Annotated in this window: 51 protein-coding genes and 2 tRNA genes (2 of these 53 cut by a window edge); 31 read left to right on the top strand and 22 right to left on the bottom strand. The window is 56.1% G+C overall.

Annotated elements, in window-relative coordinates; translation table 11 throughout:
* Window positions 1-142 carry the final stretch of an ion channel gene (locus tag ACR0J2_RS02790; protein ID WP_170614964.1) on the top strand. 308 nt of this gene lie to the left of the window's left edge, so 142 of the gene's 450 nt are visible here — the last part of the coding sequence; its start codon lies beyond the left edge, outside the window; the stop codon is at window positions 140-142.
* Here the strand turns inward: ACR0J2_RS02790 and cls are convergent.
* The 4 genes from cls to ACR0J2_RS02770 form a co-directional block, all read right to left on the bottom strand.
* Window positions 122-1,534: a cardiolipin synthase gene (gene cls / locus ACR0J2_RS02785; protein WP_170614965.1), complete on the bottom strand. Its 1,413-nt coding sequence runs from the start codon at window positions 1,532-1,534 to the stop codon at window positions 122-124. The two genes, ACR0J2_RS02790 and cls, sit on opposite strands and share 21 nt — an antisense overlap.
* Before the next feature lie 23 nt (window positions 1,535-1,557).
* Window positions 1,558-2,532 (bottom strand): HAD family hydrolase, encoded by a 975-nt coding sequence (locus ACR0J2_RS02780; RefSeq protein WP_480811597.1) that lies wholly within the window; start codon window positions 2,530-2,532, stop codon window positions 1,558-1,560.
* A gap of 65 nt (window positions 2,533-2,597) precedes the next feature.
* Window positions 2,598-4,199: an arylsulfatase gene (locus tag ACR0J2_RS02775; RefSeq protein WP_321252850.1), complete on the bottom strand. Its 1,602-nt coding sequence runs from the start codon at window positions 4,197-4,199 to the stop codon at window positions 2,598-2,600.
* 236 nt (window positions 4,200-4,435) lie between these two features.
* Window positions 4,436-5,515, bottom strand: a complete 1,080-nt coding sequence (locus tag ACR0J2_RS02770; protein WP_170614967.1) for an AI-2E family transporter — start codon at window positions 5,513-5,515, stop codon at window positions 4,436-4,438.
* A gap of 159 nt (window positions 5,516-5,674) precedes the next feature.
* Here ACR0J2_RS02770 and ACR0J2_RS02765 point away from each other — a divergent pair, with 159 nt between their 5' ends.
* Both ACR0J2_RS02765 and ACR0J2_RS02760 read left to right on the top strand, forming a co-directional pair.
* Window positions 5,675-6,538 (top strand): YihY/virulence factor BrkB family protein, encoded by an 864-nt coding sequence (locus tag ACR0J2_RS02765; RefSeq protein ID WP_170614968.1) that lies wholly within the window; start codon window positions 5,675-5,677, stop codon window positions 6,536-6,538.
* Window positions 6,539-6,707: 169 nt separating this feature from the next.
* Window positions 6,708-6,896, top strand: coding sequence for a hypothetical protein (locus ACR0J2_RS02760; RefSeq protein WP_170614969.1), 189 nt, complete (start codon window positions 6,708-6,710; stop codon window positions 6,894-6,896).
* A 2-nt stretch (window positions 6,897-6,898) separates the two neighbouring features.
* Here ACR0J2_RS02760 and ACR0J2_RS02755 read toward each other — a convergent pair whose 3' ends face one another.
* Together ACR0J2_RS02755 and ACR0J2_RS02750 are read right to left on the bottom strand one after the other, a co-directional pair.
* Window positions 6,899-7,615, bottom strand: a complete 717-nt coding sequence (locus ACR0J2_RS02755; RefSeq protein ID WP_170614970.1) for an RlmE family RNA methyltransferase — start codon at window positions 7,613-7,615, stop codon at window positions 6,899-6,901.
* The gene (locus ACR0J2_RS02750) at window positions 7,615-8,727 is read right to left on the bottom strand and encodes a Ppx/GppA phosphatase family protein (protein ID WP_170614971.1); all 1,113 of its coding nucleotides are present in this window, start codon (window positions 8,725-8,727) and stop codon (window positions 7,615-7,617) included. Before ACR0J2_RS02750 ends, ACR0J2_RS02755 begins: the two co-directional genes overlap by 1 nt.
* 180 nt (window positions 8,728-8,907) lie before the next feature.
* On the opposite strand from ACR0J2_RS02750, the gene ACR0J2_RS02745 reads away from it, so the two are divergent.
* The 6 genes from ACR0J2_RS02745 to ACR0J2_RS02720 all read left to right on the top strand — a co-directional run bounded on the left by ACR0J2_RS02745 (window position 8,908) and on the right by ACR0J2_RS02720 (window position 14,443).
* The gene (locus ACR0J2_RS02745; RefSeq protein WP_480811596.1) at window positions 8,908-10,794 is read left to right on the top strand and encodes a PhoX family protein; all 1,887 of its coding nucleotides are present in this window, start codon (window positions 8,908-8,910) and stop codon (window positions 10,792-10,794) included.
* A 250-nt stretch (window positions 10,795-11,044) separates the two neighbouring features.
* A complete protein-coding gene (locus ACR0J2_RS02740) occupies window positions 11,045-11,341 on the top strand; it encodes a virulence factor (protein ID WP_321252861.1) in 297 nt (98 codons plus the stop codon).
* Window positions 11,342-11,368: 27 nt separating this feature from the next.
* A complete protein-coding gene (locus ACR0J2_RS02735) occupies window positions 11,369-12,295 on the top strand; it encodes a methylenetetrahydrofolate reductase (protein WP_480811595.1) in 927 nt (308 codons plus the stop codon).
* A gap of 9 nt (window positions 12,296-12,304) precedes the next feature.
* Window positions 12,305-13,366, top strand: a complete 1,062-nt coding sequence (locus ACR0J2_RS02730; RefSeq protein ID WP_170614975.1) for a methyltetrahydrofolate cobalamin methyltransferase — start codon at window positions 12,305-12,307, stop codon at window positions 13,364-13,366.
* A 78-nt stretch (window positions 13,367-13,444) separates the two neighbouring features.
* The gene (locus tag ACR0J2_RS02725) at window positions 13,445-14,320 is read left to right on the top strand and encodes a polyphosphate kinase 2 family protein (RefSeq protein WP_480811594.1); all 876 of its coding nucleotides are present in this window, start codon (window positions 13,445-13,447) and stop codon (window positions 14,318-14,320) included.
* A 49-nt stretch (window positions 14,321-14,369) separates the two neighbouring features.
* Window positions 14,370-14,443 (top strand) — tRNA-Gly (locus ACR0J2_RS02720).
* 345 nt (window positions 14,444-14,788) lie between these two features.
* On the opposite strand, the gene ACR0J2_RS02715 is transcribed toward ACR0J2_RS02720, so the two are convergent.
* From ACR0J2_RS02715 to ACR0J2_RS02685, 7 genes are all read right to left on the bottom strand, one after another.
* Window positions 14,789-15,223: a hypothetical protein gene (locus ACR0J2_RS02715; protein ID WP_480440310.1), complete on the bottom strand. Its 435-nt coding sequence runs from the start codon at window positions 15,221-15,223 to the stop codon at window positions 14,789-14,791.
* A 4-nt stretch (window positions 15,224-15,227) separates the two neighbouring features.
* Window positions 15,228-17,279, bottom strand: coding sequence for a glycosyltransferase (locus ACR0J2_RS02710; RefSeq protein WP_480811593.1), 2,052 nt, complete (start codon window positions 17,277-17,279; stop codon window positions 15,228-15,230).
* Window positions 17,276-18,400: a glycosyltransferase family protein gene (locus tag ACR0J2_RS02705; RefSeq protein ID WP_170815623.1), complete on the bottom strand. Its 1,125-nt coding sequence runs from the start codon at window positions 18,398-18,400 to the stop codon at window positions 17,276-17,278. The genes ACR0J2_RS02710 and ACR0J2_RS02705 overlap by 4 nt, the downstream gene beginning before the upstream one ends.
* A complete protein-coding gene (locus ACR0J2_RS02700) occupies window positions 18,363-18,686 on the bottom strand; it encodes a hypothetical protein (protein ID WP_170614980.1) in 324 nt (107 codons plus the stop codon). Before ACR0J2_RS02700 ends, ACR0J2_RS02705 begins: the two co-directional genes overlap by 38 nt.
* A gap of 68 nt (window positions 18,687-18,754) precedes the next feature.
* Window positions 18,755-20,812 (bottom strand): hypothetical protein, encoded by a 2,058-nt coding sequence (locus ACR0J2_RS02695; RefSeq protein ID WP_480811592.1) that lies wholly within the window; start codon window positions 20,810-20,812, stop codon window positions 18,755-18,757.
* Window positions 20,813-21,336: 524 nt separating this feature from the next.
* Window positions 21,337-22,194, bottom strand: a complete 858-nt coding sequence (locus ACR0J2_RS02690; protein WP_480811591.1) for a methyltransferase domain-containing protein — start codon at window positions 22,192-22,194, stop codon at window positions 21,337-21,339.
* Between the two features lie 24 nt (window positions 22,195-22,218).
* A complete protein-coding gene (locus tag ACR0J2_RS02685) occupies window positions 22,219-24,264 on the bottom strand; it encodes an ASKHA domain-containing protein (RefSeq protein ID WP_480811590.1) in 2,046 nt (681 codons plus the stop codon).
* 217 nt (window positions 24,265-24,481) lie between these two features.
* On the opposite strand from ACR0J2_RS02685, the gene guaB reads away from it, so the two are divergent.
* The 3 genes from guaB to ACR0J2_RS02670 all read left to right on the top strand — a co-directional run bounded on the left by guaB (window position 24,482) and on the right by ACR0J2_RS02670 (window position 29,586).
* Window positions 24,482-25,930, top strand: coding sequence for an IMP dehydrogenase (guaB, locus tag ACR0J2_RS02680; protein ID WP_170614984.1), 1,449 nt, complete (start codon window positions 24,482-24,484; stop codon window positions 25,928-25,930).
* Window positions 25,931-26,025: 95 nt separating this feature from the next.
* The gene (locus tag ACR0J2_RS02675; protein ID WP_480811589.1) at window positions 26,026-27,198 is read left to right on the top strand and encodes an RsmB/NOP family class I SAM-dependent RNA methyltransferase; all 1,173 of its coding nucleotides are present in this window, start codon (window positions 26,026-26,028) and stop codon (window positions 27,196-27,198) included.
* 96 nt (window positions 27,199-27,294) lie between these two features.
* Complete coding sequence (locus tag ACR0J2_RS02670) at window positions 27,295-29,586, top strand: ATP-binding protein (RefSeq protein WP_480811588.1); 2,292 nt, start codon at window positions 27,295-27,297, stop codon at window positions 29,584-29,586.
* A gap of 5 nt (window positions 29,587-29,591) precedes the next feature.
* Here the strand turns inward: ACR0J2_RS02670 and ACR0J2_RS02665 are convergent, their stop codons facing one another.
* Entirely contained in the window at window positions 29,592-30,185 is a 594-nt protein-coding gene (locus tag ACR0J2_RS02665) for a sulfotransferase family 2 domain-containing protein (RefSeq protein WP_480811587.1), read from the bottom strand.
* Window positions 30,186-30,377: 192 nt separating this feature from the next.
* Here ACR0J2_RS02665 and recA point away from each other — a divergent pair, with 192 nt between their 5' ends.
* From recA to ACR0J2_RS02645, 4 genes are all read left to right on the top strand, one after another.
* Window positions 30,378-31,442: a recombinase RecA gene (recA, locus tag ACR0J2_RS02660; protein ID WP_170614988.1), complete on the top strand. Its 1,065-nt coding sequence runs from the start codon at window positions 30,378-30,380 to the stop codon at window positions 31,440-31,442.
* 182 nt (window positions 31,443-31,624) lie between these two features.
* Window positions 31,625-34,294, top strand: a complete 2,670-nt coding sequence (gene alaS, locus ACR0J2_RS02655) for an alanine--tRNA ligase (RefSeq protein ID WP_480811586.1) — start codon at window positions 31,625-31,627, stop codon at window positions 34,292-34,294.
* A gap of 1 nt (window position 34,295) precedes the next feature.
* Window positions 34,296-34,583, top strand: a complete 288-nt coding sequence (locus ACR0J2_RS02650; RefSeq protein WP_170805679.1) for a DUF1330 domain-containing protein — start codon at window positions 34,296-34,298, stop codon at window positions 34,581-34,583.
* A gap of 372 nt (window positions 34,584-34,955) precedes the next feature.
* The gene (locus ACR0J2_RS02645; protein WP_480811585.1) at window positions 34,956-35,579 is read left to right on the top strand and encodes a transglutaminase-like cysteine peptidase; all 624 of its coding nucleotides are present in this window, start codon (window positions 34,956-34,958) and stop codon (window positions 35,577-35,579) included.
* 164 nt (window positions 35,580-35,743) lie between these two features.
* Here ACR0J2_RS02645 and ACR0J2_RS02640 read toward each other — a convergent pair whose 3' ends face one another.
* The 6 genes from ACR0J2_RS02640 to ACR0J2_RS02615 form a co-directional block, all read right to left on the bottom strand.
* The gene (locus tag ACR0J2_RS02640; protein WP_480811584.1) at window positions 35,744-36,214 is read right to left on the bottom strand and encodes a hypothetical protein; all 471 of its coding nucleotides are present in this window, start codon (window positions 36,212-36,214) and stop codon (window positions 35,744-35,746) included.
* A 465-nt stretch (window positions 36,215-36,679) separates the two neighbouring features.
* Window positions 36,680-38,497, bottom strand: coding sequence for a translational GTPase TypA (gene typA, locus ACR0J2_RS02635; protein ID WP_480811583.1), 1,818 nt, complete (start codon window positions 38,495-38,497; stop codon window positions 36,680-36,682).
* A 76-nt stretch (window positions 38,498-38,573) separates the two neighbouring features.
* The gene (locus tag ACR0J2_RS02630; RefSeq protein ID WP_321252898.1) at window positions 38,574-38,909 is read right to left on the bottom strand and encodes a DMT family transporter; all 336 of its coding nucleotides are present in this window, start codon (window positions 38,907-38,909) and stop codon (window positions 38,574-38,576) included.
* Between the two features lie 385 nt (window positions 38,910-39,294).
* Window positions 39,295-40,452: an HD domain-containing protein gene (locus tag ACR0J2_RS02625; RefSeq protein WP_480811582.1), complete on the bottom strand. Its 1,158-nt coding sequence runs from the start codon at window positions 40,450-40,452 to the stop codon at window positions 39,295-39,297.
* Window positions 40,449-40,694 carry a hypothetical protein gene (locus ACR0J2_RS02620; protein WP_170614995.1) on the bottom strand — a complete coding sequence of 82 codons (246 nt, stop codon included), beginning with the start codon at window positions 40,692-40,694 and terminating at the stop codon, window positions 40,449-40,451. The genes ACR0J2_RS02625 and ACR0J2_RS02620 overlap by 4 nt, the downstream gene beginning before the upstream one ends.
* Complete coding sequence (locus ACR0J2_RS02615; protein ID WP_170614996.1) at window positions 40,694-41,347, bottom strand: alpha/beta hydrolase; 654 nt, start codon at window positions 41,345-41,347, stop codon at window positions 40,694-40,696. The genes ACR0J2_RS02620 and ACR0J2_RS02615 overlap by 1 nt, the downstream gene beginning before the upstream one ends.
* A gap of 177 nt (window positions 41,348-41,524) precedes the next feature.
* On the opposite strand from ACR0J2_RS02615, the gene iscR reads away from it, so the two are divergent.
* The 10 genes from iscR (at window position 41,525) to ACR0J2_RS02565 (ending at window position 49,344) form a co-directional block, all read left to right on the top strand.
* Complete coding sequence (iscR, locus tag ACR0J2_RS02610; protein ID WP_170614997.1) at window positions 41,525-41,983, top strand: Fe-S cluster assembly transcriptional regulator IscR; 459 nt, start codon at window positions 41,525-41,527, stop codon at window positions 41,981-41,983.
* Window positions 41,984-42,042: 59 nt separating this feature from the next.
* Entirely contained in the window at window positions 42,043-43,086 is a 1,044-nt protein-coding gene (locus ACR0J2_RS02605) for a cysteine desulfurase family protein (protein WP_480811581.1), read from the top strand.
* 18 nt (window positions 43,087-43,104) lie between these two features.
* Window positions 43,105-44,625 (top strand): Fe-S cluster assembly protein SufB, encoded by a 1,521-nt coding sequence (sufB, locus tag ACR0J2_RS02600; RefSeq protein WP_170614999.1) that lies wholly within the window; start codon window positions 43,105-43,107, stop codon window positions 44,623-44,625.
* Window positions 44,625-44,828: a hypothetical protein gene (locus ACR0J2_RS02595; RefSeq protein WP_170615000.1), complete on the top strand. Its 204-nt coding sequence runs from the start codon at window positions 44,625-44,627 to the stop codon at window positions 44,826-44,828. The genes sufB and ACR0J2_RS02595 overlap by 1 nt, the downstream gene beginning before the upstream one ends.
* Window positions 44,829-44,879: 51 nt before the next feature.
* Window positions 44,880-45,635: a Fe-S cluster assembly ATPase SufC gene (gene sufC / locus ACR0J2_RS02590; protein ID WP_480811580.1), complete on the top strand. Its 756-nt coding sequence runs from the start codon at window positions 44,880-44,882 to the stop codon at window positions 45,633-45,635.
* On the top strand, window positions 45,635-46,915 hold the full coding sequence (locus ACR0J2_RS02585; protein ID WP_480811579.1) for a SufB/SufD family protein: 1,281 nt from the start codon (window positions 45,635-45,637) through the stop codon (window positions 46,913-46,915). The genes sufC and ACR0J2_RS02585 overlap by 1 nt, the downstream gene beginning before the upstream one ends.
* Window positions 46,915-47,400, top strand: coding sequence for a YIP1 family protein (locus ACR0J2_RS02580; RefSeq protein ID WP_170615003.1), 486 nt, complete (start codon window positions 46,915-46,917; stop codon window positions 47,398-47,400). The genes ACR0J2_RS02585 and ACR0J2_RS02580 overlap by 1 nt, the downstream gene beginning before the upstream one ends.
* The gene (locus tag ACR0J2_RS02575) at window positions 47,397-47,969 is read left to right on the top strand and encodes a YIP1 family protein (RefSeq protein WP_480811578.1); all 573 of its coding nucleotides are present in this window, start codon (window positions 47,397-47,399) and stop codon (window positions 47,967-47,969) included. The genes ACR0J2_RS02580 and ACR0J2_RS02575 overlap by 4 nt, the downstream gene beginning before the upstream one ends.
* Before the next feature lie 11 nt (window positions 47,970-47,980).
* Window positions 47,981-49,201 (top strand): cysteine desulfurase, encoded by a 1,221-nt coding sequence (locus ACR0J2_RS02570; RefSeq protein ID WP_321252919.1) that lies wholly within the window; start codon window positions 47,981-47,983, stop codon window positions 49,199-49,201.
* 66 nt (window positions 49,202-49,267) lie between these two features.
* Window positions 49,268-49,344, top strand: a tRNA-Arg gene (locus tag ACR0J2_RS02565).
* Between the two features lie 146 nt (window positions 49,345-49,490).
* Here ACR0J2_RS02565 and mepK read toward each other — a convergent pair.
* Window positions 49,491-50,060 (bottom strand): peptidoglycan L,D-endopeptidase MepK, encoded by a 570-nt coding sequence (mepK, locus tag ACR0J2_RS02560; protein ID WP_480811577.1) that lies wholly within the window; start codon window positions 50,058-50,060, stop codon window positions 49,491-49,493.
* Between the two features lie 356 nt (window positions 50,061-50,416).
* Here mepK and ACR0J2_RS02555 point away from each other — a divergent pair, with 356 nt between their 5' ends.
* From ACR0J2_RS02555 to ACR0J2_RS02540, 4 genes are read left to right on the top strand one after another with little or no spacing between them, the layout of a single operon-like run.
* A complete protein-coding gene (locus ACR0J2_RS02555) occupies window positions 50,417-52,021 on the top strand; it encodes a L,D-transpeptidase family protein (RefSeq protein ID WP_480811576.1) in 1,605 nt (534 codons plus the stop codon).
* Window positions 52,022-52,056: 35 nt separating this feature from the next.
* Complete coding sequence (gene lpxD / locus ACR0J2_RS02550) at window positions 52,057-53,148, top strand: UDP-3-O-(3-hydroxymyristoyl)glucosamine N-acyltransferase (protein WP_480811575.1); 1,092 nt, start codon at window positions 52,057-52,059, stop codon at window positions 53,146-53,148.
* Window positions 53,149-53,180: 32 nt separating this feature from the next.
* On the top strand, window positions 53,181-53,438 hold the full coding sequence (locus ACR0J2_RS02545; protein ID WP_170806364.1) for an acyl carrier protein: 258 nt from the start codon (window positions 53,181-53,183) through the stop codon (window positions 53,436-53,438).
* Window positions 53,439-53,447: 9 nt separating this feature from the next.
* Window positions 53,448-54,656 (top strand): beta-ketoacyl-[acyl-carrier-protein] synthase family protein, encoded by a 1,209-nt coding sequence (locus tag ACR0J2_RS02540; RefSeq protein ID WP_480811574.1) that lies wholly within the window; start codon window positions 53,448-53,450, stop codon window positions 54,654-54,656.
* Between the two features lie 77 nt (window positions 54,657-54,733).
* Here the strand turns inward: ACR0J2_RS02540 and ACR0J2_RS02535 are convergent, their stop codons facing one another.
* Complete coding sequence (locus ACR0J2_RS02535; RefSeq protein ID WP_321252945.1) at window positions 54,734-55,336, bottom strand: invasion associated locus B family protein; 603 nt, start codon at window positions 55,334-55,336, stop codon at window positions 54,734-54,736.
* Window positions 55,337-55,788: 452 nt separating this feature from the next.
* Between ACR0J2_RS02535 and ACR0J2_RS02530 the strand changes: the two genes are divergently transcribed.
* Window positions 55,789-56,934 carry the 5' portion of a helicase HerA-like domain-containing protein gene (locus tag ACR0J2_RS02530; protein WP_170615012.1) on the top strand. 402 nt of this gene lie beyond the right edge of the window, so the window shows 1,146 of its 1,548 coding nt (coding positions 1-1,146); its start codon is at window positions 55,789-55,791; its stop codon lies off the right edge, out of view.

The following is a 56,934-nucleotide window of genomic DNA, read 5'->3' as shown; positions in this document are numbered from 1 at the left end:
TCTGGGTGAAGAACTGCGTATCTTCGGGGCCTTCGCATCCGTGACCGGCCTTTTGGCGTTTGGCTTGTCCACCGCTTTCATGGTCGCGTTGATGACTCGGGTTTTTCAGGAGGAGCTGTTGTTAAAGGATAGGGGCGAATAGACGCGCCAGAGGTGCTCCAAAGCGGATATGTGCCGGTTGTTGTTGCAGGGTGCGGGTCAGTTCGTAACTTTTCTCAAAGTCGGTGCGTAGCATACTTGCGGCGGCTTCAGCGGCGCGGGCATCGAAAAACAGGGCCATCGCTTCGAAATTCAGACGGAAGGACCGATTGTCCAGATTGGTCGTTCCCACCGCCGCCAGAGTGTCATCGACCACAAAAACCTTCTGGTGCATGAACCCGTCGGCATATCGAAACACACGTACGCCGCAGTCACGGATTTCGTCGAAATAGGCAAAGGCTGCAAGCCAAGGCAGGCGATGGTCGATCATGTCAGGGACCAGAATCCGCACGTCCACGCCGCGCAGGGCGGCGTGTTGAAGGGCCGTCATGATGTCAATGTCCGGGACGAAATACGGCGAGGCGATCCATAATCTCTCTTTCGCCTCGGCGATGGCGGCAAAGAACATCATCGCGCCGGTCTCGGTCTCGTCCCCCGGGCCGGTGGCAACCAGTAGGGCGTTCATGTCCTGATCGGATTCACTGCCGGCCCAATCCAGATGGTCGATCAGGTCCTCTTCATGGGCCCAGTGCCAGTCTTCGGTAAAGATCAGTTGCAACTGGCGAACGATGTGACCGGTAATCCGGACATGCGTATCGCGCCAGTGGCCAAAATGCGCGTTCTGACCCAGATATTCCACGCCGACATTATGCCCGCCTATAAATCCGGTCTCGCCATCAATGATTACAGTTTTGCGGTGATTGCGGTAATTCAACTGAAACCGGAACTTTGGACCACGGCGTTCCTTGGGGTTTGCGACATCTATTCCTGCTTGCTGCAGCGATTCAAGATATGCGGTGGGCAGGCCATAGCTGCCCACGGAATCGGTCAGGAAGCGTACGTGCACGCCACGTTCCGCCGCCGCAACCAGCCGATCCTTTAATTGCTGGCCCAACGTGTCATCACGTACGATGTAGAACTGGATCAGGACATAATTCTTGGCGGCATCGATTGCCTCAAAAATTGCGTCAAAGGTCGCCTGACCGTCGATCAGCAACGACGCGCCATTGCCACGGGACACCGGCAGATGCGCCAAGGCTTCGAAGGGGCGCGGATTGATCTGCATGCTTTCTCTGTCCGGCTTTGAGAAGTCTGCAAAGGTCTTGATGCCTTCGACAACCCGTTCACTTTCCTTTCGGGCAATGCGGTATCCGCGAAATCGGTGATGACCCAGAAACAGGTACATTGGCACTGCGAGCATGGGGGTTGCGATCAGAAAAACCACCCAGCCGACCGCACCTTGTGGCGTGCGGGCCGTCTGTGCAGCCCGTATCGAGAACACCACAGCGGTGACGTAGAGAAATATCAGAAACGCGGAAACAAGCAGTGTCCACATGAGGTTGAAAGCTCCGAACCTGTTCAGTTCGCCCCAGTGTAGATGCGCGACCAGTCTTGCGCCATATCAACAATGACCCATCCCATCCCGGGCCCTTTGTCCAGACCGTCGGCCAGTTTCCCAATCGGGCTTTCGCGGTCATATGCCCATTCGCGTTTGTCATCCGTGTGATGTATCAGGATGCCCAGTCGTGGTCCTTCGCCCGACGTCGTCCACTCCATCATGGCGAAATCTCCGTCCGAGTTTCCTCCTGCCAAAATCGGGCGTTTGCCGATTGTGCGTTCGATGTTGATTGGCTTGCCTTCCTTGTCGTCGATAAAGGCGATGCCCGGTGCCTTGACCAGAACTGGTGAGCCATCGACCGTTTCATAGCTGGTATTGCCGTATGTGCCGAGGACCTGCCAGGGCGGAATGCCATAGGCGCTTTCGGCAAAAACACGCATGAAATGAAGGCCGCCGCCGGAAACGATGTATGTCTTGAACCCTTCATCACGCAGGTAGCGCAGCAGCTCGATCATGGGTTGATAGGTCATCTGATCATAGCGGAGATCAGTTTGCGGATGGCGAGACTCGTCGAGCCATTGTGCGACCGTGTCCTGAAACTCGGCGACGGTCATGCCCGAATGCGAGGCGTTGACGACTTCGATCAAAGCATCATGTCCACCTTCCAGGACAGCCGCCAGATCTCCTTGCGCTGCTGCTTTCAGGATGGGTGTTGTAAGGATTGAGGGATCCTGTTCGGCCTTTTCGGCCAGACGGTCCATAGCGAAAATAAACTGAAAATACACAGGTTGCTCGGCCCAAAGGGTGCCATCATTGTCGAAAACAGCAATCCGGTCGGCAGGAGTGACATATGCTGGCCCGGACGGATCCGTTACCGATTCTACAAATGAAATAATCTGATCGCGGGTCTCGGTGTCTTGCCAGCTTGGCAGGGGATCAGCACTGCCGGTGACAGGAATGGTCAAGGCAAAGACGATGGCAGACAATCGCAGCATTACACAACACTCCGTTCAAAATGACCGGGGCCACCCTTGCAGGCGGCCCCGAGTTGTTTGCAGTTTTAGTTGCTGGTTGGCGTTGACAGTTTATCCATCACCTGATCCAGGCTGAAGCTGGCAGCTTTCTGCCGCGGCGGGAATTCCTGGAACGTGCTCAGGAATTGCCCGACATATTGCTGGGCAGGCACTAGGAAATAGACCCGGTCGATCATCCAGTCGTAATATGTGTTGGACGTGCGATAGCCACGCTCGTACGGATCGCGGCGCAGATTCACGATGATCGGGACGCGCAGCGGGGTGAAGGGTTCCATCCAGGCGCGCAGGGTTGCCCATGCTTTCTGCTCGAGAAAGATCAGCTTCCAGTCATCGAACCGCAAAGCCGAAAGGTCGCCGTCATCGGTGAAATAGAACACCTCCCGGCGCGGACTTTCAGCGGTTTCACCTGTCAACAGCGGAAGAATATTGTAGCCATCCAGATGCACCTTGTAATCGCGACCCATCGCGGGCGAGGAATAGCCGGCCATCAGCTTTTCCTTGATCTCCGGATCACCGGCGACAGCAAGGTATGTCGGCAGCCAGTCCATGTGGTGCACGATCTCATTGGTCACAGAACCCGGCTCGATCTTGCCGGGCCAGCGCACCATTGATGGTACGCGCCATCCGCCTTCCCAGTTGGTGTTCTTTTCGCCCCAGAACGGGGTCGACGCCGCATCAGGCCAGGTGTTGTAATGCGGGCCATTGTCGGTGGAATAGTGGACGATTGTATTGTCGGCGATGCCGAGTTCGTCCAGCAGGTCCAGCAACTGACCGACCTGGATGTCATGTTCGATCATGCCGGCTGTATATTCATCGGCCACGCCGCCCATGATCTCATTTGCCTGATTGCGCATTTCCTCTTTTACATGGGTGCGGAAATGCATGCGGGTGCCGTTCCACCAGACATAGAAGGGTGTTCCATCCTGATTGGCCTTGCGAATGAACTCTATGGCAGCCTCGAGCGTTTCCTCATCCACCGTTTCCATGCGCTTTTTCGTCAGCGGACCAGTGTCTTCAATCGGACCTCCTGCGGTCGAGCGGATAACACCGCGCGGGCCATAAGCCTCGCGGAAGGTGCGCCCGTCGGGCAAAACCGCGTCTCCGGGATAGTCTTCATGTTCGGGCTCTTCCTCGGCGTTCAGGTGATAGAGATTCCCAAAAAACTTATCAAAACCGTGGTTTGTGGGAAGGTGCTCATCCCGGTCGCCAAGGTGGTTCTTGCCGAACTGGCCGGTGACGTACCCGTGGTCCTTCAGCAAACCCGCAATTGTCGGGTCTTCGACCTGCATCCCTTCTTTTGCGCCAGGCAGGCCAACCTTGGACAGGCCGGTGCGAAAAACCGATTGACCCATAATGTAAGATGACCGGCCTGCGGTGCAGGACTGTTCACCGTAGTAGTCGGTAAAAATCATACCCTCATTGGCAACGCGGTCGATATTGGGTGTCCTGTAACCCATCAAACCCATCGTATAGGCCGAGATATTGGATTGACCGATATCGTCACCCCATATCACAAGGATATTGGGCTTTTCATTCTGTGCCCATGCCGGAATTGCAAGGCACGCGGCAAATGTGGCCGCAGCTAGCCTACGTAATAGTGGGGTTGGTCTGAGTTCTTCTGATGACATCTTACGCTCCTGAAATGGCGGGTCGGAACCCGGTCGTTTCGAAATTGAGGTCTCAGCCGGAAAATTGCTGAAACATCATTTGTAAGGCGCTGATTCTCGTATTGAATTCTTTTTCTGAGAGAGCCTCGGGAAATGATTGAATAACTGTACCTGCGAAGGCAGAACTATCACATAGGAAGATTAAAATATACTAATTTCAGGTTAAACTTAGCGGAGGGGTGACCGGACCAAGTTAACTACTTTTCGTCGGACCCATCTTCACCCAATTGCCCGTCCAGTGACATCAGAATTGCAACCGGTCGCAATGCGGGAATATGGCTGAAAACGATCAAAATGCAGACGGTCAGCGGTACACTCAGGAATGCTCCGATCAGGCCCCAAACAGTTGTCCAGAAGGTCAGGGCCAGTATGACCAGAAACGTGGACATATTAAGCGATCTTCCCAGCAGGGCAGGGTCCAGGAAGTTGCCAATCAGAAACTGGATGGTGCCGCAGCCAAAAACGATGATCAGAAACGGGCCGATGGTTTCATACTGAACCAGTGCAATCATGGCCGGGAAGACAACGGCGATGATGGATCCGATCGAGGGAATGAAATTCAGCGCAAATGTCAAAACAGCCCAGGTTTCAGCGTATTCAAGGCCAAGAAGCCGGAACACCGCATAACTGATGCCGGCGGTAATCAGGCTGATAAAGGTTTTGACACCGACATAGCGTTGAAGACTGTCGGTAATTGCGTCCAGAATTGCGGCGAACTCGGCCCCGGCCAACGGGTTGCCTGCGGCCAGTTGGATCTTTTTGCGAAAAGCAAGTCGTTCGGCCATCAGAAAGGCGACGTATAGGCTGATGAGAAAGAAGTGATTGAGCAGAGAGGTGGCGCTGCCCAGCAGAATCCGGGCCACATAAGTCATGTCCAGGCTGACCAGATTGTCCCGTATGAATTTCGTGACATCGTTGCCGACCAACCCTGTGACACGCTCGACCGCGCCGTCGAACTGACTTTCGTATGTGGTGACAGAACGGGCGAACTGCGTGGCTTGGCTGCCCACAATGTACATGATCATGAACAGACCTGCCAAAACCACGGTCACACCGGCAATGTTGGCCAGCCAGACCGGTGCGCGGGTAACGGCTATCACCCGGTCGCTGAGGGCAATGATCAGAACGTTTATCAGCAACGCCATGGTCAGCGGAATCAGGAATGCGGAACCGGCATATAGGCCAACCACGATCAGAGTGATGACAATCACAATGTCTCGCAGAACCGACAGCCTGAGCATGGGGCGGTCACTCGATTCTTGGGCTTTCAGATCCATGGAACGAACAGTTTCTGGTGCATTTGTTAAGGGTCACGTTTCGATTCTGCACAGCGCGGCGGGTTTATGCAATGCGCTCAGGCATTTATACGCGTCTATTCGGCAACACAGGCCTGCACGCGGGTTCTTTGCAAGACTTATGCGGGTTAGACTCGCGATATGCACGCGTTCATGATTCCCTCGTTTGATCGTCCGCTTCGTGCCCTGTGGTTGGCAATCCGGCGGTTCGTCGACAAGAATGGTTTTGTGATGAGCAGCCATGTCGCCATGTCCTTGATGATGGCCTTGTTTCCCTTTGTCCTTTTCACCGTCGCGTTGGCTGGTTCGTTGTCGCAGGGCTACGTCACTGACGATCTGATCGACCTGATTTTCGGAGCGTGGCCTGAAGATGTGGCCAAACCGATCGTTGCCGAACTGCGCGCGGTGCTGGACAACGCCGGCTCGGGCGTCATAACGCTGGGCGGTTTGCTCGCCATCTATTTTGCGTCAAACGGGGTGGCCGCTGTGCGCGCCGCTATGAACCAAGCCTATCATGACAGTGACAGCTGGCCGTTCTGGAAGACCCGGCTTTTGTGTATCGGCCTCGTCATCCTCGGCGGTGCCTCCGTTCTGATCATCGCAATGGTAGAAGTTGTGCTTCCCTTTTACACAAGGCTGGTGACGGAAAACACGGCCGTTGATGTATCAGGGTGGTTGTCCGTGGACAGGCTGGGCTGGATTTTTACAGTTGCCGTGCCTGCGGGCTTGGTAATTATCGCACACTTGGTGTTGCCCACACGTCGGCATCGGTTGACCCAGATTCTGCCGGGCGCATTTCTGACCCTTTCGTTGTGGGCCGCAGGCGGATGGGCTTTCTCCATCTATATCGGCAAATTCGCGACTTACAGCGCGACCTATGCTGGTCTGGCTGGGGCAATGGCGGCCCTGATTTTCCTGTACCTGTGCGCCGCCATGTTGATCCTGGGAGCGGAATTCAATGGTGCATTGATGGATCTTGAAAACGAGTCCCAAGCGAAAGATTAAAAAAAGTAGGGCGCTGCCGGCGACCCGTTTGCTCGCATATAGGAGGTATTTGGCGTGAAATGCCGCTTTGTTCGGCATGTCAGCGCCTGTATTGCGCCATGTTGATGGCAAATTCCGCTGGCAATCTCAGGGCAGGGTACAAATCCCGGCATTCTTCATGAGGTCAGCCATGCCAGAACAACCAGCGCCCGAACCAAAGCGCACACGCCGCGTCACAATCGATCAGCGGATTGCAGAACTACAGGCCAGACCGCCCGTTTACATCAATCACGGCGAAGCTCTGCTTATTCAGGGGATGGCCACCGCGTCCTTCCGCGAACAACGCCTAAGCGGAAACCGGATACTGCTGGACGATTAAGTTCAGCCCCTAAATCCAGTTGCGACAACGAATTTTTCTGAACTGTCCGACCGCGATGCAGGTGGTTTGACATTAGCCACCTTCTCGAATTTCTGTTTCAGCAGCTTTTGCAGATCGCCCTCGGCGCCGCCGGCCAGAACCTTGGCGACAAAGGTGCCGCCTTCCTCGAGAACGTCAAAGGCGAAATAGGCGGCCGTTTCGCACAACGCCATGATCCGCAAATGGTCGGTCTGCTTGTGGCCCGAGGACGCAGCGGCCATGTCTGACATTACCACGTCGGCCTTGCCGCCCAGCCAGTCTTTGACCTTCTGGTCAGCGTCGTCCTCCATGAAATCCAGCACATGAGCTGTCGCACCGGCGACCGGTTCAACCTCCTGCAAATCGACACCCAGAACAGTACCGATCCGCTTGCCGCTTTTCTCGCCCAGCGCGTTGACCCGTTTGACCGCGACCTGCAGCCAGCCGCCGGGCGCGCAGCCCAGATCCACGACACGGGCACCCGGAACCAGAAAGCGGAATTTCTCGTCCAACTCCAATATCTTGAATGCGGCACGCCCACGATAGCCTTCGGCCTGGGCGCGCTTTACATAAGGGTCGTTCAACTGCCGCTCGAGCCAGCGGGTCGAGCTGAGCTTGCGCCCGCGTGCAGTCTTGACCTTGACCTTCAGGTCGCGCTGTCCGCGACCCGAGGTATTTTTGCCAGTCGGTGTCTTCGCCATCAGAACGGTCCGTCTTCCAATACGCCGTCCGCGCTCATCTGTGCATATAGCAGACCTTCGCGCAGCCCCCGGTCCGCCACGGAAAGACGGTCGGTGGGCCAGCATCGTAACAAAGCCTGCAAAATGGCCGAGCCGGACATGATCAGGGCCTGCCGGTCATCGCCGATGCGCGGATCCCGGCGCCGACCCTGAGGGCCGAGTTCTAGATACCCACGTATGACTTTGTCAATCTGATCGCTGGTCATGCGCAGACCGTCTACCTTCGTCCGGTCATACCGTTTCAGTCCAAGGTGCGAGGCCGCAACAGTTGTAACCGTGCCGCTTGTGCCTACGATCTGGAATCCTTCCCGCGCCTGTTCGTCCTTGTAGGGCGCGAAGTCGGCAAGGTTTTCTTCGAAAAACCAACTCATCAGGGCAAAGCGGGCCGAGTCGTCTTCGACATCGTGAAACTGATCGCGCAAAGTGGCGACGCCCAGCGGAACGCTGATCCAATCCACCACCTTGGCAGCGGGAAAGGGGCTTTCAGCCGCGTGAAAGCCGTTGTGAAGACGCATGATTGCAGCAGGGCGATCCCGGCGCGGCACGGATGAGATATCGATCCACACCAGCTCGGTCGAACCGCCACCGATGTCTACAACAAGCAGTTGCTCGGTCTTGGTCGACACCAACGGAGCGCAGGAGATGACTGCCAGACGGGCTTCTTCCTCGGGTTGTATGATTTCCAGCGTCAAGCCGGTTTCGCGCTTGACCTGGCGGATAAACTCGCGCGAGTTCTTGGCGCGCCTACAGGCCTCGGTCGCGATCAGGCGCATTCGCTTGACGCGGTTTCGTTTGAGTTTCTGCTGACAAATCCTGAGCGCCTGAACAGTACGCGCCATCGACGCCCGAGACAGACGTCCGGTGCGTTCAAGTCCCGCACCCAGTTGCACGGACTTGGAGAAACTGTCTACCACATGAAACCCGCTGCCCTTGGGCTGGGCTATCAGCATGCGGCAGCTATTCGTTCCCAGATCCAGTGCCGCATATAGTGCATCCGGATCGGGTTTTGCCGGCGCGGGGCTTTCGACCGCTTTCGGGAACGCGCCCGCACCTTTGGGACGCTTGGGCGCCATCTTCACGCCCTCCGATTTTCGAGTTAACCTGACCCTAGGCGGCACATCGCCGTCGTGCAAGTGATTTCAAAACTCAATTTAAGGTGAATGTCACGCATCGTTCACACTGAAGTGCAACCTGTCTTGTCAGAACCCTGTTCGGGGTTCTTTACAAGCTTACAGCCAGATACGGAGTCTGCCATGAAAGACGAGCGCACCCTTTCTTTTGACGAGTATGATGAACTCATAAACCCACGCCCTGAGGAATGTGATTTTGACCGCGTCGTCGAACGCGCCCTGTCGCGCCGTGGGTTTATGGGAAGTGTTCTGGCGATGGGCAGCTTTGCTGCGGTCGGGGGCTCGATTCTGCCGACAGGCGCGCGGGCCGCTGCCAACCGTTTCTCGTTCGACGCGATCCCTGTATCCACAGCGGACGATGTCGTTGTGCCCGCCGGTTACAAGGCAGAGGTCATGGTGCGCTGGGGCGATCCGCTGTGGTCGGATGCGCCCGAGTTTGATCACGCCACGCGCGGCACTGGTGCAAGTCAGGAACGCGCCTTCGGCGACAACACCGACGGACAGGATGTATTCTTCCATGATGGACACGTGCTGTTGGTGGTGAACAATGAATACACCAATCGCGATATCATTTGGGGCAACAACCTTGACGCCAAGCCGGCATCTGACGATGACGTGGCCAAAGGCATGATGGCACATGGTGTCACCGTTGTTGAGATTGCCAACACCGACGGCAAGTGGGGCATTGTCAAGGACAGCCCGTATAACCGCCGCGTCACTCCGCAGACCGACATGACGATCACCGGGCCCGCCGCTGGTCATGACCTAATGAAAACCGAAGCCGATCCATCGGGCACAGCTTGCAAAGGGACATGGAACAATTGCGGCAACGGGATGACACCGTGGGGCACCTATCTGGCCTGTGAAGAGAACTTCAACGGCTATTTCTCGGCCGAAGATGAAAACCACGAAACCAGTGCCGAGCTTAAGCGTTACGGCGTGTCCGCCAAAGATTGGGGTTACGGTTGGGCAAAAATCGACGACCGGTTCGATGTCGCAAAGAACCCTAACGAACCAAACCGCGCAGGTTATGTCGTCGAAATCGATCCGAGAGATCCCAACTCGACCCCTCGTAAGCTGACCGCCCTGGGCCGTTTCAAACACGAAAACGCGGACACCGTGGTCAACAACGATGGTCGCATCGTAGTTTACATGGGTGATGACGAACGTGGCGAGTTTCTGTATCGCTTTGTATCCGACGGCGTCTATGCGGCTGGAGTAGATACCAATGCGCTGCTTGAAAACGGGACGCTTTCGGTCGCTAAGTTCAACGATGACGGTACCGGCGAGTGGCTGGAGTTGACGCCCGAGACCACCGGGCTGGCTTCACAGGCCGAGGTCAGTATTCACACGCGCCTGGGTGCCTCTGCGGTGGGCGCAACCACGATGGACCGCCCGGAATGGGTCGCCTCGAACCCGAATGCGCCCGAGGTTTACTGCTGCCTGACCAACAACAAGAACCGAGGTGTCAAACCGAATGCAGGGGGCGACGACACATCCGCCAATGGCCCGAACCCGCGGGACAAAAACAACTATGGTCAGATCGTTCGCTGGCGTCCGGATGGCGGGGACCACACCGCCGCTGGATTTGGCTGGGATCTGTATGTTCTGGCGGGCAACCCCACGGTGCACAGTGACGCTTATGCCGGATCCGGCAACGTGAACGCCGACAACATGTTCAACTCGCCCGATGGCCTCAAGTTTGACAGCAATGGCCTGCTTTGGATCCAGACTGACGGCAATTACGGCAACGACGGTGACTTTGCCGGCCATGGCAACAACCAGATGCTGGCCGGGGATCCGGTGACAGGTGAGATCCGCCGCTTTCTGGTTGGCCCCAATGAATGCGAGGTCACCGGTCTGAGCTGGTCACCGGATCGCCGAACCATGTTTGTCGGCATTCAGCACCCGGGTGAGGATGGAAACAGCCACTGGCCCGAAGGCGGTGACTCGGTGCCGCGTTCGGCGATCATCGCCATCACGCGCGAGGACGGTGGCCTGGTCGGTTAAGCCCCGCGTCTGAGTTGAATCATTCCCCGGACGGCAGGTGTGGTCCGGGGAATTTCTGTTTATGTGCCGTTTTCATCGAGAACTTGAGAATTTTGAGGTGCCCGCAGAGCAGCGAAACGGGTTAGAACCCGCGGTATCCCGTTGTGGGCCGAAAAGGTCGCTTGAAAAGCGTTGTGTGTCGAAAACCGACCGACCCGAGCCCATATTGAAGTTTAGAACCGGTCCATCTGGTAAGGAGGAATCAAAGGCGATGCCTGACGTCACAATCGTTTTTTGGCGCGACATCCCCGCTCAGGTCATCGTTGGCAAAGGCCGGCGTGGCGCCAAGCGGCAGTTGGAGGAGCGGTTCGAGCAAGCCATTGACCGGGCTGCGATGAAGGTAAATGCCAAGGACAGTGATGCCTACCTGGCCGAATGGCGCAAGGCCGACCCGTTCGAGGTCGAGGGTGATCCGGCAGAAATCGCGGAAGCCCAGGCCGTGCGCCTTGAAACGGAATACGATCAGGACCGCATCAAGGCCCTGATCGCCAACGACGGTTGGGCATAGGCCCGGTTTTAATAAAGGGAGGCCTCAATGGCTTTGCTGAATTTCAAGAAACGTGATGTGGCCGAGAAGGCCCCGGTGAATCCGACCGTCGAAGCCTTTCTGCAAGGTTATTCGATCGAGGTGATGCCCCGCACCGCCGAGAAGGTCGAGGATTTCCGCGCGTTGCTGCCCGAAGGCACCCGCGTCTACATCGCCCATATCGAGGGCACTCCGATCGAGGACATGGTCAAGACCGCCAAGCGCATTGCCGCCGAAGGCTATCCGGTCATGCCGCACTTCCCGGCGCGTATCATCAAGGATGCCGCGACGCTAGAGAACTGGATTTCGATGTACCAGGGCGAAGCAGGGGTCGATCAGGCGCTGATGCTGGCCGGTGGTGTTGCCAAGCCGCATGGCGATTTTGACAGCTCGATGCAGCTGCTGGAAACTGGCCTGTTCGACAAGGCGGGCTTCAAACGTCTGCACGTTGCCGGCCACCCCGAGGGCAACAAGGACATTGACCCGGACGGTTCGACCAAGAATGTCGACGACGCACTGCGCTGGAAACAGAAGTTCAGTGAAACCACCGACGCGGAGATGGCGCTGGCGACCCAATTCGCTTTTGACGCCAAGCCGATCATCGCATGGGCGGACGGTCTGAAAGCGGCGGGCATTGATCTGCCGATCCACATTGGTATCGCTGGACCAGCCAAGTTGCAGACGCTGATCAAATTCGCGATTGCCTGTGGTGTCGGCCCGTCTCTGAAGGTTCTGCAGAAGCGTGCCATGGATGTCTCCAAACTGCTGCTGCCCTATGAGCCGACCGATGTTGTGACCGAGCTGGCCAACCACAAGGCCGCCAACCCTGACTTCAACATCACCAACGTACATTTCTTCCCGCTTGGTGGTATCAAGACCAACGCCAACTGGGCAATCGACAACGGCGGCGCTTCGGCACAGCCTGTAAACTCCTAAGGAACGGACATGACCCGTACAGTCGTAGAATCAAAAACAAAAACCGCCGTTCTGGGCTTTGATGAACCGTTTTGTGTGATCGGTGAGCGGATCAACCCGACCGGCCGCAAGAAGCTGGCCGCTGAACTGGAAGCAGGCGACTTCTCGACCGTTGAGAAGGACGCCATCGCTCAGGTTGCTGCAGGCGCGACCGTTCTGGATATCAACGCAGGCGTTGTCTACAACTCGAACCCCAACCCGAACGAGACCGAGCCGCCGCTGATGCGCAAGATCGTCGAACTGGTGCAGGGTCTGGTCGAAGTGCCGCTGTGCATCGACTCGTCGGTTCCCGGAGCCTTGGAAGCCGGTCTTGAGGCAGCTCAGGGCCGCCCGCTGCTGAACTCGGTCACTGGCGAAGAAGAGCGTCTGGAACTGGTTCTGCCGCTGGTCAAGAAATACAACGTTCCGGTTGTTGCGATCTCGAATGATGACACCGGCATCTCGGAAGACCCCGATGTCCGTTTCGAAGTGGCCAAGAAGATTGTTGAGCGCGCCGCCGATTTCGGCATCCCTGCGCATGACATCGTCGTCGACCCGCTGGTCATGCCCATCGGCGCGATGGCAACTGCTGGTCAGCAGGTGTTCGCTCTGGTCCGTCGCCTGCGCGAGGAACTGGGCGTGAACACCACTTGCGGTGCGTCCAATATCTCGTTCGGTCTGCCGAACCGCCACGGTATCAACAACGCGTTCCTGCCGATGGCAATGGGCGCTGGCATGACTTCGGCGATCATGAACCCGGTCGCGCTGCCGGTGACGCAGAAGAAGATCGCCGAGAAGAAAGAGCAGGTCACGGCGGCTGGAATCATCCTGCCTGAGGGCATGGATGATGAGGCCTTTGTTCAGATGTTCGGTCTGGGCTCGACCAAGCCACGCGCCGGTAAGGAAATGGAGGCCATTCGTGCTGCCAACCTGCTGACCAACAATGACGCGCATGGCGGAGAGTGGATCCGGTTCAACAAAGACCCGGAAGAAGCCGGTGCAGCCGGTGCTGCAGGTGGCCGTCGCGGTGGTGGCCGTCGTCGCCGCGCCTGAACCGTTTTCGACTTTTTTCAAAAGGCCGGGTTCTCCACCCGGCCTTTTCTTTTTGATATTGATCAATGCTGTTTTTCCATGCTGCCGCACAATATCGTGATCGGAACGCTGCGATCAGGTGATTTCATGACCAAACATATTCCACCAAAACTGTCCGATGCGGACCTCAGCAAGAGACTGACCAAAAAGGAGTATTTCGAGCGGCTTGAGGGGCTTCAGGCGCAGCTTGCAAAGATACAGCAGGCTTTTTTGTTCCACGACCTGAAAGGCGTGATTGTGTTCGAAGGCTGGGACGCCGCAGGGAAGGGCGGAACCATTCGTCGGATCAGTCAGGCGCTGGACCCGCGCAGTTTCAAGGTCTGGCCGATCGGAGCGCCCCGAAACTACTATCTCAACCGGCACTACCTGCTTCGGTTTTGGGAACGTCTGCCACCTTCGGGCGCAATTTCCGCATTTGATCGAAGCTGGTATGGCAGGGTCCTGGTCGAACGGATCGAGGAGCTTACACCTGAAAAACGCTGGCGCGAAGCATATCAGGAGATCAACGATTTCGAACGCATGTTGGTGGATGACGGGACCCGGATTGTGAAGCTGTTCTTTCACATTTCAGAGGATGAGCAGATGCAACGTTTCACCCAACGGCTGACAAACCCGCTGAAACGCTGGAAACTGACCTACGAAGATTTCCGTAATCGTGAGAAATGGGAGATAACCGAGGTCGCCGTGAATGAAATGTTGGCCAAAACCTCGACGCTGAAAGCGCCGTGGCATGTGATCCCCGCGAACAACAAGAAATACGCAAGAATCAATGCTATGAACGTCATTGTTAAGGCGTTTGCAGAAGATGTTGATCTGAACCCGCAACACCTTGACCGGCAAACACTGGACGCGGCGGGCAAGGCATTAGACGTAGATCAATCGCTGATTGAAAGCCTGCGTGCCCGCACCGAGTAACGATCCTGCTTGATCCCGATCCGGCGACGATGCTATGCCAGCCAAAGAGGCGGGTATGGTGAAAAGGTATCACACGAGCTTCCCAAGCTCTTGTTACGGGTTCGATTCCCGTTACCCGCTCCAAGAAAATACTATAAGCGTCTATAAAATTTTGATAAAGTGCGCCTTCACTGCGCAAATTTTGAGTTTTGATAAACGCAGATTATGCAGCGTTATCTTCGATCAGATTCTCTGGTTCTTCAATTTGACGGTGTCTGCGCCGCTGACCTGTGGTCTTCAACCAGCTACCTCTTTTGGCCCGATTGATCGAGTGCCGCAATAAACCTGGTCGTCAAATAGGCACAGTGACACCAATCTTTGGGGCTTTGAACCAGCCTGACGATCCTGTTTTGGAGGTAGTCTCGGAAGCCCTTTGAATTTCTGCACCAGATGTTCAGATCAGGAACATCGGCATGTTTTCAACACTGCCTAACTCAATCTGGCAACGTCGTGACCGTCGATAACAATAGCAAAGTTCCAGAATTTCCCGACCTCTGCCTCAGCTGACCGTGCCGCTGTTTCCTCGTCAGGGATGCGTTCAATTCGAAAACCAAACTGTTCGAGGCCACAATAATCTACTCGGCTCAGAATGATCGGAACCACATTTCTTTCGATTGCTGCGGCGGCGAGTAATCTTGCAACAGTATATGGAGACTTCGAAGGCTCAACGATCCTGACGCCAATATATGTGTGGTCCTCAACTTCGCGTTCCCAAAGTGCGGTTGACGGAAGTAAGTCCATATCGGGGAACAGAACTTTTCCAAATTGCCGCGTAGCTTGATCTCGAAGGATAACGTCATCCAAATTAGCCGGTTGTTCCGGCGTGAAGGTGTTGACAATCTTGTACCAGTTGTTTTCAGCCATTTTTTCAGCTCGTCGCTATGATTTCAGCAGCTGCGGACACACCGGATTCAGGCAGCTCTATTTGTTGCAGTGCTGCACGAAAGTCTTCCGCGCCCCCGTCATCCAGACAAACCTGGACCGTTCGTTCCAGCTTCATGAATTCCGCTTCTGTAATGGTTGCACAAAGATTGCGGTCAGATAGTGCTCTTGCGCGTCGTTCCTGATCGTCCAAATAAGGCGCAGACTGTGGGATAAGTATTGCGGGAATCTTGTGGTAGAGGATCTCGTGGACCGAATTGTACCCGGCGGCAGATATTACCAAGTCGGCGGATAGACATAGCTTTGTAGCCTCTAAAGTATTAACCACCTTTGAATTTTTCCAACCAAACGCGGCTGCCTGAACCGCGCTACCGGGCCAGGTTACGACCAGGTGAAGACAGTCTTTGCGGCACTCAAGCATTCCTGAGATTGCTTGCAGTTGAGCGGACCTGTCAGAGGCAACTCCCCCGCCTAACATGCTGACAATCAGCAGTTTAAAGTCGTGATCAAACTTTTCGGCCAGACGCGTCCGGAGGTTTTCGGAGGCCTCGGGCGATTGATCTACCTGGCGAAAAACTGGCCCTATGTTGTGAACATGTTCACCGTAACTGTAAGCGTCGTTAAGCTCCTCAAAAGCCTCTGACGGCACGATGACCCGGTCGAATATGCCCTCACGACGAAGCATGGTATGCCGGGACCGACCCTTGGGCCAAAGGCCACGGCGGATCCAGACTGCGGATAATCTGCGTTCCCGGATTACGCGATTGACGGAATCGAACACATAGCCACCGTCAAAAACGAACCGGTCGCCGTCTTGTAATGCGGCGTTCAGACGCCGGTAAGTCAGGATGTCATTCGCGTTGGAACTGTCGTTTACGTCTGATCGGGCGACCAGCGGTATACAGTCGATCCCCTCGCGTCGAACCATAGGAACACAACTTGGGAAGGCTGCGAACACCGGGGACATGTGTTTTGGCAAAGCCTTGGCGATCACAGTGCACCGCTGCGCATGTCCTAACCCAACTCCGTTAGTTGGCAAGAACAAGGTTCTCGGCGACGTCCGTTTGGGTGGTCGCGGTTTGGCGCTAAGCCCTGCGGCGGTCTCGAGCCGGGATATATCTACTGTCCGCAGCCACGGAGACTTTCGTGTTTGTTCAGCGATGTGTGGTGTATTCCCGATAATTTTGCCGATCAGGTATCCATCCAAAGCAAAAAGCGTCTTGGGTCCAAGTAACGCCGGCGCTCCGGAAGATATCAAAACCTCGTCTTCGGTGCAGTCGATCACGACGCCACCGGCTGCAATCACTTCAAGCGCAAGCTCGGCCATCCGGTCGCCTGCGATGCCATTCCCAAACATCGCGAGGATATCCGTTGAATTTGCGAGGGTTAGAGGCGAAAGATCAGTATAAAGAACTCTGGGGAGATCGTTGAATTTTGACGCCTTTAGGAACTCATTCTGCGCACCGCTCACAACCAGCTTAAAGCCATAGCTGCCCTGATTGCTCATCCGGGACAGACAGGACAACGTTTCAGAGTCGTCCAACTCCAAGGAACCCAACACGACGGTTACATTCGCCAATTCACCAATTGGCCGGGTGATCGGTCGGGTTTCAGTTACCAGGGGGCTGACAGCTGAAGGTGAAATAGAACGCGGCTGAAGGTCCGATAGATCAATGACCGTTGCTTCGCGCCCCAGTGCAAACGCGAGACGGGCTTTTGCACTAATGTAGCTTTGCTGAGTACTGAACCGGCCAGTTGCGATTACCGGAACATCCGTCCCAAGTTGCTTTTGTCGCAATGAGGCAAGCAGCCGGTCATCTACTTCTTCCGCGCCGAGGATAAACACGGCTTCCGCTTCGAGTTCCTCCGTATCAGCGAGAAGTGTTGCAGCCTCGTAGTGTCTTCCGCGCCCTGCATCCTCAGGAAAATAGGTTGCATCGATGCAAACATCGAAACCACGCTTTCTGAGTTTCAGAGCAAATATCAACTGTGCGTCAAAAGACCGAACTGAAAGTGTACCCGCCTCAACAAAAATCATGTCAGCGCCTCTCTGTCCGCGGTCAGAATGGCGCCCAATCGCTCTTTGAATTTTTGGCCCGAGTAGCGCTCAAGCAGCGGCTGTGCCTCGGCAACTTTCTCATGATACCGGTTGGGGGACGAAATCAGGTCAGAAATGATCCGGTCCACATCCCCGGGGCTACAGGGGATTACGGCATTTCCGAATGTCTTTGCGGTTTCCGGATCCGTCAAGACGACCTTGCCGGCTGCGATAGCCTCCGCAATTACGCGCCCGAAACTCTCTCGCCAAGTCGGCGCTGTAAAGTAGACAAAAAAATCTATCATCTCAAAAAAATCTTCCAGACTGATCGCGTCAAATGGAAACAAAGTCCAATGCGGACGAACGATGTTCGTGTCCATCAACGCGTTGGCACCAAGAATGACATTGGACTTCGCGTGTTTGGGAAAACACAAATCAAGATCGGCGACAGATGGAAACTTTTCGAAGCCAGGCCGCGAGTGTCGACCGCGTCGGTCCTTTGGCTTTTCACATGGTTCGTCCTTGTCACTGAAAAAGATGTTGAACCAGTCATCTTCCAGGACATTCCAATGGCGGGCCCTGCGAAATTTGGACAACCAGCCTGTAACAGTCTCACGGTTATACGACGAAATTGGCGCTAGCGTTTTCCTAAGTGCGAGGGTCGACAAGTCTATCTGATCCAGGCAGTTTGAAACGTCGAAGCCTTCTTCGCCGCCCGGACGCAAGAAGTTTTCGTGGGTTACAACGACTATTTCCTGCGCATAAATCTCTGCGCTCAAAGAGTTTTGAAACTTCAGGAAAGACGGATTGTGCAAGATAACAAAATCAGCGCATATCCGGGGGGCGTCCCAAACCATTGGAATACGAAGCTCGTCCAACACTCGCTGCAGCACCGGCGCGACATGCTGACTGCTGCCAAACATCTTGGAGGTCCTCGCATGCACCACCAGATCAGCGAACTCGGTGGCCACGCGCAGTTCGGCAGCGACTGCCATGGAAGTGCCACCTAAGAAGCGGGGCTCAATAACATACGCGATCTTCACTTTATTAGGATATCGAATGCTTTGAAATTGCGTCATGATTTCAGTGCTGGGAAGAAGTGGCAAGCGCAGCGCTGCCAACCTGTGAAACCTCTGCACTGTTTGTGGCATTGCCAGCAAAACCGTAATCCACCTGGCCCCGTGAAACGGTGTCAAAAAAACTGCGCAACTCAAGTGATAATTCGTCATCACCCAATAACAAGTCCGGGTTCTTTTGAAGATAATCCCACAAAGCCTGGATGTTATTCTCGGACAAAAACTGATCTATCGTCAGCAATTGCTCCAATGTAATTTCGGCACGCACATGCTGAGACGGTAGTAAGAACAATAGGGCAGTTACTATCGCAACAAGTTTAGAGTTAGGCATCTTAAACCCCGATCTCCGATTGTTAACCTACATCGTTTTTGCCTCTTACACCAGAAACTGGCCGGTATTCATTGGTTTGTCGCCGTTTTTAGTTTGCTTAAAACCTGCCTTTTCAGCTGATCGACTTGATCCGAAGCAGAAGCGCTGCGACGAACCTTTTTCACTTTGGATTTCGTAGCACTATTGCCGGCCAACCATAATTCCACGACGCCGTTTTGCGTCTTGGACTTAGAGCCCGTGAAATCGCGCAACAAAGCACCGGCATCTTCTGCAAGCGCCGTTGCCTGAGCGGCATCTTCCTTGTGATAGAACCTGACGTTGGATTGTTTAACGCCAAAGCCAACGCGCGCTGTTCCACTTAACTCATGACCTGCCGCTACGAGGTTATTGACCACTGAGTTCACTGTCCGTGCGCCAAGGCTGTTTGGTATAAACAGCTTAAATTCTGCGCCGCTGCTGCTGGCAATCACTTCCGCTGATTCAGTGTCCTCGCGAGGCTTTGCTGCGCCATCTGTCGTCTCAGACGAAGTTAAAGGTGGTTCCAAATTTTCTTGCAATCTGACCACTGATTTTGGCGACACTTCTTCTGTTCTTGGTATGGGGGCTTTTGAAAGCTCTCTTAGATCAATTCCTGTTCGATCATTTGAATCAGGCGCGTCCGGCGGACTTACCTTGCCTGGAATGACGAGGTTAAATTTCGGTAGATTATCAAGGCTTTTCAGTGCAAATTCTGTTTCGCTCGGCGCAGACCGAAACGCTACAGCTTGTTTCAGCGTTGAAGGTTGGTCTTCGGCATAGACCAATGAGACCAGCTCGACTGAAATCTCAGGAGCGCTTGAGCCTGGATCAGTCGCATTTGCGACAACAGCTTTCAAACTGTCGAAGATCGCAGAAACATCAGGCAAAATGATCGACGTTCTGAAATTTAACGACGCTTGCGCTAATTGATCGTGTGACCAAGCAGAATTCGGGAAGGCACTTTGTGGATTCTGTGTGGCGGGAGTTCCGGTTGGCCGCTTTGGCGTCTCAAGGGTCAGCAGATCCGGACGAAGCGAAGGAGCGACCGGTGGAAGCATTGCTTCGAACAGCTTGGGATCAGATGACATCTCCTTCATGGGGAGTGGAGCAGACGCGATTATGCTTGAGCTTTCATTCGTTGCAAAAATTTTTCCGAAGGAAGTCGCATTCGGTGACGCATCCGATTGTGTCAACGACCGAACCATCAGACGTGGCGGGAATTCTGGCCCCTTTATTTGCGAACTGGTTGATTGCGTAGAACTCTTTTCCGGCAGTGTAGTGGTCCTGGAAGTGTCCACATCCAAGTTGCTGGAAGCGAATGATTTTTCTCCACTATTTGATTCCCACCGGGCCAATACAAACATTGTCGAAAATGAAAATACGACACCAATTCCACACCCAATGGCTATTGAAGTAAATCGGCCTCTGTGCGGTTGTTGTTGTTTGGGCCAGCGGAAACTGAGCTTTCTGCGAATGTTTTCAGCGGCATCTTCGACCGGTTGGCCTGCACTTGAGGGCGAGCGAACACGACTCTCAAGTTCGACACTCGTTTCGTCGTCTTTGGCGGGAACATCCCCAACCGGAAACAAACGTTCAAGGCCACTGTTTCTTTCTGAACTTGCGCCATTTAAAGACGCGATACTGGGCGCAAGCTGTTGATGTCTTTTTTGACCGGATGCCGCTGAGCCTGTTTTCTTTTGGAGGACTTCAGGAGGCGCGGCAGTTGCTCTTCCAGCACCATTGCTGACTTGCTCACCACCACCAACGTCCGACTCACTTGGCGCATGCTTTTCGGCTTCAGCCGAGGCACGCGCAAGCACCGCCTGTCTTCGCCTGCGCGCTTCTTCCAGCCTGTCCCACAAGTGCTGTGGTCCGGATTCATTCACCCTTTTGGTTGAGTAATCCTTTCCCGATTGATCAGGTTTGCGGTCCGGATTTTCCTTGCGGCTCCGACCAAGTTCCGCAAGTTTTTTCTTCCGCTGTTTCCGCGCGTTTTCAATCTTCTGCTGCCATTCTTCTGACCGCAGAAAATCATGAATTTGTGACGCGTCATCACCGCTGTCACCAGCAACTTCAGGTAGCGTACTCGTGTCGCTAACCTTTGACATAAGCAACCCCCAAAACGGTCATTGCGCTATGCTCTACATTATTGAAACAAGAGCAAAAAAAAGACGTTGGGCACAGTCTCTAATTATCTAACAATACTCGAGAAGAGGTTATAAAAAATGCTGATCAAAGACAAGTGAGCAGCCGGGATGCGTCGCAAACTGCTTCGACGGATGGTTCCGGATCTCGGAGGACAGTTGAAAAATGCCAGCCTTATCCTGCTTGCCTGTCTGCGACCTTTAGGAACCGTGAACACGGGGCCATCGGTTTTGTTCGCCGCGGCACAATACGCGTCCGGTAGGTCGCCATGCTCACTACGCCGGATCGTTCTCAGAGCTGAGTGGATACCGCGTCAGTGTCCTGGATGTCGTAACTTGGTAGATATTTGGCTGAGCGTTTACAGTAGAAATGTCCAGGTTATCGTGAAACGACAGGCCCGCAGGTATCGCCCGTTTGCGTGGTCAGTCAGGGCACTAAGTTCACAAGCAATATGCTACGCGTTGCCTCGGTTTCGATCCTCGGGCCTTCAAGTGGTCCGGCGGGCCTGGAACAGGTTGATGGCAGCAGGGATGCGGATGCCATCATCTGTGGCGTACGTCGCGAAAGCTTCGGCGACTGCGGTCCGGATCGCTTCGATATCTTCGTCTGAGGCGCCAAAATGAGAAATGACCCGCGAGGCCGGGCCGACGCGCATACACAGTGCCGCAGTTTCCTCAAGCGTGTCCGGCCCGTGAAGGAACTGGGGTACGGTTTCACCGCGAACGTCGCACAGTCCGGCGCGCGACAACATACCTGTCACATGTTCGATATCGTGAAAGGCAAGGGGGCCGGGTGCATAGCGATCTACTTTTGGGGGTTGGCCAAGCTGATTTGTGGCCGCGATATGAGGCAGCTTGAACCAGGGGTTGTCCGACAATGGTCCCCATGCTGCAAACGTCATCTGCCCGCCGGGTTTCAGCGCATTTGCCATATTCGCGAAGGCGGCGACCGGGTCCTCGAAGAACATCACGCCAAAACGGGAAATCACCGCGTCCTGCGTCTCTTCGGAAAACCCAAAAGTCTGGGCGTCTGCGCATTCTACTTCAACCTGCGTCAGCCCCAGATCCAAGGAACGTTCGCGCGTGCGATGTGCGAAGGGTTGTGAGAAATCGGCAGCCAGAACGCGGCCATTCCGACCGACTTCTTGCGCCGAAGCAATTGTGCTGGCACCGGTTCCGCAACCGATATCCAACACCCGCATTCCCGGCTTCAGCGCTGCGCGTTCCAGCACAAGACCAAGTACTGGCGCAAGAAGATGGTCAAGCTGGTCCTCGTGGATCAACCATTTGGCCCCAAGAACCGATTTTCCCCAATACTCAGCTTGCTCCTCATTTGCTGTAGTCATGACGGCCCCCTGTCAATGGCCGGATTATGACCTCCGGCGGCGGCGCCGGCCAGATTTTTCGTCATCTCCGCCACCTGTGTTGAACGATGGCGATGGCAGGGTGACAACTTGCGCCAGCTCCGGGAACGGATCTGTTTTGTGCGGGATCGCGTTGGCGGCGACGAAATGATCCTGGAATTTCGGCTCGATAGCGGTTTCGATCTTGGTGATTTCGCGCACAACCCGTTCGATTTCGGACCGGGATGAGATGTTGCACAATGCTATGCGCGCGCCAGTCCCGGCGGCGTTACCTGCGCTGGAAACCTTTTCCAGCGGCGCATCCGGGATCATTCCCAATACCATCGCATGTTTGGTCGAGATATGCGCGCCAAAGGCTCCGGCCAGCACCACGCGGTCGACCTTGTCGACCTTCATTTCGTCCATCAAAAGGCGTGCACCGGCATAGAGCGCCGATTTCGCCAGTTGGATTGCCCGGATATCGCCCTGGGTTACAGTAATGCGCGGGCCGCCATCGGCACTGGCGTCGTGGATCAGGTACGAATGCGTCCGCCCCTCGGGGATGCAGCGCAGCGTGCCGGTCTGTTCGGCCGATCCGATCAGGCCGCCTTCGTCCAACAGTCCTGCCATGCGCATCTCGGCTACGGCCTCGATGATGCCGGAGCCGCAAATGCCGGTGATTCCGGTTGTGGCCACATCAAGATCGAAACCGTCTTCGTCGGACCATTTTTCCGATCCAATGATCCGAAAGCGCGGCTCCTTGGTGGCGGGATCGATTTCAATGCGTTCGATGGCGCCGGGGGCGGCGCGCTGGCCGGAACTGATCTGGGCACCCTCAAAAGCAGGACCTGTCGGCGACGAGCAGGCCAGCACACGGCTGGTATTGCCCAACAGGATTTCCGCGTTGGTGCCAACGTCGACGATCAGGACCAGATCTTCCGACTTGCCGGGTTCTTCGGACAAGGCAACCGCAGCGCAATCCGCGCCTACATGGCCTGCGATACAAGGCAGGATATAGACCTGCGCGCGCGGGTTCATGTTGGTCAGATCCATCTGGCGGGCGGGCAGGGACACGCTTTCGGATGTGGCCAGTGCGAACGGCGCCTGTCCCAGTTCGACCGGATCAAGGCCAAGCAGCAGGTGGTGCATGACCGGGTTGCAGACAAACACGGTTTCCACAATCAGGGCGGCGTCGATCCCGGCCTCGTCCGCGATCGAGGTAGTCAGGTCATTGATCGCCTCACGCACGGCTTTCGTCATCTCCCGATCGCCGCCGGGGTTCATCATCGAATAGGAAACCCGGCTCATCAGGTCTTCGCCAAAACGTATCTGAGGGTTCATCAGCCCCGAGGACGCCTTGACCTCGCCCGTTTCCAGATCGGTCAGGTGCGCAGCGATCGTGGTCGAACCCAGGTCGATGGCAAGGCCGTAAAGGCCGCTCTCGTGCAGACCCGGCCAGATTTCGACGATACGCGCGACTGTATCGTTGTGGCCCTTGTGGACGGCGACCGTGACTTCCCACTTTCCTTTGCGCAGCACTGGCTGAAGCTTGGACATCAGCGACAGGTCTGCCGTCACGGCGTCGATCTTCCACTGTTCACGGAGAGCCCGTTCCAACCGCTCCAGATCGCCGGTGGGCGAGTGCATGTCCGGTTCCTCGACCACCACGAAATACAGGCGCGTCGCTGGGTCCATTGTGATGGCGCGGGCAGCGGCTGCCTTGCGAACAACCTGACGGTGGACCTGGCTTTCGGGTGGGACATCAATCACCACATCGCCCTGGACCGATGCCTGGCACCCCAGACGGCGACCGGGTTTCAGGCCACGCTTGTCGTCATAGCGCTGCTCGACCGCGTTCCATTCGCTCAGCGCGCCGTCGGATACGGTGACGCCGTGCTTGGGAAACTCACCATAGCTGGGTGTGATCTGGCATTTGGAACAGATGCCACGCCCGCCGCAGACCGAATCGAGGTCCACACCCAACTGGCGGGCCGCTGTCAGGATCGGAGTGCCGACGGGGAAATGCCCGCGTTTGCCCGATGGGGTAAAGACGACAAGTGGGTCGGTGGTCATGGAAGGCCTGCCTTTTTGTATTCGCGCGTATGCCGGGCAAGATATGAGTTTGCGCGCAAAGGGAAAGGGCATTCAGCGGCACGTTTTGCGCAGCTTGCGTCGTTTTTTACCAGACCGCCCGCCAACCGGGGCAAACTATTGGCACGCGGGGCTTTCCCTTGGGCTGAATCCGTGCAATAGGGTCGCCGTCAAACGGGGTTTTGCATGGGGTTAGCAAATGCAGATTCGTGAGGCACTCACCTTTGACGATGTTCTTCTGGTTCCGGGGGCATCCAGTGTCCTTCCTGCGACGGCGGATACAACCACGCGTGTGACGCGCAACATCAGCATGAACATCCCATTGCTCAGTTCGGCCATGGACACCGTGACCGAGGCGCGTATGGCCATTGCAATGGCACAGGCGGGCGGAATTGGCGTCATTCACAAGAACCTGTCAGTCGAGGAACAGTCCCGCGAGGTTCGGCGTGTCAAACGGTTTGAATCCGGCATCGTGTACAACCCCGTAACCCTGCGGGCGGATCAGACGCTTGCGGACGCCAAGGCGTTGGTCCAGCGCTACAATTTCACCGGATTTCCGGTAGTCGATGGCGATGGCCGCGTTGTTGGTATCGTGACCAACCGCGACATGCGGTTTGCCACGTCCGAGGACACTCCGATTCACATGATGATGACATCGGACAATCTGGCCATGCTGAAAGAGCCTGCGGACCTGGAAGAGGCCAAGAGCCTTATGCGTGCGCGCCGGATCGAGAAGCTTCTGGTTGTTGATGGCAGTGGCAAGCTGACGGGCCTTCTGACACTGAAAGACACCGAGCAGGCCGTTCTGAACCCCACGGCGTGCAAGGATCATCTAGGCCGCCTGCGGGTTGCAGCCGCTACTTCGGTCGGAGATGCGGGTTTCGAGCGTTCCGGAGAGCTGATTGACTCGGGCGCGGACATCATCGTCGTAGATACGGCGCATGGGCATTCACAGGGCGTTCTTGATGCCGTAAAGCGCGTCAAGGCCCTGTCAAACGAAGTCCAGATTATCGCTGGAAATGTCGCGACAGGTGAGGCAACCAAGGCACTGATCGACGCGGGGGCCGATGCCATCAAGGTTGGGATCGGTCCGGGGTCGATCTGCACGACACGGATGGTCGCAGGGGTCGGCGTGCCGCAGTTGACGGCCATCATGGATTGTGCCGCCGCCGCTGGCGAGGTTCCGGTGATCGCAGATGGCGGTATCAAGTTTTCCGGCGATTTCGCAAAGGCGATTGCAGCCGGCGCATCCTGCGCCATGGTCGGTTCGATGATTGCAGGTACCGACGAAAGCCCCGGCGAGGTGATCCTTTATCAGGGACGCTCTTTCAAATCCTATCGGGGGATGGGCAGCCTTGGTGCAATGGCACGTGGTTCAGCCGACCGCTATTTCCAGAAGGATGCCGCCAATGACAAGCTGGTGCCTGAAGGGATTGAGGGGCAGGTGCCCTACAAAGGGTCGGCCAGCGCTGTTGTGCATCAGCTTGTGGGCGGGCTGCGTGCCGCAATGGGCTATACCGGATGTGCTTCGGTTGAAGAAATGCGCCGCAACTGCACCTTTGTAAAAATTACTGGCGCGGGGCTGAAGGAAAGCCACGTTCATGACGTCCAGATCACGCGTGAAAGCCCGAATTATCGCGTTATGTAATTGCGATGGTTCAACAAGTGGCGCCCTTTACCGGGCGCCGTTTTGGTTTTTGCGATGATCTGTTCCGACCATTCGTTTGACGACGGAGTTGCCTTATGACCCCTGCCGCCCGCATTCAGGCCGCCATCGAAATACTGGATGAGATTCTGGATGGCGCACCGGTCGAAAAAGCATTGACCGGATGGGCCCGGCGCTGCAGGTTTGCAGGCTCGAAAGATCGGGCAGGGGTGCGGGATCACGTGTTTGACGGCCTGCGCTGCAAGCGCTCGTTTTCGGCACTGGGCGGATCTGAAACCGGTCGGGGTCTGATGATCGGGTCGGCGCGTGCCAAGGGCGAGGATATCGCCGGGTTGTTTTCCGGTGCACGCCATGCACCTCCCCCTGTTGCCGAACACGAGACAAGCCGGGGTTTTTCCTCGAAAGCTGAGGAATTTGACATCCCGGAATGGCTTTGGCCAAGGTTCAGCGCGTCTTTGGGTGAGGATGCAATTCCTGCCGCCCACGCCCTGCAGTCCCGGGCCCCCGTTCAATTGCGTGTTAATCTGGTCAAGTCCGATGTGACTGAGGCTGTTCGAGTGCTTGAGTCGGACGACATCCTGACCAGACCGCACCCGGCCTGCGACACTGCGCTTGAGGTGATCGAGGGTGCCCGCAGAATCTCGCAAAACCGGGCATTTGCGTCCGGGATGGTCGAATTGCAGGATGCCGCGAGTCAGGCAGTCGCCGCATCGATCGACCTTGAACCCGGAATGCGCGTGCTGGACTATTGCGCAGGCGGCGGGGGAAAAGCACTGGCATTGGCGGCCCGGCCCGGAGTTCAGGTTTATGCCCATGATATCAATGAAGCCCGGATGCAGGATATTCCAACACGGGCAGAACGGGCAGGGGTCAACGTCGAGCGACTGTCCGCTGACGACATCCTGCGGCAAGCCCCATTTGACGTCGTCTTGGCGGACGCGCCATGTTCCGGCAGCGGATCTTGGCGCAGGGCACCGGCTGGAAAATGGGCGTTGACCGAAGCAAAGTTGCAGGATCTTTGCGTCATTCAAGCACAAATACTCGAGCAGATTTCACAACTGGCCCATTCAGGCGGGCTGCTGGCTTATGCGACGTGTTCTATGCTTGTCGACGAAAACGAGGCAATTGTGAACGCGTTTCAGACAATGCACCCGGATTGGCGCCTAGCGTTTCAGAAGTCATGGCAGGTGACACACGGAACGGATGGGTTTTTTACGGCACACTTGACGCGACAAGAAACGGAGCATTAACAACCTAAACGAGAGAGTCCTGCATTGATGTTATGTTAAGCGGGAATTAACCGTATTGGGTCCGTCATACTCGGTATCCAACATTCCGAGTCGTTTATGTCTGACACCACTGAGTTTTTTCCTGATCCTTCCGTTCGTCACACACCTTCCGTATCGCGCCTGTTGGCGCTGGCCTTGGTTGCGCTGGGATTGTGCTTTGCACCGTTTCTAAACGCGATTCCGTCTGAATGGTCGATTGGGTTGATTGTTGTTGGCGGATCTTTGGCGGCTGCTGGAAGTATTGTCTTATTTCGCGGGCAGTTGGCGGACAGGTGCGCAAGAAACGCAAAATCCGTTATGGCGGCGTTTGTTGAAAATGACTTGTCCCCATGTCTGATCGCGGACAGTCAGGGTAATATTCAGATCATCAACCAGGCAGCCGTCAGGCGGTTTGGTGCAACGCAGGGGCAGCGTCTCGACCATTGTCTGCGATCTGTCTTTGCCAACCCCGCAGCACTCTTGTTGCGGCTGCAATCGAAGGTCGCCCAAAATGGCCGTGCGCGCGAGGATGCCGTGACGCTGGGTTCGACCATCCCTGTCAGCGTTTTTGGCTTTGGCAATGGGTTGTACTGTTGGCGGTTCGGATTGGACGAAAGTTCGCGTTGGGAAGGTTTGGATATTCCAGTTCTGACGGAAGGTAGAAACGGATCCGTTCTGCAAGCCAATAGCGCTGCGCAGGCACTGTTGGGGGGACAACCCGAAACGTTGGATCAGGCCATTGCCGGTGACGTTCCCGAGCCGGGCAGCATTCTGCAGATCAAGACAGGTGAGGGCGCTGTCCCTGGAACGTTTGTTCAGGTTTCGCGATCGGGTATGGTGCGCGATCTTGCCCTTTTGCCGCTGAAAATCGCGCCCAAAAGCCGGACCCGGATGACATTCTCGGATTTGCCTGTGCCGGTTCTTTGTCTCTCTCCTGACGGATGCATTCTTGAAGCCAACATATTGGCCAACAAACTGATCGGAGATATTGAGCCCGGTGTGACCAATGTCGTCGCAATCATGCAGGGGCTGGGGCAGCCGGTTCCCGATTGGCTGTCACGCACGGTCGCCGGTGAGGATGGCCCGCGTTCCGAGTTCCTGAAACTGACGCGGAAGGACAAGGATATCTTTATCCAGGTTACACTTAGCCGTGTCCTGCATGAAGGGCAGGTTTGCCTGATTGCGGTTCTGAACGACGCGACCGAACTGAAGACGCTTGAAGCCCAGTTTGTGCAGGGGCAAAAAATGCAGGCGGTCGGACAATTGGCCGGTGGCGTTGCGCATGATTTCAACAACCTTCTGACGGCGATCTCGGGTCACTGTGACTTGCTGTTACTGAGGCACGATCAGAATGATCCGAACTACGGTGATCTTGTTCAGATCAACCAGAACGCCAATCGCGCTGCGGCGCTTGTCAGCCAGTTGTTGGCATTTTCCCGCAAACAAACCCTCAGACCCGAAGCGTTGGATCTGCGCGACACGATTTCCGATCTCATCCATCTTCTGAACCGTCTTGTCGGGGAAAAAATCCGATTGACGCTCAGCCATGATCCGGTGCTCAAGCCAGTTCGGGCGGACAAGCGGCAGCTTGAGCAGGTGTTTATGAACCTGGTTGTCAATGCGCGGGACGCGATGCCTGAAGGCGGGGAAATTCGAATTGAAACCGAGGTCATCGAGATGGCCCAGCCGCTTAGGCGGGACCGGGCGACCGTTCCGCCGGGCGAGTATGTGACGGTCAAGGTGATCGACAGCGGTGTCGGAATTGCAGCGGACAAGCTGCAAAAGGTTTTTGAGCCGTTTTACACAACCAAAAGAACTGGCGAAGGCACCGGGTTGGGCCTGTCGACTGTTTATGGAATCGTAAAACAGACCGGCGGCTTCATCTTTGTCGACAGTGCCCAGGGCTTCGGAACCGAGTTCACTGTAATTCTGCCGGTTTCGGTGGCCCCGGCTGAGCCAGCGCCGGCGCAGCAGGATAGTCGGATTCCGCAAAATGCAAAACAGGGTGACGGTGTTGTCTTGCTGGTCGAGGACGAAGCGCCCGTTCGCGCTTTTGCCACGCGCGCATTGAGGTTGAAGGGGTACAAGGTGCTTGAAGCGGATTCCGGCGAAGAGGCTTTGCGCCTGCTCGAAGATTCCACTCTGAAAGTCGACGCATTCGTAACTGATGTCGTCATGCCGGGGTTGGACGGGCCGACATGGGTGCGCAAAGCGATGGAAACCCGGCCCGATGTCAGCGTGATCTTCATGTCAGGTTATACCGAAGGCGCGTTCAGCGGTTCAGGTCCCGAAATCGCCAGATCGACCTTCCTGCCCAAGCCGTTTTCGTTGAATCAGTTGACTGAAGCGGTCTTCCAGCAACTGAATTGAACGACTTAGAGCGCGGAGTCATGCAGGGCGAACTCGGCGCCATGTATGTTGCGGAACGTCTGTTCGGTTTCTTCTGACAGGGCCAGGTCGCCAGGAGGAGACACATTCTCCCACTGCAGATCAATTTTGACGTTCAGACGGTCCTGAAGAAAGTCCAGAATTTTGTCCTGATGCTCGTATTTGAAAACGTGACGTGCGCCGAAACCATTGCTGCGGGTGCGAAAGAACTGGCTTTGACTGCCGACATCCGCAAACTCAGGTCGCGGGGTCTGCATGTAGGCTTGAACGAATTCATCAAAAGTCAGGCCACGTGTTGAGTGCGGGTGACTAACGCGATCCTGGCGGCTGCGAAACCTGTACCAACTGCCCAGCCAATCTACGGGTTCGCGTACAACGGCCATGATTTCCATCTCGGTATCGAACACTTTGCGGAAAATGTGCTGAAAAAAGCGATCGTAGCGGCGAACGGGCGCATGCTTGAGTTCAGGCGGGCCAGTGACGACGATATCCGCATGATCCCGCAGCGCGGTGTGATAGGCGGTGCTGCCGGTTTTGGGGACAGACAAAAAAGCCAGTCGTTCTTTATAAAAAACAAGCATTTACCCGCACCCTTCCTGCATTCGGACTTGGTGCAGATTGGCGTAAACGGATCTTTAACACAATTCCAGAACAGTGAGTTACATAAGTTTTTGTTGAAATGTTCTGCTTTTGGTCCCATAAGGAACAAGAGGCGAACAAAGCAGCGATTGCCGCCCGTTCAAGGGTGTGACAAAAGGGAAAGCGACAGGACAATGGCGGATCTTCTGACGATGAGCGACAAGAAAAACGCAGACAAGCAAAAGGCGCTGGACAGCGCCCTGGCCCAGATCGAACGCCAGTTCGGCAAGGGGTCGATCATGAAGCTAGGCGAAGACGCCAGGCAGGACATCGAAGCAAGCTCAACCGGATCGCTGGGATTGGACATCGCGTTGGGTATTGGCGGTCTTCCGATGGGCCGGATCGTGGAAATCTACGGCCCGGAAAGCTCGGGCAAGACCACGCTGACCCTTCACTGCATTGCCGAACAGCAAAAGCGCGGTGGTGTCTGTGCGTTTGTGGATGCCGAACACGCGCTGGATCCGCAATATGCCCGTAAGCTGGGCGTCGACCTTGATGAACTACTGATCTCGCAGCCTGACACCGGCGAGCAGGCGCTTGAGATTACCGATACGCTGGTACGATCAGGGGCCGTGAACATGGTTGTCGTCGATTCGGTTGCGGCACTGACGCCGAAGTCGGAACTCGAAGGCGACATGGGCGACAGCAGTGTCGGCGTGCAGGCCCGTCTGATGAGCCAGGCAATGCGTAAACTGACCGGCTCGATCAGTCGTTCGAAGTGCATGGTGATCTTCATCAACCAGATCCGGATGAAGATCGGCGTCATGTTTGGCAGCCCGGAAACCACCACTGGTGGTAACGCGCTGAAATTCTACAGCTCGGTCCGTCTGGATATTCGCCGTATTGGCGCGATCAAGGATCGGGATGAAGTGGTTGGCAACCAGACCCGCGTCAAGGTCGTGAAGAACAAGGTGGCGCCGCCCTTCAAGCAGGTTGAATTCGACATCATGTATGGCGAAGGCATCAGCAAGATGGGTGAGTTGCTGGACCTCGGCGTCAAAGCCGGTGTGGTCGAGAAGTCGGGTTCGTGGTTCAGCTATGGCGACGAACGGATCGGGCAGGGTCGGGAAAACGCCAAGCAGTTCCTGCGTGACAACGCCCGCGTGGCGCTGGATATCGAGGACAAGATACGCGCGGCTCACGGTCTGGATTTCGAAATGCCCCCCAATGCGGACGAGGATGATATTCTCGAAGCGTAATCGTCGCGCCGAAGCGAACGACAGAAATCCCACGGTTCCTTTCAGAAGGATCTAGAAAGCACGGAACAGGGCGGTCCTCCGGGGTCGTCTTGTTTCGTTCCGCCAAACCAATGCTGTGGACACTGCGAGGGCACGGGGCTAAACCTTCGCAGACCAAGATGATTGCGCGCTGAGAGAGCCTTATGCCCACGCTGAACGATATCCGATCCACCTTCCTGAACTACTTTGCAAAACAGGGGCACGAAGTGGTGGCATCCAGCCCGCTGGTCCCACGCAACGACCCGACACTGATGTTTGTCAACTCGGGCATGGTGCAGTTCAAAAACCTGTTTACCGGAGTTGAAACTCGCGATTATCAGCGTGCCACTACTGCGCAGAAATGTGTGCGTGCGGGCGGCAAGCACAACGATCTGGACAATGTGGGATACACCGCGCGGCATCACACGTTCTTTGAGATGCTTGGGAACTTTTCATTCGGCGATTACTTCAAGAATGATGCAATCCCGTTTGCGTGGGAGTTGATCACCAAGGAATTTGGGATCGACAAAAGCCGTTTGCTGACAACGGTGTATCACACCGATGATGAGGCGTTCGAAATCTGGAAAAAGGTCGGTGTGCCCGAAGACCGGATAATCCGCATCGCAACCAATGACAACTTCTGGCAGATGGGGCCGACTGGCCCGTGCGGCCCGTGCACCGAGATTTTCTATGATCATGGTGATCATATCTGGGGCGGTCCTCCGGGTTCGGCCGAGGAAGATGGAGACCGGTTCATCGAAATCTGGAACATCGTTTTCATGCAGAACGAACAGTTCGAAGACGGTTCGATGGTTGAACTCGACATGCAGTCGATCGACACCGGCATGGGGCTGGAACGGATTGGTGCGCTTATGCAGGGCAGCCACGACAACTATGACACCGACTTGTTCAAGACGCTGATCGAAGCGTCCGCGGAGGCAACCGGCGTGGATCCGTACGGTGACCAGAACGTGCATCACCGCGTTATCGCGGATCACCTGCGGTCAACCTCGTTCCTGATTGCCGATGGCGTAATGCCTTCAAACGACGGGCGTGGTTATGTTCTTCGTCGAATTATGCGCCGGGCCATGCGGCATGCCCATCTGCTGGGTGCCAAGGACCCGGTTATGCACCGCCTTGTGCCTACGCTGGTCCAACTGATGGGCGCGCAATACACCGAACTGGGGCAGGCGCAATCGCTGATCGAGGAATCTTTGCTGCTTGAAGAAACCCGTTTCAAGCAAACCCTGGACCGCGGATTGAAGTTGCTGGACGACGAGATGTCCGGACTGCCTGAGGGCGCGCCGCTGCCCGGCGATGCCGCGTTCAAACTTTATGACACCTATGGCTTTCCACTTGACCTGACGCAGGACGCGCTGCGCGAAAAGGGTCGGACAGTCGATACCGACGGTTTCGATGCGGCCATGGCCGAACAGAAGGCCAAGGCGCGCGCCGCCTGGGCCGGGTCCGGAGAATCGGCGGATCAGGCTGTGTGGTTCGATGTTCTCGATGCTGCCGGGGCTACGGATTTTCTGGGATACGACACCGAAAAGGCCGAAGGTCAGATCGCCGCGCTGATTGTTGATGGTTCTTTGGTCGAAAAAATCGGGCAGGGCGGCAGCGGCTGGGTCGTTGTGAACCAGACGCCGTTCTATGGCGAAGCCGGTGGTCAGATCGGCGACACAGGCGAAATTCGCCGTCTGGAGGACCGTGATGATGTGGCGTTTGTCGAAGACACCAGAAAATTCGCCGACGGCAAAGTCTACGCCCACAAGGTGACCGTGGATCAAGGTACGCTTTCCAAGGGCGACGCAGTCGAACTTGAGGTCGATCACGTCCGCCGCACGGCAATTCGCGCGAACCATTCGGCCACGCACCTGCTGCATGAGGCTTTGCGCGAAACGCTGGGCGATCATGTGGCGCAGCGCGGCTCGCTCAACGCAGCGGATCGGCTGCGGTTCGACTTCAGCCATTCCAAGGCTCTGACACTGGAAGAGGTTAAGAAAGTCGAACGAGAGGTGAATGATTTCATTCGCCAGAACTCGGCCGTCGAAACTCGGATCATGACGCCCGACGATGCGCGCGAACTTGGCGCGCAGGCATTGTTCGGCGAAAAATATGGCGATGAAGTCCGCGTGGTGTCGATGGGCAAGGCGCCGACTGGCAAAGGCAGCGACGGGGAAACCTGGTCGATCGAACTGTGTGGCGGAACGCATGTCCGCCAGACTGGGGACATCGGCACATTCGTTGTGCTTGGTGACAGTGCCAGTAGTGCGGGTGTACGCCGGATCGAAGCCCTGACCGGGGATGAAGCGTTCCGATATCTGTCGGCACAGGATCACCGCGTCGCCCTGATCGCGTTGGAACTGAAGGCTCAGCCTGACGATGTTGTGGGGCGTGTGAAGTCCCTGCTGGATGAACGAAAGTCCTTGCAAAATGAGGTCGCTCAGTTGCGCCGTGATCTTGCCATGGCTGGTCCGTCGACCGGCGGTGGCGCAGAGGCCAAGCAGGTGAACGGCGTCAAATTCCTGGCTCAGGCCTTGAGCGGTGTTTCCGGGAAAGATCTTCCGTCGCTGATCGACGAACACAAAAGCCGCCTCGGGTCAGGGGCGGTGCTGCTGATCGCCGACGCCGGCGGCAAGGCGGCCGTCGCGGCAGGTGTCACGCCAGATCTGACGGATCGAGTCTCCGCAGTCGACTTGGTGCGGGCTGCCGTGGCTGAACTGGGCGGAAAGGGCGGCGGTGGCCGTCCGGATATGGCGCAGGGCGGAGGCAAGGACGCCTCGAATTCGGATGCGGCGATCAAGGCTGCGGAACAGGTATTGGGAGGATAAAATGGCTGCACTCTGGATTGCGCACGTAACAGTGACTGATGCCGAGGCATATGGAAAATACGCCGAGTTGGCCGGGCCAGCCATCGCGAAGCACGGGGGTGAGTTTATTGCCCGTGCTGCGCGTTACGTTCAACTGGAAGGCAAAGAGCGTCCTCGCAATGTTGTCGCCCGCTTCCCGTCACTAGAAGCAGCGGTCGAGTGCTACAACTCGGACGACTACCAGCAAGCGCTGAATCATGCCCGTGAGGCGAGCGAGCGCGAGCTGGTTGTGGTTGAAATCACTGAGTAACTGTCAGTTTACAAAGCTCGTCTTGTAGATTTCTCTAGGATACGGCGACAGATCGGCAATCTTTAGCCTATGTCACAATCCATTTTAAAAGCGCGGCCCGCCTATATGGGTCGCGCTATTTTTATTTAACAATAACAATATCTTAATCATATGGGATCGCACAGTCTTGAAGGTTTCGCGCCGTAATTGTGACCGCGCCATCTAATTTCTAGCGCGAAAAAGCCAGATTGAAGATCGAATTTTCGCCCTTTTTTCCGTCCAATTTTTTAAAGTGATTGCCCAAGCTGGGATGTTCGCAGGTCGTTTCGCAAGACGGAGTGCGGCCCTGTTTAATGCGTGATCGTGCAAAAAACACAGGATTGGGGTGTAGGAATGTCACTATTTATTACACTTGCGAAGCGCTTCCGCACCAGAGTTTTCCCAATATCGGCGGGCGTCACGACCGTTTGCATCTTGAGTATCTGCACGTTTTTCGCGGCCCCGACAGCACACGCATCCGAGGGCGGCTTTATTCCAAGTGTCGCATCTTCACCGCCACCTTCCGGCGCCATCAATCTTTGCAGTCAATATAATTGGGCCTGTGTAGGAAAACGTTCTGTATCCATGTCCAGTCAACAGGAATTGAAGGTTGTGGAGCAGGTTAATCGGCGCGTGAATAACTCGACCCGCGAAGTTACCGATCAGTCCCAGTATAACACCCGAGAGAGATGGGCACTGCCAACGGCAAGAGGCGGTGATTGCGAAGACTTCGCCTTGCTAAAGAAAAGAGATTTGATCCACGCAGGGGTAGATCCAAGCAAACTGTTAATCGCTACAGTATTGGACAGACGTCGGGGGCCGCATGCAGTTCTGGTTTATCGTTCAGCCAATGGCGATTTGGTATTGGACAACCTCACAAACCGGATCAAGCACTGGACAGCGACGCGGTACCTGTTTCTTCGCATGCAGGACCCAAAACGACCTAGCCACTGGGTGGGTGTTTACGGTCATAGCTGAGCCCAACGCACCGTATTTGAGTTGCTGAGACACGTTGCATGGGTGCAAACTCTTTGCACCCATGTTTTTCAGGCAGATTTCAGAACACGAAGAGATTCGTGTGCGCTGCTAACTGAGCTATCTAGGATCAAACCCGGACGTCTGACCGCAACTTCCGTGGTTCCTCACGTTGGTTCTTCTTCACCGCCTGGTTCTTCACCGCCCGGCTCCTCGCCACCTGGTTCTTCACCACCCGGCTCCTCGCCACCTGGTTCTTCACCACCCGGCTCCTCACCACCTGGCTGTTCACCACCGGGCTGCTCGCCACCTGGCTGCTCGCCACCTGGCTGCTCGCCACCTGGCTGCTCACCACCGGGCTGTTCGCCACCTGGCTGTTCACCACCGGGAGTTCCTCCTCCTGTGGTTTCTGGACCACCACTTGGACCGGTCGCCTCAACTTCGCCGCCCGAGTTTTCTCCGCCGGGAGTACCGGTATCGCGGTTCTCATCTGGGTGACCGTCTCCGGATCTTTGATTTGAGTTTCCGGTAGACGCTGTTGGAAAATCCGTAAGCAGTGCAGCCAGAGGTGCACACTCAGCGCCAAGTCGTGCCAGGATCTTGTCGAAATCGGCGCGACGTTGGACATAACGTATCATTCTACTCGTAACCGCATCACATTCGCACAAGACTTGAGATGATGCGCCGGACTGGCGCGCAGTTTTTACGTCGCACACACCGGCAGCGAAAGACTTGTCAGCCGAAACAACGAAGAAAGCAGTCGCCACGAGGTAAATCGGAAAGTTGCGGGACAGGGTTCCCATTTTGCACTCCTTGGTACTTTTTACTCAACCATGCCGATCATATGCACCGTCTCATTCAAGACGTGTATGAAGAGCATCACACAATTGACGCAAATACACCTTGATAAAAACCAAACCACAAGATGTAGTTTGGGCGAGTGGTTGCGAATTAATACAATTTAAGGGTGAGATATTATTCTTTTCAAAGGAAACCGGGCAATCTGCCCAGGTTTCCGCTTTTTAGTTTTAATCTTTATTGGAAGCAAATATGCCACACAATCGCCATTGTTTCCGAGGCGGACATGTGCAGCCTGCAGTTGATCAGGCTGATTTTGCCATACGTTTACGCTCATGCGGGTCCAGAAAACGCTTACGCAGGCGGACCGCGTTGGGAGTGACTTCGACCAATTCGTCATCGTCGATATAGGCAATCGCCTCTTCCAGAGAAAACTGTACATGCGGCGTCAGACGCACGGCGTCGTCCGAACCGCTGGCACGCACGTTGGTCAGCTTCTTGCCTTTCAAAGGGTTCACTTCCAGATCGTTGTCGCGCGAATGTTCACCGATCACCATGCCCTGATACACGTCGGTCTGAGGGGCAACGAACATGCGGCCACGCTCTTCAAGGTTCCACAGCGCATAGGCGACCGCCTGGCCGTTTTCCATCGAGATCAGAACACCGGCACGCCGACCGGGGATAGGGCCTTTGTGTGCCGCCCAACCATGGAAGACGCGGTTCAGAACGCCGGTTCCACGCGTGTCGGTCAGGAATTCGCCATGATACCCGATGAGACCACGAGAGGGGACGTGAGCAATGATGCGGGTTTTGCCCGCACCAGCAGGGCGCATCTCGACCAGTTCACCTTTACGTGCACCTGTTACCTTTTCGATTACGGCTCCGGAGTATTCGTCATCCACATCAATGGTGACTTCTTCAACCGGCTCCAGCCGTTGCCCGTTTTCCTCACGGAAAAGAACCTGCGGGCGTGAGATGCTGAGTTCGAACCCTTCACGTCGCATGTTCTCAATCAGAACGCCCATCTGCAATTCGCCGCGGCCTGCGACCTCGAATGCTTCGCCGCCGGGCGTGTCGGTGACGCGAATGGCAACGTTGGACTCGGCTTCTTTCATAAGACGGTCCCGGATCACCCGAGACTGGACCTTTTTCCCGTCGCGTCCGGCAAGCGGAGAATCGTTGATCCCGAAGGTCACTGTGATGGTCGGCGGGTCGATCGGTTGCGCGGGCAGGGCATCGTCAACCTGAGGCGACACCAGCGAGTCCGCCACGGTGGCCTTGCTCATACCTGCGATGGTGACAATGTCGCCGGCTTCGGCCACATCGATCGGCTGCTGGCTCAGGCCGCGGAAGGCGAGAATTTTGGACGCGCGGAAGTTCTCGATCAATTTACCGTCCCGGCTGAGCGCCTTGAGGCTGTCGCCTGCCTTCAGCGTGCCACTTTCCACGCGACCGGTCAGGATGCGGCCGATGAAGGGGTCGCTGCCCAATGTGGTGGCGAGCATGCGGAAGGGCTCGTTTTTCTTCTCTGCCTGCTTTGGGGCAGGGACGTGATCGACAATTAGGTCGAACAGGGCGGTCAGGTCCTTGCGCGGCCCGTCCAGTTCCATGTCGGCCCAGCCCGAACGGCCCGAGGCATACATGGCCGGGAAATCCAGCTGGTCATCGTCGGCGCCAAGGTTGGCAAACAGGTCGAAGCATTCATCCAGAGCCCGGTCGGGTTCTGCATCCGGCTTATCAACCTTGTTCAGAACCACAATGGGACGCAGTCCCAGCGCCAGCGCCTTGGAAGTCACGAACTTGGTCTGCGGCATGGGTCCTTCGGCAGCGTCAACCAGCAGGACAACGCCATCCACCATGCTGAGGATACGCTCAACCTCGCCACCGAAATCGGCGTGGCCGGGGGTGTCGACGATGTTGATGCGCGTACCTTTCCATTCGACCGAGGTTGCTTTGGCCAGAATGGTGATGCCACGTTCGCGTTCCAGATCGTTGCTGTCCATGGCGCGTTCGGCTACGGCCTGGTTTTCCCGGAAAGCACCGGATTGTTTGAGCAGCTCATCCACCAGGGTCGTCTTGCCGTGGTCAACGTGAGCGATGATTGCGATATTGCGCAGGTCCATGAGAGGTCAGCCTTTGAACTGGAAGTTGTCGCGCGCATAACGCGGCGCGACAAAATATACCAGCCCTAACGCGCGTTCAGTGGCCTGCGGTCTTGGAAAACAGATGAATGATCAGGATTCCGGATAGAATAAAGGTCAATCCGATCACGGCTGGCCAGTCCAGCCTTTGGCCGAACACCACGAAGCCAATGATGGCGATCAAAAATATTCCAAGCCCAGACCAGATTGCGTAAACGACGCCAACCGGCATGAATTTCAGTGTCAGTGCCATGAAGTAAAAGGCGAACCCATAGCCCACAACAACCAGAACCGACGGCCAGAAGCGTGTAAACTGCTGGCTGGCCTGCAATGCTGTGGTTCCGATCGTCTCGGACAAAACGGCTACAAGAAGGAAGAGATAGGCTTTGGGCAATGGAAAACTCTCACAACGAATGTTCAGGTGTGCTTGAGCATAAAAACCTGTCAAACGGCAAGAATTTTCTGTCATGCGGGGCAACGACAGTAGACGTCGAAAGGCGACCAAAGGTCAGGATTACCAGACTATTTGCAGAAGTCTGAATGTGATAGGTCAGCTTTTGTTTTAAGTTTAGTAGTTTGAAGAGTTTGTCATGACGAATTTTGCAAGAACCGTCATTATTTTATCGGTGTTGGTAGCGGCGCTAGGGTGGCTTGCAGACGGGGGGTCCGTCGACAATGATGCAGCCCAGGTTGTTGAACGGTTAAAGGGTACACAGGTTTAAGTGTCCGCGAAACGCCAGAAAAAGGGGCTTTTGCCCCTTTTTCTTTTTGATGCGCCCTTATCCGGCCGTAACTTCGAAAAACTCGGCAATTCTGGGTCTGAGCCAGCCCCACAGCCGCGGAGCCCCGCGTTGAATGGGAACGCCCACCCGCTTTTCGATTTGCCCAAAAGTGACGTTGTAGTCGGCCCAGGTGCCGCCTTGGGTTTCCAGGTTTCCGATCGGTGCCTGAAACCGGTCAACCGCCTTTGCGAACTGGGCGTCCGGGCTCTGCGCCGCTTCAAATTCTCGCCACAATGACTGGAACGTATCCCGTTGTGTTGCTGGCAAAAGTCCGAACAGACGTTCGGCTGCGGCTTCTTCCTCGGCGGCCTGCGCGGCGTGATCGACCTGTCCGTGGATTGGGTGATCACCGGCGTCAATTTCGACGATGTCATGCAGCAACAGCATGCGCAGAACCCGATCGATTGAAACAGATGGATCCGAGTATTCCGACAGGACCCAGGCATAGAGCATGATGTGCCAGGAATGCTCGGCCGAGTTTTCGAACCTCGGATCATATAAAAGACGCGACGCGCGGTAGACAGTTTTCAACTGATCCGTTTCGGCCAGAAACGGCAGTCGGTCCCAGAAAGGATCGGTTTGTTGCAGGTCTGCGCCATCCAGCATTGCCCGGGACCGTCGGTACGCAAACGGAAATGCGGTTTCGAGATAGGCAGCGCGTCCACCATCCAGATTGTCCTGCACAACGGTCAGGTGTTCGGGATCAGGATTTGGTGCGCAAAGCACCTGAAACATCGGCTGGCACCGATCAAGGATTTTGGCGAAACGGGCATCAGGTGTCGCATCGGCCTCGAACTCCGCCCAAAGGGACAGGAACTCCGAGGCCTGATCGAACGGTAGCAAGCCAAAAAGCGTTTCGGCGGCAGCCCGTTCTGCCTGCTCCACTGCTGACCAATCTGTCGCCAGATGGATCGGATGATCGCCAACGATGATTTCGACCAGATCGTGCAGCAGAAGCATTCGGATGACGCGATCAATATCGACATCATCCTCAGCCAAGGGCGCCATCACCAAAGCCCACAACGCCAGATGCCAGCTGTGTTCCGCTGAGTTTTCGTGCCGGGACTGATCCAGCAGTGTATTTGCCCGATCAACTGATTTCAGCCTGTCCGCTTGTTTCAGAAACGCGATCTGTGCGGACAGTCTGTCAGTCATTGTTTTTCAATAGCCTTGAGTTTCGAGCGATGTGCGGACAGGTGTTTGACCAGGAATTGCCGCGCCTTGCGCTCGGCCATACGGACCCGGATTTCAGTCAGGAACGCCTCTTCCAATGATTGGGAAGCCGCCGCAAGAACCTCGCCAACTTCCACAAAGAACCGGTCATTGCCGGTTTCATCCATAACCTTCAACGTATCTTCGGCCAGCCTTGCCGCCAGAGTGCCGATGGTGTCCGACATCAGCGGGTGTTCTCGGTCAGGCGGCGCTTTACGTAGTCGGTTGTGGTATCGATCAGCGTATCCATATGGCGGTCCTGGAAGAAGTGGTCTGCGCCTTCCACCTCGGTATGCGTGATGGTGATACCTTTTTGTTCGTGCAGCTTGCTGACAAGCGAAGTGGTATCGGCCGGCGGTGCGACCCTGTCCGAGGTGCCGTTGATGATCAGGCCCGAAGACGGGCAGGGCGCCAGGAATGAAAAGTCATACATGTTTGCCGGGGGCGACACGCTGATGAAACCGGTGATTTCCGGGCGACGCATCAGCAGTTGCATTCCGATCCATGCGCCGAATGAAAACCCAGCAACCCAGCAATGCTTGGAGTTGTTGTTCATCGATTGCAGGTAATCCAGCGCGGATGCCGCATCGCTCAGTTCACCCACGCCCTGATCGTATTCACCCTGGCTGCGGCCCACGCCGCGGAAATTGAACCGCAACACGGTGAAGCCCATGTTATAGAACGCGTAATGCAGGTTGTAGACCACCTTGTTGTTCATGGTCCCGCCAAATTGAGGATGCGGGTGCAACACGATGGCGATCGGTGCGTCTTTTTCCTTTTGCGGGTGGTAGCGGCCTTCCAGGCGGCCTTCTGGTCCGGGAAAGATCACCTCGGGCATATGTGCTTTAGTCCTGTCTTTGTACTACTGGCGGCCGGAAATACTTGACGGTTATCGTCGGACACCTTAGAACGGTTCTAATTACGTTGCATTGCGTATGACGCTGCCTGACGGAGATACGCATTGGTAGCGGCGGCGTCAATGATTTCGCACTGAACTTGCCACGAAGGAAAGTGAATGAAGCTGTCGACCAAAGGCCGCTACGCAATGGTTGCACTGGCTGATATCGCTTTGCAACCGACAGACGGGCTTGTGACTCTGGGTGAAATCTCTGAACGGCAAGACATTTCCCTGCCGTATCTTGAGCAGTTATTCGTCAAGCTCCGGCGCGCAGAACTGGTGGCTTCGGTTCGCGGACCGGGGGGTGGTTACCGACTGGCACGCCCTGCGTCAGAAATCCGCGTTGTCGAAATTCTGGCCGCAGTGGATGAGTCCCTGGATGCTCTGCAAAAGGGCGCGGGTGCTTCGGGGGCTTCATCGGGAAGCCGGGCCCAATCCCTGACCAACCGTCTGTGGGAAAGTCTCAGCGCGAATGTCTATGTGTTTCTGCATCAGACGCGTCTCTCGGATGTCATCAAGAACGACCTGGCACCGTGCCCGGCGGTTCCCAGTCTGTTTGCGGTTGTGGACGAATAAAAAATGAGTATCTCGGGCGGCAAAACGGCTTGTGCTTCTAACTTGGAAAAGATGCATCTATGAATCGCATTTATCTGGACCATAACGCTACCACGCCGTTGCGGCCCGAGGCGCGCGACGCGATGATCGCGGCGATGGATGTCTGCGGAAACCCGTCATCTGTCCACGCGGAAGGACGTGCCGCTAAAGCGCTTGTTGAACGCGCACGCGCTCAGGTGGCGGCCGCATTTGGGGCTGATGGGGCGGACATCGTGTTTACCTCTGGCTCCACAGAAGGCGCTGCTTTGGCGTTGTCGGGGCGCGGACTGCACGGATCAGCAGTTGAACATAATGCCGTAAGGTCATGGGTCGTTGAAGATTTGTCGGTTCTTCCTTCAGGTGAAGTTAAAGTGCTTGAACCCGAGAACTCAAGCTTGCAACTGGCCAATTCTGAAACCGGTGTCGTGCAATCCTTGCCTGCGGGGCTGGCCGTTACGGATGCCACGCAAGCTTTTGGCAAACTTCCGGTGGCGTTCAACTGGCTGAATGTGCAGATGGCCCTGATCTCGGCCCATAAGATGGGTGGACCCAATGGTGTTGGTGCGGTTGTGATGAAACGCGGAACGGATCTGCCGGCCCAGATCAAGGGTGGCGGGCAAGAAATGGGGCGTCGATCCGGGACGGAAAATGTCATAGGAATTGCCGGGTTCGGGGCTGCAGCTGAAGCAGCCGCGCGGGATCTGGCCAACGGCGTCTGGGATCAAATCGCAGAATTTAGAAATATTCTAGAAAACGCTCTTGAGGCCGGCTCCAAATCGACTATTTTTGTCGGAAAAGGTCACGAGCGCCTTCCAAACACATTGTGTTTCGCGTCGCCCGGTTGGAAGGGCGAAACGCAAGTCATGCAGATGGATCTGTCAGGATTTGCGGTCAGCGCGGGTTCGGCCTGTTCAAGCGGAAAGGTTCGGGCCAGCACCGTATTGACCGCCATGGGATATGACGAGGTGACGGCCGCAAGCGCGATCCGCGTGTCGCTGGGTCCTCGGACGAGTGAAGAAGATGTGCTGCGTTTCGCCGAAACGTGGCTTGAAAAAGAGAAAAAGCATCGCGCGCGTGCCGCGTGATCTGACGGAGGGTGTCATATGGCCGCTTTGGACCAGACCCAGGTAAAAGAAGGTGTCGATCAGGAAACCGTGGATGCGGTGCGTGAGGTCGGAACCTACAAGTACGGCTGGGAAACCGAAATCGAAATGGAATACGCGCCCAAGGGCGTGAACCCGGATATCGTCCGCCTGATCTCAGAAAAGAATGAAGAGCCGGAATGGATGACTGAATGGCGCCTGGCCGCGTTTGACCGCTGGACCCAGATGGACGAACCGACCTGGGCGATGGTCAATTATCCCAAGATCGACTTTCAGAATCAGTATTACTATGCCCGCCCCAAGTCGATGGAAGAGAAGCCCAAGTCGCTGGATGACGTCGACCCTAAGCTGTTGGCCACATACGAAAAGCTGGGTATCCCACTGAAAGAACAGATGATTCTGGCTGGCGTTGAAGGGGCGGAAGACGCCCCTGCAGAGGGACGCAAAGTCGCGGTGGACGCGGTTTTTGACTCGGTTTCTGTCGGCACGACCTTTCAGGCAGAACTGAAAAAGGCCGGTGTGATCTTCTGTTCGATTTCAGAGGCGATCAAAGAGCATCCCGAACTTGTCAAAAAATATCTCGGCACCGTGGTTCCGGTATCCGACAACTTTTATGCCACTTTGAACTCTGCCGTGTTCTCGGACGGATCGTTCGTATACATCCCCCCGGGCGTGCGCTGCCCGATGGAGCTGAGCACCTATTTCCGCATCAACGCGGAAAACACCGGTCAGTTCGAGCGGACTCTGATCATCGCCGACAAGGGCTCGTATGTGTCCTACCTGGAAGGCTGCACTGCGCCGCAGCGCGACACTGCGCAGCTGCACGCAGCCGTGGTCGAAATCATCGTCGAAGAAGATGCCGAGGTGAAATATTCGACCGTTCAGAACTGGTTCCCCGGGGATGAGAACGGCAAGGGCGGCATTTACAACTTCGTGACCAAGCGCGCCGATTGCCGGGGTGACAGGTCCAAGGTGATGTGGACGCAGGTCGAGACCGGTTCTGCCGTGACCTGGAAGTATCCGTCCTGCATCCTGCGCGGTGATGACAGTCAGGGCGAGTTCTACTCGATCGCCATCACCAACAACTATCAGCAGGCCGATACCGGTACGAAGATGGTTCATCTGGGCAAGAACACCAAGTCGCGGATTGTGTCCAAGGGGATCAGCGCGGGTAAGGCTCAGAACACTTATCGCGGGCTGGTGTCGATGCACCCCAAAGCCAAGGACAGCCGCAACTATACCCAGTGCGACAGTTTGCTGATCGGCGACAAATGCGGGGCCCACACGGTGCCGTATATCGAGGTCAAGAACAACTCGAGCCGGGTTGAGCACGAAGCGACCACGTCCAAGGTGGATGACGACCAGCTGTTCTACTGCCGCCAGCGCGGTATGGACGAGGAAGAGGCCGTGGCGCTGGTCGTCAACGGATTCTGCAAGGACGTGCTTCAGGCGCTGCCGATGGAATTCGCGATGGAAGCGCAGCAGCTGGTTGCCATTTCTCTCGAAGGCTCGGTTGGCTGATGGCTCGTAAGCCTGGCAAGACCATCCGAAAGGATGACGTGTTGACCCTGTTGGGTTACGCACTCCCGGTTTTGGGCGGATTGCTGGGTGTTGCCTATGTCAACATCAATCACATGGACTTCATCAACCCGGTTTGGGCAGTCGGTGGAGGAGCGATCCTGGGATGGGTTGCTGCACGCCTCATGCGCCGGATGCTGGGATAGACATTGACTGGGGCTATCGGATGCCCCTTGCGGTACGCAAAAGGACAAAAAATGCTGGAAATCAAGAACCTGCACGTGAAACTTGAGGAAGAGGAGAAGCAAATCCTCAAAGGCGTCGACCTGACCGTCGAGGCAGGTAAAGTGCATGCGATTATGGGTCCGAACGGCTCGGGCAAGTCGACACTCAGCTACGTACTCTCGGGCCGCGATGGCTACGAAGTGACCGAAGGCTCGGCCACCCTGGACGGCGAGGATCTTCTGGAAATGGAACCGGAAGAGCGTGCCGCTGCGGGTATTTTTCTGGCGTTCCAGTACCCAGTCGAAATCCCCGGCGTCGGCAACATGACGTTCTTGCGCACTGCCGTAAACGCTCAGCGCAAGGCGCGCGGTGAGGAGGAGCTTTCGGCCGCCGACTTCCTGAAAGAAGTACGCTCCAAGGCGAAATCGCTGAAGATCGACGCGGATATGCTCAAGCGCCCTGTGAACGTCGGCTTCTCGGGTGGTGAGAAGAAGCGGAACGAAATCCTGCAAATGGCGATGCTGGAGCCTAAGATGTGTATTCTGGACGAAACGGACTCGGGTCTGGACGTGGATGCGATGAAACTGGTGGCCGAAGGTGTGAACGCACTGCGCGACGAAGGCCGTGGTTTCCTGGTGATTACGCACTATCAGCGTCTGCTGGACCATATCAAACCCGACGTCGTACACATCATGGCAGACGGTCGGATCGTCAAAACCGGCGGCCCGGAACTGGCGCTGGAAGTTGAAAACAACGGCTATGCCGACATTCTGGCCGAGGTGAACTGATGGGGCTGCCCGAAGTTAAACAAACTGCGACCGAGGCGCGGCTGGCCAGTCTGGTCATGCCCGACGCCGGATGCACGCGTGCCGCCCGCGAAGATGCGCTGGCGCGAGTTCTGGAAATGGGCCTGCCGGGACGGCGCGATGAGTATTGGAAATACACCCGCCCGGACACGCTGATTTCGCCAGAGGCTCCTCAGGCCGCTCTGTTCCGGTCCGATGAGCCGTTGCTGTTCCATGATCTCGACCGGTTGAAAATCGTGTTCATCGACGGTGTGTTCAGCGCTGAGGATTCCGATGACCTGACGCTTGAAGGTGTGACGATCGATCGGATCGAAGACATCTGTTGCAAAGATATCCATTGGGCCAAAGAGTTGTACGGCGTTCTTGAAGCGCGCGGGCAGACCCCGGTTCAGCGGCCTCTGGCGGCGTTGAATACGGCCTTTGCGGCCGATGGTGTTGCGATTCACGTGACTGGCACGCCCAGCAAGCCAATCAGCCTGATCTATCAGCATGCCTCTGAAACCTCGGACGCCATGTTGCATCACATCGTGCGCGTCGAAAGCGGAGCCGAGGTGACCATTCTGGAAAACGGCCCGGCGGCTTCACGGTTTAACAAATGCATGGAGATCGACATTGCCGACGGCGGCACGCTGCATCACGTGCGTGCGCAGGGTCGGGATCATGAGCGCCGCGCAGCCACGCATATGTTCACGCGTTTGGGTCACGAGTCGGTTTACAAATCCTTTACTCTAACGGTGAACGGAGTTCTGACGCGAAACGAGCAGGTGGTCGAGCTGACTGGCGATGACGCAGTTGCTCATGTGGCGGGTGCCTGCGTCGGAGATGGTAATTTCCATCACGACGACACGGTGTTCGTGACCCACGACGCGGTAAATTGTGAAAGCCGCCAGGTCTTCAAGAAAGTTCTGCGGAATGGCGCAACAGGCGTGTTCCAGGGCAAAATCCTTGTGAAAGCGAGTGCTCAGAAAACTGACGGCTATCAAATCAGCCAGTCCTTGCTGCTGGATGATGACAGCCAGTTTCTGGCCAAGCCCGAACTGGAAATCTACGCTGATGATGTGGCCTGTTCGCACGGGTCCACATCGGGTGCGATTGACGAAACGGCCTTGTTTTATCTGCGTTCGCGTGGGGTATCGCTCAAAGACGCCACGAACATGCTGACGCTGGCCTTTCTGGCCGAAGCGGTGGACGAGATTGAAAACGAGGTGCTTGCCCAAGCCATCGTGACCCGTCTGGAAGGCTGGCTGGCGCGTCGCAGCTGATGCCTGTGACGACGGATATCGTGGCCACGTACAGGGGGCCGGGGCGTGTCATGCGCCGGCTTCTGGATATGGGGCCACGTGAAGACCGGGCGCTGGCTTTTGTCATGGCGTTCTGCACAATCGCCTTTGTCGCGCAGATGCCTGGAATGGCCCGGCGCGCGCACCTGGAAGGTGTCGAGCTGAACATGCTGCTGGGCGGCGCCTTGTTGGGGTCGGTTATCATACTGCCATTGCTTCTGTATTTTGTGGCACTTGTGTCTCATTGGGCTGCACGGCTTATGGGTGGGAGCGGTTCCGCCTACGGCGCGCGGTTGGCTTTGTTCTGGGCGTTGCTGTCGTCCGCGCCGTTGGTTCTTTTGAACGGTTTGGTGGCCGGATTTATCGGTCCGGGGCCGACCTTGTCCGTAGTTGGGCTACTTTGGGTTGCAGTCTTTGTCTGGTTCTGGTTGTCAGGCCTCAGACAAGCACAAAGGCCTGAGACATGAATCTGAGTTTTCTGGGGAACCTCGCGGTGATGACTTTGGTCAGCCCGGCCGAGGCAGCCCGACGCCTGATGAAACTACGCCCAGGGCGCGAGATCCTGTGGCTGGCGTTTTTTCTGGCTGTCGTGCTCAACTCCATTGTGCAGTTCGGCCTTGACTACTTTGTCTGGCTGTCCGGCCCGGATGTGGCCCAGGCACCCGGTCCGGTCCTCATGAATCTGGTAACGTCAGCGGGTGCAATGCTGCTGAGCGTCGCATCCTTTCTATTTGTTGGGCGATGGCGTTGGCTGGGCGGACGCGCCACGTTTGAAGACATCATGGTTCTGATGATCTGGCTGCAGTTCCTCCAGATACTTGCCTTGCTGGTTACGCTGGTCATTGCAATGACACTGCCGTTCCTGATGGTTCCAATGTTGCTGGCAACGGCGTTGGTCAGTTTTTATATCACCCTGCATTTCCTGAACGAGGCGCATCAGTTCGCATCCTTGGGAAAGGCGTTTGGCCTGATCTTGCTGGCCGCGCTGATTGCGATACCTTTTGTCCTCCTCCTGACCCCAAGCGGGCCCGTATAGGGAATATGACCATGTATGATGTTCAGAGAATCCGCTCTGATTTTCCCATCCTGTCACGAGAGGTGAATGGGAAACCCCTGACTTATCTGGACAATGGTGCCTCGGCGCAGAAGCCACAGGTGGTGATTGATGCAGTTACCCGCGCCTATGCCGAGGAATACTCGAACGTGCATCGCGGTCTGCACTACCTGTCCAATCTCGCGACGGAAAAGTACGAGGCCGTCCGCGGCACGGTTGCCCGGTTTCTGGGTGTGGCGGATGAGGATGAAATCGTTCTGAATTCCGGCACGACCGAAGGTATTAACCTTGTCGCCTATGGCTGGGCCATGCCCCGCCTGAAAGCCGGGGACGAAATCGTTCTGAGTGTCATGGAGCATCACGCCAATATCGTTCCCTGGCATTTCCTGCGCGAACGTCAGGGCGTGGTCCTGAAGTGGGTCGATGTGGGCCCGGACGGCGGACTGGACCCGCAGGCCGTGATTGACGCCATCACACCGCGCACAAAGCTTGTTGCTGTGACGCAATGCTCGAACGTGCTGGGAACGGTCGTTGACGTAAAGGCAATCACAAAAGGAGCCCACGCAAAAGGGGTGCCTGTTCTGGTGGATGGCAGTCAGGGTGCCGTGCACATGCCTGTCAACGTTCAGGATATCGGCTGTGATTTCTATGCCATCACCGGGCACAAGCTGTACGGCCCCTCCGGTTCAGGTGCGATCTACATCAAGTCCGAACGCATGGCCGAAATGCGCCCCTTTATCGGCGGCGGCGACATGATCAAAGAGGTCAGCAAAGATCAGGTGATCTATAACGATCCGCCGATGAAGTTCGAGGCCGGTACACCCGGGATCGTTCAGACAATCGGACTGGGTGTGGCGTTGGATTACATGATGGATCTGGGGATGGAGAACATTGCCGCCCACGAATCCGCCTTGCGGGACTATGCCATGCAGCGTCTGACCGGCCTGAACTGGGTGCAAGTGCAGGGCACACGCCCGGACAAGGCCGCTATTTTCAGTTTTACACTGGACGGGGCAGGGCACGCGCATGATGTGTCGACCATTCTGGACAAAAAAGGCGTCGCCGTTCGCGCCGGTCATCACTGCGCCGGTCCGTTGATGGATCATCTGGGGGTAACGGCCACATGCCGCGCCAGCTTCGGGCTTTACAATACCACTGACGAGGTCGACACACTGATCGATGCACTGGAACTGGCCCACGATCTGTTCGCGTGAAACCTGATGTCGGGCGACAGATTTGCAGTTGCACCCGGAACGGAACAAGGTTAGCTAACGGCCAAGGCACCTGTAGCTCAGCTGGATAGAGCGCTGCCCTCCGAAGGCAGAGGCCAGAGGTTCGAATCCTCTCAGGTGCGCCACCTTACTAAATTAGATGTTTCGGGCACATGGGCGTATAGCCTTTCCGCAGCTAATGCTTTGTCAGAACACCCAAAGTGTTCGTGCCTTCATCTACAAAAAAAAGAGCGCCCAAAGGCGCTCGTCACTTCGAAATTGTACGTAGTGTTTAGCCACCCCAGCTGCGAACCTCGCCGCAGTCCATGTGGACAAAATTCGAGCGATGGTATTTGCCGACGCCCCCCGCGCGGCAGGAAATGGCGGCTTTGGCCATTTGCGAAACCGAGCGTGAAGACAACCGCAAGTCAGCCGCCTGACCCTTCATGTGCAGGGAGTTCTTGGCAACGCGGCGGGATTTCGATCGCAGCATCGCGTTAGTCTGAGGGGACCGGTAGCCGGACAACAGCATATAGGGTTCGTTGACATCCAGCAGGTTGTGAGATGCGGCCATGATGTCAATTGTGCGCAGGTCCATGGACTTGGACTGATCGGTACGCCAGTCGCGCATGAAGTGGTTCACTTCCTTGACGGCGTCTTTGATGTAATTGCCGTCAACCCAGTAAATCATGTCAATGCGTTCACCGGTGCGCCCGGAATACATGCGAATGCGGCGAATATCACCGCCGCCGCGAAGGAATCCTGCTGCATTGGAATAGGTCGGTGCGGCTACTACCGCTGTGGCCGCGAACGCACCCAATAGGGCACGCCGGGTCAAGCCCGAAGCACTGCTCTTGGTCATTTCGTTTTTCGTCCCGTACTAGTTCCTGCCTGCACACGATGTTACGTGCGCCGTATTAATTTTTTCCCATCCCAGATGCGGAAGTTATGACACAGACGGATTCGTCCGCCAAGAAATCTTTCGGATACACCAATTCAAGGGGGAAATATCGGCAGGTTTTTGCGCAACTGATGCAGTGATGCATAAATTACAGAAGGTTAGGGAAATCACTTTCCAAGGCGATGCAATCACGCATCAGCAGATGTTAGAAGCGCAGATTTGATGAATTTGTGAATAGACAATCGGGCGGTCCGCCAATCATACTGGCTCGGCGCTGAATGTATCGGCGCAAAGCATTGAATAACCAAGGCCATCTCATGTTTTCTGTTTTCCGGACCTGTACCAGTATCCTCGCGACCGCCTGTTTCGCAGCAACAGCGGCCTTTGCCGATTCCAGGACAAACCCACCGACCGCCTTCCGCATGGCGGTTGCCGAGTCGTTGGATTCGGGGTCTTCGCTGGCTGAATATTACAAAACAAACGGGTTTTCGCCGATCTGGGCCGGGCAGACCGAACAACATGCTGAACGCCGGGCCGCTTTGATTAAGGCCCTGTCCAATGCCGCGTTCCACGGGTTGCCGGATGCGCGTTATGATGTCCAGGCTCTTCTGGACCAGATGCGCGCTGCCCGTTCCCAGAGGGACTTGGGTGCTGTCGAAGCGGATTTGAGCCGGGTTTTCCTGCGTTATGCTACGGATATGTACTCGGGCGTGTTGAGCCCTTCACAGATTGACGATGGTTTGGTGCGCGAAGTCGATCGCAGGTCGCCGCAGGAACATTTGCAAGGTGTCGCATCAGCCACAGGGGCGACGTACATAGAACAGCTGGTGCCAGAGTCCCTGCAATACCGGTCTTTGCTGAAACAGAAAAAGGTTCTTGAAAACCTGGTTGAGCAGGGCGGTTGGGGGCCGACTGTACCGGTTGCAAAACTCGAATACGGTGATACCGGACCCAATGTCATTCGGCTGCGTGACCGATTGGTGGCTATGGGTTACCTGAGACCAACCGCCAGCCCGGAATTTGATGCCGCAATGCTGGGGGCCGTGCGGGCGTTTCAGACTGCCCATGGGCTCGAAGCGGATGGCGTTGCCGGAAATGGAACCCTGACCGAAATCAACCGTCCGGCCAGCGACAGGCTCAAAGCTGTCTACGTCGCGCTTGAGCGGGAGCGTTGGTTGCCACACTCACGAGGCGCGCGTCATATCTTGGTGAATCAGGCGGACTTCTCGGCGAAGATCGTGGATGAAGGTCAGGTATCATTTGAGACGCGGGCCGTAATCGGCAAGAACACCCATGATCGGCGCAGTCCCGAATTCTCGGACATGATGGAACACATGGTGATCAACCCGAGCTGGTACGTACCACGCTCGATCATCACCAAGGAATATTTGCCAAAACTTCAGTCCAACCCTAATGCGGTCGGTCACATCCAGATCACGGATCGAAGTGGCCGTCAGGTCAATCGTGGCGCCGTGGACTTTACGCAATTCACTGCACGGGATTTTCCGTTCGCGATGCGGCAACCACCCAGCAAAAGCAATGCGTTGGGCCTGGTGAAGTTCATGTTCCCAAACAAGCACAACATCTATCTGCATGATACGCCGCATAAAAACCTGTTTGCCCGCGAGGTTCGCGCTTTCTCGCATGGCTGCATCCGCCTGGCGCAGCCCTTCGAGTTCGCCTATGCCTTGCTGGCCCGGCAGGAAGAGGACCCCAAGGCTTTTTTTCACAGGGTTCTGAATACCGGCAAGGAAACAAAGGTAAACCTCGCGCAGTCGGTTCCTGTTCACATCATCTATCGGACGGCGTATGTCGGTCCAAAGGGTGAAGTTCAGTACCGCCGGGATGTCTACGACCGCGATCGCAAGATCTGGGAGGCTCTGCAAAAGGCAGGGGTGGTCCTGCCGGACGTTCAGGGGTAATCACTGGGGCAAGTCCTGATACAAGGAAGCCCTCTATGCAATTCACAATCAAGCAAATCGCCGAAGCGCTGGACGCCGAATGCCAGGGCGATACCAGCCTGATCGTCTATCGTGCCGCCGAACCGGGCGATGCAGGCGCAGATGATCTGGCCATGGCCATGTCGCCCAAATATGCCGACGCATTGTCCGGCGGGTCGGCAAAGGCTGCGGTTGTGTGGGAAGGCGCGGACTGGCAGGGGATGGGCTTGCAGGCCGCTATCTTTGTGCCGCGCCCGCGGATGGCGATGGCAGGAATTACGGCGATGCTGGACCGAGGCCAGGGGGTCGCTCCGGGTATTCACCCTTCGGCCGTAATCGACCCGACCGCAAAGATTGCCGAAAACGTTTCGATTGGCCCGCTAACGGTCATTGGTGCGCGGGCTCGCATTGGGGCCGGTTCGGTTATCGGCGCGCATTGCGTTGTCGGAATGGACGCCGTACTGGGAGAATCTGCGGTTCTGCGAGAAATGGTAAGCATCGGTGCACGTGCAAAGATCGGTGACCGCTTTGTCGCGCAACCGGGTGCGCGCATTGGTAGCGACGGGTTCAGCTTTGTCACTCCGGAAGTGTCAGGTGTGGAAAACGTTCGCAAAACGATGGGAGATGCGGGGGATGCCAAGGCCCAGAACTGGCTGCGGATCCATTCGCTGGGCGCGGTGGAAATCGGCGATGATGTTGAGGTCGGCGCGAACTGCACCGTCGACAACGGCACCATACGCAACACCGTCATCGGCTCAGGTTCCAAGCTGGATAACCTGGTCCACGTGGGACACAACACGCGCGTTGGACAGGACTGCCTGTTATGCGGGCAGACCGGTGTTTCGGGGTCCGTTGAGATCGGAAATCATGTCGTATTGGGCGGGCAGACCGGCGTCGTGGACAACATTTTCATCGGGGATGGCGTGATTGCCGGCGGGGGCACCAAGATCCTGTCCAATGTTCCGGCCGGGCGCGTCATTATGGGCTATCCGGGCATAAAAATGGAATCTCATACCGATATCTACAAGGCCCAACGCCGCTTGCCGCGCATGGCGCGTGACGTAGAGGCGCTGAAAAAGGCTGTTTTCAAACAGTCTTCGAGCGATTAAATCACAACCACCGTGATAATCAGAGGACCGATATGAGCATCACCGACCGCGTCATCTCCATCATTGCTGAACAAGCCGTGCTGGAGCCTTCGGATGTGACGCCCGAAAGTACGCTCGAGGACCTGGGTATCGACAGTCTGGGCCTGGTTGAGAGCATCTTTGCCATCGAAGAAGAGTTCGACATCTCGGTGCCGTTCAATGCCAACGAACCGACGGCCAGCGATTTCGACATCTCAAATGTTGCAGCTATCATTTCAGGTATCGAAAAGCTTGTGTCGGAAAAGGTCTGACTGAGCCCCATGAAACGCGTTGTCATTACCGGGGCGGGCACGATCAACTCGCTGGGCCATTCCGTTCCCGATACACTAGAGGCCATGCGCGAAGGCCGCTGCGGCATCTCTGAACTCGAGTTTCGCGATGTCGATCGTTTGGCTATCAAGATCGGTGGGCAGGTCAGGGGATTCGAGGCCGAAGGCCGGTTCAATCGCCAGCAAATGTCGCTCTATGATCGGTTTACCCAATTCACATTGACGGCTGCCAAAGAGGCCATTGATCAGTCCGGGATCGAATTTCATGGCGATCTTGCGGCGCGTTCCGGTGTCGTTCTGGGAACGGCCGGTGGCGGTGTTTCCACATGGGACGACAATTACCGGTCGGTCTACGAAGACGGCAAGAACCGCGTTCATCCTTTTGTTGTTCCCAAGTTGATGAACAACGCAGCCGCCAGCCATGTGTCTATGGAGCATAACCTCAAAGGCCCGAGCTTTACCGTTTCGACGGCGTGCGCCTCGTCAAATCATGCTATGGCACAGGCTTTCCAAATGGTTCGCAGCGGGGCTGCGCCCACGATGATCACTGGCGGTTCGGAATCCATGTTGTGTTTCGGGGGCGTAAAGGCCTGGGAAGGCCTGCGCGTTATGTCCAAGGACGCATGTCGACCGTTCAGTGCCAATCGAAACGGTATGGTCCAGGGCGAAGGCGCCGGCGTGTTCGTGTTTGAAGAATATGAACATGCGCGTGCGCGCGGAGCTGACATCCTGTGCGAGGTTGTGGGTTTTGCAATGTCGTCTGATGCATCCGATATTGTCATGCCCAGCAAACAGGGGGCATCCCGTGCGATGGCCGGGGCCCTGGCTGATGCAAAGCTGAACGCGAGCGAAGTGGGCTACATTAACGCCCATGGGACCGGCACCGCCGCCAACGACAAAACGGAATGTGCAGCGGTCGCGGACGTTTTTGGACCGCATGCGGATGATCTTATGATCTCGTCCACAAAGTCCATGCATGGGCATCTGATCGGCGGGACCGGAGCGGTGGAACTGCTGGCCTGCATCATGGCTTTGCGGGAAGGGATAGTTGCCCCGACAATCGGCTATGAGGAACCTGATCCGGAATGTGCGCTGGATGTGGTCCCTAATATTGCGCGTGAAGCAAAAGTTGACGTTGCACTCAGCAACGCGTTTGCCTTTGGCGGATTGAATGCGGTCCTGGCATTGAAGCGGATCTGAAGCCAAAAAAGCTTACAAACCAAAAACGCCGCCGAAGATTATTCGGCGGCGTCTTTGATTGTTGGTCCGGATGATGTTCAGTTGATTTCTAACTTGTCGAATCCTGCAGTGAACCCTGCCAGTGAAATCTCAATCTCAAGAAGTTGGTTGGGTGCCAGAACCGAGACGACAGACATTTTGGCCGTGCTGCCGGCCTTCATGGCATCGACATCGCCTTGAGTGAACCCAAGCTGGGCCACGCAGCCGATGGGGTTGCAATGGTGATAGTCATAGCGTTTGCCCGGAGCGCCATCGATCGACAAAGCCAGTTGCGCCTGCAACATGATTTCGAGCGGTACAATGACTGTTGCGCCTGCAACTGCTGCGACACCTTCGGGCAATTTGTTGACCGATATCTCCGCAATTGGCTGGCCTTCTTGCCCGGACAGCGTCTGCCGCAGCAAGCAGGGGTCCTTACCTGCTTCTGTTTTGAGGCATCTGATTTCCCAGTCGCCGCTTTCCTCTTTGACGTATTGTTCACCTACGCGCGGACCGGTTTCGCCCAGGTCCAGATCGGAAGCCGCTTCCGTCTGCGGTGTCTCTGCCGGAGTTTGGTCGTCCTGAGATGTTTCCTGCGCGGCTGCGGTGCTGCACCAGAGTGCCGCGGAAACAAGGCTGAAAGACAGGATGTTCTTGATCATGAGTGCCTCGGTTGCGTGATTGAGCTTTTTGCCCGGTCTATCACCGTTAAAACAGGGTGTCAGTCACTAAGCTGCATTATTGGACGGATGTGAACGGATTCTTGCCCATTTGCACTGGTATTTACAACGTCCGGGCCAATGAAAAAGGGAGCCGGTGGAGCGGCTCCCTTCCTAGAATTTTCTCCCCGTCGGACTGGCCGACTTATTTATGCGCAGACGTTACGAAAGGGGGGCGCACGGGTCAACTGCTAACCTGAATTTTTAATATACTGACCAGTTCATTTTAATGCGGGCCGAAAACAAAAATGCCGTGCCCGAAGGCACGGCCAGTCGACAGGGAGGAAGTCTGCCACCCCGGAGCCTTCGCCCATGAGGCGGCAAATAAACTATCGCAGTCAAAGGTTAACTTTGTATGCTGTCGTGGGATCGGTGATAAGCAAGGCGAATAATTCATGAACAACAGTATTTTCCTGGGTGGCGGTGGCAAGGATTACGCTGAACCGCAGGGTCTGACGCTGAAATATGCCAACCGACACGGTTTGATCGCCGGGGCCACCGGGACAGGCAAGACCGTTACGCTACAAATTCTGGCCGAAGGTTTCTCTAAGGCGGGCGTGCCTGTGTTTCTGTCAGATATCAAAGGTGACCTGTCTGGTCTGGCCTTGTCAGGAAGCCCGGATCACAAATTGCATCAGGCGTTTCAGGATCGCGCGCAACGCATCGGGCTGACTGATTTCGCCTACGCTGCCTGTCCGGTGACGTTCTGGGACCTGTTTGGCGAGCAGGGACATCCGGTCCGAACCACCGTCACCGAGATGGGTCCCTTGCTGTTGTCGCGTCTGATGGAACTGAGCGAGGCACAGGAAGGAATCCTGAACATCGCATTTCGTGTGGCCGACGAAGAAGGTATGCCGCTGCTGGACCTGAAGGACCTGCAGGCTCTGCTGGTCTGGATCGGTGAAAACCGCGCGCAGCTGTCCCTGCGATACGGCAATGTATCGACAGCGTCGATCGGGGCGATTCAGCGCCGTTTGCTGGTTCTTGAAAACCAGGGCGGAATCAAACTGTTCGGAGAGCCAGCGCTGGATCTGGCGGATCTGATGCGAACCGATCAGAACGGGCAGGGGATGGTGAATATTCTGGCCTCGGACAAGTTGATGGGCGCGCCTCGACTATACGCAACGTTCCTGCTGTGGCTGCTGAGCGAGCTGTTCGAAGAACTGCCCGAAGTGGGCGACCCCGAGAAACCCAAACTGGTTTTCTTTTTCGACGAAGCCCATCTGCTGTTCGATGATGCCCCGAAGGTTCTGGTGGACAAAGTTGAACAGGTCGCGCGCCTGATCCGGTCAAAGGGGGTCGGTGTGTATTTCATATCCCAAAACCCGGCCGACATACCCGAGGATATTCTGGGCCAGTTGGGCAACCGCATTCAGCATGCTTTGCGGGCTTTCACGGCGCGGGATCGCAAGAACCTGCGGTTGGCTGCGGAAACCTATCGTGAGAATCCCGAGTTCGATACCGAGGAAGCCATCCGAGAGGTCGGTGTGGGTGAGGCGGTAACGTCAATGCTGCAGAAGAAGGGCATACCCGGGATCGTC

It is taken from the genome of Ruegeria sp. CG4, assembly GCF_056537185.1.
This window is presented reverse-complemented; position numbering and strand designations above follow the sequence as displayed.

What these genes read in the sequence shown, in the direction of transcription:
- ACR0J2_RS02665 (WP_480811587.1), bottom strand. Translation starts at nt 30,185, where the DNA reads ATGCTTGTTTTTTATAAAGAACGACTGGCTTTTTTGTCTGTCCCCAAA.
- ACR0J2_RS02700 (WP_170614980.1), bottom strand. Translation starts at nt 18,686, where the DNA reads ATGCCTAACTCTAAACTTGTTGCGATAGTAACTGCCCTATTGTTCTTA.
- ACR0J2_RS02780 (WP_480811597.1), bottom strand. Translation starts at nt 2,532, where the DNA reads ATGCTGCGATTGTCTGCCATCGTCTTTGCCTTGACCATTCCTGTCACC.
- ACR0J2_RS02760 (WP_170614969.1), top strand. Translation starts at nt 6,708, where the DNA reads ATGCCAGAACAACCAGCGCCCGAACCAAAGCGCACACGCCGCGTCACA.
- ACR0J2_RS02620 (WP_170614995.1), bottom strand. Translation starts at nt 40,694, where the DNA reads ATGTCGGACACCATCGGCACTCTGGCGGCAAGGCTGGCCGAAGATACG.
- recA (WP_170614988.1), top strand. Translation starts at nt 30,378, where the DNA reads ATGGCGGATCTTCTGACGATGAGCGACAAGAAAAACGCAGACAAGCAA.
- iscR (WP_170614997.1), top strand. Translation starts at nt 41,525, where the DNA reads ATGAAGCTGTCGACCAAAGGCCGCTACGCAATGGTTGCACTGGCTGAT.
- ACR0J2_RS02640 (WP_480811584.1), bottom strand. Translation starts at nt 36,214, where the DNA reads ATGATACGTTATGTCCAACGTCGCGCCGATTTCGACAAGATCCTGGCA.
- ACR0J2_RS02575 (WP_480811578.1), top strand. Translation starts at nt 47,397, where the DNA reads ATGAATCTGAGTTTTCTGGGGAACCTCGCGGTGATGACTTTGGTCAGC.
- ACR0J2_RS02755 (WP_170614970.1), bottom strand. Translation starts at nt 7,615, where the DNA reads ATGGCGAAGACACCGACTGGCAAAAATACCTCGGGTCGCGGACAGCGC.
- lpxD (WP_480811575.1), top strand. Translation starts at nt 52,057, where the DNA reads ATGCAATTCACAATCAAGCAAATCGCCGAAGCGCTGGACGCCGAATGC.
- guaB (WP_170614984.1), top strand. Translation starts at nt 24,482, where the DNA reads ATGCAGATTCGTGAGGCACTCACCTTTGACGATGTTCTTCTGGTTCCG.
- ACR0J2_RS02725 (WP_480811594.1), top strand. Translation starts at nt 13,445, where the DNA reads ATGCTGCCGCACAATATCGTGATCGGAACGCTGCGATCAGGTGATTTC.
- ACR0J2_RS02675 (WP_480811589.1), top strand. Translation starts at nt 26,026, where the DNA reads ATGACCCCTGCCGCCCGCATTCAGGCCGCCATCGAAATACTGGATGAG.
- ACR0J2_RS02540 (WP_480811574.1), top strand. Translation starts at nt 53,448, where the DNA reads ATGAAACGCGTTGTCATTACCGGGGCGGGCACGATCAACTCGCTGGGC.
- ACR0J2_RS02585 (WP_480811579.1), top strand. Translation starts at nt 45,635, where the DNA reads ATGGGGCTGCCCGAAGTTAAACAAACTGCGACCGAGGCGCGGCTGGCC.
- ACR0J2_RS02605 (WP_480811581.1), top strand. Translation starts at nt 42,043, where the DNA reads ATGAATCGCATTTATCTGGACCATAACGCTACCACGCCGTTGCGGCCC.
- ACR0J2_RS02670 (WP_480811588.1), top strand. Translation starts at nt 27,295, where the DNA reads ATGTCTGACACCACTGAGTTTTTTCCTGATCCTTCCGTTCGTCACACA.
- ACR0J2_RS02740 (WP_321252861.1), top strand. Translation starts at nt 11,045, where the DNA reads ATGCCTGACGTCACAATCGTTTTTTGGCGCGACATCCCCGCTCAGGTC.
- ACR0J2_RS02735 (WP_480811595.1), top strand. Translation starts at nt 11,369, where the DNA reads ATGGCTTTGCTGAATTTCAAGAAACGTGATGTGGCCGAGAAGGCCCCG.
- ACR0J2_RS02555 (WP_480811576.1), top strand. Translation starts at nt 50,417, where the DNA reads ATGTTTTCTGTTTTCCGGACCTGTACCAGTATCCTCGCGACCGCCTGT.
- ACR0J2_RS02750 (WP_170614971.1), bottom strand. Translation starts at nt 8,727, where the DNA reads ATGGCGCCCAAGCGTCCCAAAGGTGCGGGCGCGTTCCCGAAAGCGGTC.
- ACR0J2_RS02625 (WP_480811582.1), bottom strand. Translation starts at nt 40,452, where the DNA reads ATGACTGACAGACTGTCCGCACAGATCGCGTTTCTGAAACAAGCGGAC.
- ACR0J2_RS02690 (WP_480811591.1), bottom strand. Translation starts at nt 22,194, where the DNA reads ATGACTACAGCAAATGAGGAGCAAGCTGAGTATTGGGGAAAATCGGTT.
- ACR0J2_RS02730 (WP_170614975.1), top strand. Translation starts at nt 12,305, where the DNA reads ATGACCCGTACAGTCGTAGAATCAAAAACAAAAACCGCCGTTCTGGGC.
- ACR0J2_RS02695 (WP_480811592.1), bottom strand. Translation starts at nt 20,812, where the DNA reads ATGTCAAAGGTTAGCGACACGAGTACGCTACCTGAAGTTGCTGGTGAC.
- alaS (WP_480811586.1), top strand. Translation starts at nt 31,625, where the DNA reads ATGCCCACGCTGAACGATATCCGATCCACCTTCCTGAACTACTTTGCA.
- sufC (WP_480811580.1), top strand. Translation starts at nt 44,880, where the DNA reads ATGCTGGAAATCAAGAACCTGCACGTGAAACTTGAGGAAGAGGAGAAG.
- ACR0J2_RS02745 (WP_480811596.1), top strand. Translation starts at nt 8,908, where the DNA reads ATGAAAGACGAGCGCACCCTTTCTTTTGACGAGTATGATGAACTCATA.
- ACR0J2_RS02535 (WP_321252945.1), bottom strand. Translation starts at nt 55,336, where the DNA reads ATGATCAAGAACATCCTGTCTTTCAGCCTTGTTTCCGCGGCACTCTGG.
- typA (WP_480811583.1), bottom strand. Translation starts at nt 38,497, where the DNA reads ATGGACCTGCGCAATATCGCAATCATCGCTCACGTTGACCACGGCAAG.
- ACR0J2_RS02770 (WP_170614967.1), bottom strand. Translation starts at nt 5,515, where the DNA reads ATGGATCTGAAAGCCCAAGAATCGAGTGACCGCCCCATGCTCAGGCTG.
- sufB (WP_170614999.1), top strand. Translation starts at nt 43,105, where the DNA reads ATGGCCGCTTTGGACCAGACCCAGGTAAAAGAAGGTGTCGATCAGGAA.
- ACR0J2_RS02685 (WP_480811590.1), bottom strand. Translation starts at nt 24,264, where the DNA reads ATGACCACCGACCCACTTGTCGTCTTTACCCCATCGGGCAAACGCGGG.
- ACR0J2_RS02570 (WP_321252919.1), top strand. Translation starts at nt 47,981, where the DNA reads ATGTATGATGTTCAGAGAATCCGCTCTGATTTTCCCATCCTGTCACGA.
- ACR0J2_RS02645 (WP_480811585.1), top strand. Translation starts at nt 34,956, where the DNA reads ATGTCACTATTTATTACACTTGCGAAGCGCTTCCGCACCAGAGTTTTC.
- ACR0J2_RS02545 (WP_170806364.1), top strand. Translation starts at nt 53,181, where the DNA reads ATGAGCATCACCGACCGCGTCATCTCCATCATTGCTGAACAAGCCGTG.
- ACR0J2_RS02765 (WP_170614968.1), top strand. Translation starts at nt 5,675, where the DNA reads ATGCACGCGTTCATGATTCCCTCGTTTGATCGTCCGCTTCGTGCCCTG.
- ACR0J2_RS02650 (WP_170805679.1), top strand. Translation starts at nt 34,296, where the DNA reads ATGGCTGCACTCTGGATTGCGCACGTAACAGTGACTGATGCCGAGGCA.
- ACR0J2_RS02710 (WP_480811593.1), bottom strand. Translation starts at nt 17,279, where the DNA reads ATGATTTTTGTTGAGGCGGGTACACTTTCAGTTCGGTCTTTTGACGCA.
- ACR0J2_RS02615 (WP_170614996.1), bottom strand. Translation starts at nt 41,347, where the DNA reads ATGCCCGAGGTGATCTTTCCCGGACCAGAAGGCCGCCTGGAAGGCCGC.
- ACR0J2_RS02775 (WP_321252850.1), bottom strand. Translation starts at nt 4,199, where the DNA reads ATGTCATCAGAAGAACTCAGACCAACCCCACTATTACGTAGGCTAGCT.
- cls (WP_170614965.1), bottom strand. Translation starts at nt 1,534, where the DNA reads ATGTGGACACTGCTTGTTTCCGCGTTTCTGATATTTCTCTACGTCACC.
- mepK (WP_480811577.1), bottom strand. Translation starts at nt 50,060, where the DNA reads ATGACCAAGAGCAGTGCTTCGGGCTTGACCCGGCGTGCCCTATTGGGT.
- ACR0J2_RS02715 (WP_480440310.1), bottom strand. Translation starts at nt 15,223, where the DNA reads ATGGCTGAAAACAACTGGTACAAGATTGTCAACACCTTCACGCCGGAA.
- ACR0J2_RS02580 (WP_170615003.1), top strand. Translation starts at nt 46,915, where the DNA reads ATGCCTGTGACGACGGATATCGTGGCCACGTACAGGGGGCCGGGGCGT.
- ACR0J2_RS02595 (WP_170615000.1), top strand. Translation starts at nt 44,625, where the DNA reads ATGGCTCGTAAGCCTGGCAAGACCATCCGAAAGGATGACGTGTTGACC.